General features: G+C 65.2%; 52 protein-coding genes and 2 pseudogenes (1 of these 54 running past the window's edge). 46 read left to right on the top strand and 8 right to left on the bottom strand.

Annotated features, from left to right (window positions below; translation table 11 throughout):
* The first annotated feature begins 119 nt into the window (after positions 1-119).
* The 7 genes from IPF36_RS00005 to IPF36_RS00035 all read left to right on the top strand — a co-directional run bounded on the left by IPF36_RS00005 (position 120) and on the right by IPF36_RS00035 (position 11879).
* A complete protein-coding gene (locus tag IPF36_RS00005) occupies positions 120-1181 on the top strand; it encodes a phosphotransferase family protein (protein ID WP_135703092.1) in 1062 nt (353 codons plus the stop codon).
* Positions 1182-1465: 284 nt separating this feature from the next.
* The gene (locus IPF36_RS00010) at positions 1466-3187 is read left to right on the top strand and encodes an FAD-dependent oxidoreductase (protein ID WP_240745860.1); all 1722 of its coding nucleotides are present in this window, start codon (positions 1466-1468) and stop codon (positions 3185-3187) included.
* 304 nt (positions 3188-3491) lie between these two features.
* Entirely contained in the window at positions 3492-4739 is a 1248-nt protein-coding gene (locus IPF36_RS00015; RefSeq protein WP_195426884.1) for an efflux RND transporter periplasmic adaptor subunit, read from the top strand.
* A gap of 103 nt (positions 4740-4842) precedes the next feature.
* Positions 4843-8028: an efflux RND transporter permease subunit gene (locus IPF36_RS00020; RefSeq protein ID WP_195426886.1), complete on the top strand. Its 3186-nt coding sequence runs from the start codon at positions 4843-4845 to the stop codon at positions 8026-8028.
* Positions 8029-8121: 93 nt separating this feature from the next.
* A complete protein-coding gene (locus IPF36_RS00025; protein ID WP_135703088.1) occupies positions 8122-9591 on the top strand; it encodes an efflux transporter outer membrane subunit in 1470 nt (489 codons plus the stop codon).
* Between the two features lie 70 nt (positions 9592-9661).
* Positions 9662-10219, top strand: a complete 558-nt coding sequence (locus IPF36_RS00030) for an Rrf2 family transcriptional regulator (protein ID WP_195426887.1) — start codon at positions 9662-9664, stop codon at positions 10217-10219.
* 187 nt (positions 10220-10406) lie between these two features.
* Positions 10407-11879 carry a benzaldehyde dehydrogenase gene (locus IPF36_RS00035; protein ID WP_195426888.1) on the top strand — a complete coding sequence of 491 codons (1473 nt, stop codon included), beginning with the start codon at positions 10407-10409 and terminating at the stop codon, positions 11877-11879.
* A gap of 25 nt (positions 11880-11904) precedes the next feature.
* On the opposite strand, the gene IPF36_RS00040 is transcribed toward IPF36_RS00035, so the two are convergent.
* Both IPF36_RS00040 and IPF36_RS00045 read right to left on the bottom strand, forming a co-directional pair.
* On the bottom strand, positions 11905-12366 hold the full coding sequence (locus IPF36_RS00040; RefSeq protein ID WP_195426889.1) for a DUF6130 family protein: 462 nt from the start codon (positions 12364-12366) through the stop codon (positions 11905-11907).
* A gap of 144 nt (positions 12367-12510) precedes the next feature.
* A complete protein-coding gene (locus tag IPF36_RS00045; protein WP_368671089.1) occupies positions 12511-13710 on the bottom strand; it encodes a helix-turn-helix domain-containing protein in 1200 nt (399 codons plus the stop codon).
* Between the two features lie 46 nt (positions 13711-13756).
* Here IPF36_RS00045 and IPF36_RS34460 point away from each other — a divergent pair, with 46 nt between their 5' ends.
* Complete coding sequence (locus tag IPF36_RS34460; RefSeq protein WP_255519627.1) at positions 13757-13891, top strand: hypothetical protein; 135 nt, start codon at positions 13757-13759, stop codon at positions 13889-13891.
* Positions 13892-14008: 117 nt separating this feature from the next.
* Here the strand turns inward: IPF36_RS34460 and IPF36_RS00050 are convergent, their stop codons facing one another.
* Positions 14009-14929 carry a LysR family transcriptional regulator gene (locus IPF36_RS00050; protein ID WP_240745829.1) on the bottom strand — a complete coding sequence of 307 codons (921 nt, stop codon included), beginning with the start codon at positions 14927-14929 and terminating at the stop codon, positions 14009-14011.
* Positions 14930-15083: 154 nt separating this feature from the next.
* Here IPF36_RS00050 and IPF36_RS00055 point away from each other — a divergent pair, with 154 nt between their 5' ends.
* The 22 genes and pseudogenes from IPF36_RS00055 (at position 15084) to IPF36_RS00160 (ending at position 36047) form a co-directional block, all read left to right on the top strand.
* Positions 15084-16466, top strand: a complete 1383-nt coding sequence (locus IPF36_RS00055) for an MFS transporter (RefSeq protein ID WP_195426891.1) — start codon at positions 15084-15086, stop codon at positions 16464-16466.
* An 84-nt stretch (positions 16467-16550) separates the two neighbouring features.
* The gene (locus tag IPF36_RS00060) at positions 16551-17750 is read left to right on the top strand and encodes a 3-hydroxybenzoate 6-monooxygenase (protein ID WP_135703083.1); all 1200 of its coding nucleotides are present in this window, start codon (positions 16551-16553) and stop codon (positions 17748-17750) included.
* Positions 17751-17818: 68 nt separating this feature from the next.
* Positions 17819-18517 carry a fumarylacetoacetate hydrolase family protein gene (locus IPF36_RS00065; RefSeq protein ID WP_135703082.1) on the top strand — a complete coding sequence of 233 codons (699 nt, stop codon included), beginning with the start codon at positions 17819-17821 and terminating at the stop codon, positions 18515-18517.
* A gap of 13 nt (positions 18518-18530) precedes the next feature.
* Positions 18531-19169, top strand: a complete 639-nt coding sequence (gene maiA / locus IPF36_RS00070; protein WP_195426893.1) for a maleylacetoacetate isomerase — start codon at positions 18531-18533, stop codon at positions 19167-19169.
* A gap of 24 nt (positions 19170-19193) precedes the next feature.
* Positions 19194-20237 (top strand): gentisate 1,2-dioxygenase, encoded by a 1044-nt coding sequence (gtdA, locus tag IPF36_RS00075; protein WP_135703080.1) that lies wholly within the window; start codon positions 19194-19196, stop codon positions 20235-20237.
* Positions 20238-20255: 18 nt separating this feature from the next.
* On the top strand, positions 20256-21770 hold the full coding sequence (locus IPF36_RS00080; protein ID WP_135703079.1) for a fumarate hydratase: 1515 nt from the start codon (positions 20256-20258) through the stop codon (positions 21768-21770).
* A 102-nt stretch (positions 21771-21872) separates the two neighbouring features.
* Positions 21873-22289: an organic hydroperoxide resistance protein gene (locus IPF36_RS00085; protein ID WP_276609565.1), complete on the top strand. Its 417-nt coding sequence runs from the start codon at positions 21873-21875 to the stop codon at positions 22287-22289.
* A gap of 240 nt (positions 22290-22529) precedes the next feature.
* Positions 22530-23684, top strand: a complete 1155-nt coding sequence (locus IPF36_RS00090) for a patatin-like phospholipase family protein (protein WP_135703078.1) — start codon at positions 22530-22532, stop codon at positions 23682-23684.
* A gap of 209 nt (positions 23685-23893) precedes the next feature.
* Positions 23894-25495 carry an MFS transporter gene (locus IPF36_RS00095; RefSeq protein ID WP_135703077.1) on the top strand — a complete coding sequence of 534 codons (1602 nt, stop codon included), beginning with the start codon at positions 23894-23896 and terminating at the stop codon, positions 25493-25495.
* 47 nt (positions 25496-25542) lie between these two features.
* Positions 25543-25992, top strand: a complete 450-nt coding sequence (locus tag IPF36_RS00100) for a RidA family protein (RefSeq protein WP_135703076.1) — start codon at positions 25543-25545, stop codon at positions 25990-25992.
* Positions 25993-26005: 13 nt separating this feature from the next.
* Positions 26006-26554, top strand: a complete 549-nt coding sequence (locus tag IPF36_RS00105) for a 3-hydroxyanthranilate 3,4-dioxygenase (RefSeq protein WP_135703075.1) — start codon at positions 26006-26008, stop codon at positions 26552-26554.
* 25 nt (positions 26555-26579) lie between these two features.
* On the top strand, positions 26580-27230 hold the full coding sequence (locus tag IPF36_RS00110) for a flavin reductase family protein (RefSeq protein WP_135703074.1): 651 nt from the start codon (positions 26580-26582) through the stop codon (positions 27228-27230).
* Between the two features lie 25 nt (positions 27231-27255).
* Positions 27256-28218 (top strand): LysR family transcriptional regulator, encoded by a 963-nt coding sequence (locus tag IPF36_RS00115; protein ID WP_135703073.1) that lies wholly within the window; start codon positions 27256-27258, stop codon positions 28216-28218.
* Between the two features lie 191 nt (positions 28219-28409).
* Positions 28410-28637 (top strand): annotated as a pseudogene (locus IPF36_RS00120) (porin); the annotation flags it as partial.
* A 134-nt stretch (positions 28638-28771) separates the two neighbouring features.
* Positions 28772-30262: a 2-hydroxymuconic semialdehyde dehydrogenase gene (locus IPF36_RS00125; protein ID WP_195426894.1), complete on the top strand. Its 1491-nt coding sequence runs from the start codon at positions 28772-28774 to the stop codon at positions 30260-30262.
* Positions 30259-31086, top strand: coding sequence for a 2-keto-4-pentenoate hydratase (gene mhpD, locus IPF36_RS00130; RefSeq protein ID WP_195426896.1), 828 nt, complete (start codon positions 30259-30261; stop codon positions 31084-31086). The genes IPF36_RS00125 and mhpD overlap by 4 nt, the downstream gene beginning before the upstream one ends.
* A complete protein-coding gene (locus tag IPF36_RS00135) occupies positions 31083-32033 on the top strand; it encodes an acetaldehyde dehydrogenase (acetylating) (protein ID WP_133095751.1) in 951 nt (316 codons plus the stop codon). The genes mhpD and IPF36_RS00135 overlap by 4 nt, the downstream gene beginning before the upstream one ends.
* Before the next feature lie 11 nt (positions 32034-32044).
* Positions 32045-33085 carry a 4-hydroxy-2-oxovalerate aldolase gene (dmpG, locus tag IPF36_RS00140; RefSeq protein ID WP_195426898.1) on the top strand — a complete coding sequence of 347 codons (1041 nt, stop codon included), beginning with the start codon at positions 32045-32047 and terminating at the stop codon, positions 33083-33085.
* Positions 33082-33888 carry a 2-keto-4-pentenoate hydratase gene (locus IPF36_RS00145; RefSeq protein ID WP_195426915.1) on the top strand — a complete coding sequence of 269 codons (807 nt, stop codon included), beginning with the start codon at positions 33082-33084 and terminating at the stop codon, positions 33886-33888. The genes dmpG and IPF36_RS00145 overlap by 4 nt, the downstream gene beginning before the upstream one ends.
* Positions 33889-33894: 6 nt before the next feature.
* Positions 33895-34917, top strand: coding sequence for an amidohydrolase family protein (locus tag IPF36_RS00150; protein ID WP_133095748.1), 1023 nt, complete (start codon positions 33895-33897; stop codon positions 34915-34917).
* Positions 34914-35435, top strand: a complete 522-nt coding sequence (locus tag IPF36_RS00155) for a DUF4863 family protein (RefSeq protein ID WP_240745828.1) — start codon at positions 34914-34916, stop codon at positions 35433-35435. The genes IPF36_RS00150 and IPF36_RS00155 overlap by 4 nt, the downstream gene beginning before the upstream one ends.
* A gap of 27 nt (positions 35436-35462) precedes the next feature.
* Positions 35463-36047 (top strand): NADPH-dependent FMN reductase, encoded by a 585-nt coding sequence (locus tag IPF36_RS00160; RefSeq protein WP_135703068.1) that lies wholly within the window; start codon positions 35463-35465, stop codon positions 36045-36047.
* Positions 36048-36078: 31 nt separating this feature from the next.
* On the opposite strand, the gene IPF36_RS00165 is transcribed toward IPF36_RS00160, so the two are convergent.
* The gene (locus tag IPF36_RS00165; protein ID WP_195427124.1) at positions 36079-36990 is read right to left on the bottom strand and encodes an AraC family transcriptional regulator; all 912 of its coding nucleotides are present in this window, start codon (positions 36988-36990) and stop codon (positions 36079-36081) included.
* Positions 36991-37089: 99 nt separating this feature from the next.
* On the opposite strand from IPF36_RS00165, the gene IPF36_RS00170 reads away from it, so the two are divergent.
* From IPF36_RS00170 to IPF36_RS00180, 3 genes are all read left to right on the top strand, one after another.
* Complete coding sequence (locus IPF36_RS00170; RefSeq protein ID WP_195426917.1) at positions 37090-37875, top strand: SDR family oxidoreductase; 786 nt, start codon at positions 37090-37092, stop codon at positions 37873-37875.
* 326 nt (positions 37876-38201) lie between these two features.
* Complete coding sequence (pstS, locus tag IPF36_RS00175) at positions 38202-39245, top strand: phosphate ABC transporter substrate-binding protein PstS (RefSeq protein WP_195426920.1); 1044 nt, start codon at positions 38202-38204, stop codon at positions 39243-39245.
* 387 nt (positions 39246-39632) lie between these two features.
* A complete protein-coding gene (locus tag IPF36_RS00180; RefSeq protein WP_133095743.1) occupies positions 39633-40034 on the top strand; it encodes a cupin domain-containing protein in 402 nt (133 codons plus the stop codon).
* Positions 40035-40161: 127 nt separating this feature from the next.
* On the opposite strand, the gene IPF36_RS00185 is transcribed toward IPF36_RS00180, so the two are convergent.
* Positions 40162-40587 carry a MarR family winged helix-turn-helix transcriptional regulator gene (locus IPF36_RS00185; protein ID WP_255519631.1) on the bottom strand — a complete coding sequence of 142 codons (426 nt, stop codon included), beginning with the start codon at positions 40585-40587 and terminating at the stop codon, positions 40162-40164.
* A gap of 4 nt (positions 40588-40591) precedes the next feature.
* Between IPF36_RS00185 and IPF36_RS00190 the strand changes: the two genes are divergently transcribed.
* The 7 genes from IPF36_RS00190 to IPF36_RS00220 all read left to right on the top strand — a co-directional run bounded on the left by IPF36_RS00190 (position 40592) and on the right by IPF36_RS00220 (position 48497).
* Positions 40592-40945, top strand: a complete 354-nt coding sequence (locus IPF36_RS00190) for a PaaI family thioesterase (protein ID WP_255519632.1) — start codon at positions 40592-40594, stop codon at positions 40943-40945.
* A gap of 163 nt (positions 40946-41108) precedes the next feature.
* Positions 41109-41414 carry a carboxymuconolactone decarboxylase family protein gene (locus tag IPF36_RS00195; RefSeq protein WP_133095741.1) on the top strand — a complete coding sequence of 102 codons (306 nt, stop codon included), beginning with the start codon at positions 41109-41111 and terminating at the stop codon, positions 41412-41414.
* Positions 41415-41621: 207 nt separating this feature from the next.
* Positions 41622-42113 carry a YkgB family protein gene (locus tag IPF36_RS00200; RefSeq protein WP_135703063.1) on the top strand — a complete coding sequence of 164 codons (492 nt, stop codon included), beginning with the start codon at positions 41622-41624 and terminating at the stop codon, positions 42111-42113.
* Positions 42114-42213: 100 nt separating this feature from the next.
* Positions 42214-42507, top strand: a complete 294-nt coding sequence (locus IPF36_RS00205) for a DsbA family protein (RefSeq protein WP_135703062.1) — start codon at positions 42214-42216, stop codon at positions 42505-42507.
* 186 nt (positions 42508-42693) lie between these two features.
* Positions 42694-43863 carry an efflux RND transporter periplasmic adaptor subunit gene (locus IPF36_RS00210; RefSeq protein ID WP_133095739.1) on the top strand — a complete coding sequence of 390 codons (1170 nt, stop codon included), beginning with the start codon at positions 42694-42696 and terminating at the stop codon, positions 43861-43863.
* Between the two features lie 27 nt (positions 43864-43890).
* Positions 43891-47043 carry an efflux RND transporter permease subunit gene (locus IPF36_RS00215; RefSeq protein ID WP_135703060.1) on the top strand — a complete coding sequence of 1051 codons (3153 nt, stop codon included), beginning with the start codon at positions 43891-43893 and terminating at the stop codon, positions 47041-47043.
* Positions 47040-48497 (top strand): AdeC/AdeK/OprM family multidrug efflux complex outer membrane factor, encoded by a 1458-nt coding sequence (locus tag IPF36_RS00220; RefSeq protein WP_135703059.1) that lies wholly within the window; start codon positions 47040-47042, stop codon positions 48495-48497. The genes IPF36_RS00215 and IPF36_RS00220 overlap by 4 nt, the downstream gene beginning before the upstream one ends.
* Before the next feature lie 205 nt (positions 48498-48702).
* Here the strand turns inward: IPF36_RS00220 and IPF36_RS00225 are convergent, their stop codons facing one another.
* On the bottom strand, positions 48703-49662 hold the full coding sequence (locus IPF36_RS00225) for a GlxA family transcriptional regulator (RefSeq protein WP_133095736.1): 960 nt from the start codon (positions 49660-49662) through the stop codon (positions 48703-48705).
* Between the two features lie 350 nt (positions 49663-50012).
* Between IPF36_RS00225 and IPF36_RS00230 the strand changes: the two genes are divergently transcribed.
* Together IPF36_RS00230 and IPF36_RS00235 are read left to right on the top strand one after the other, a co-directional pair.
* On the top strand, positions 50013-51026 hold the full coding sequence (locus IPF36_RS00230) for a carbon-nitrogen hydrolase family protein (protein ID WP_135703058.1): 1014 nt from the start codon (positions 50013-50015) through the stop codon (positions 51024-51026).
* Between the two features lie 158 nt (positions 51027-51184).
* Positions 51185-52216: a hypothetical protein gene (locus IPF36_RS00235; RefSeq protein WP_240745826.1), complete on the top strand. Its 1032-nt coding sequence runs from the start codon at positions 51185-51187 to the stop codon at positions 52214-52216.
* Positions 52217-52806: 590 nt separating this feature from the next.
* Here the strand turns inward: IPF36_RS00235 and IPF36_RS00240 are convergent.
* Positions 52807-53670 (bottom strand): NmrA family NAD(P)-binding protein, encoded by an 864-nt coding sequence (locus IPF36_RS00240; RefSeq protein ID WP_135703057.1) that lies wholly within the window; start codon positions 53668-53670, stop codon positions 52807-52809.
* 128 nt (positions 53671-53798) lie between these two features.
* Between IPF36_RS00240 and IPF36_RS00245 the strand changes: the two genes are divergently transcribed.
* The 3 genes and pseudogenes from IPF36_RS00245 to IPF36_RS00255 form a co-directional block, all read left to right on the top strand.
* Positions 53799-54440 (top strand): TetR/AcrR family transcriptional regulator, encoded by a 642-nt coding sequence (locus IPF36_RS00245; protein WP_240745825.1) that lies wholly within the window; start codon positions 53799-53801, stop codon positions 54438-54440.
* Between the two features lie 124 nt (positions 54441-54564).
* Positions 54565-54942 carry a hypothetical protein gene (locus IPF36_RS00250; RefSeq protein ID WP_255519633.1) on the top strand — a complete coding sequence of 126 codons (378 nt, stop codon included), beginning with the start codon at positions 54565-54567 and terminating at the stop codon, positions 54940-54942.
* A 20-nt stretch (positions 54943-54962) separates the two neighbouring features.
* Positions 54963-55166 (top strand): annotated as a pseudogene (locus IPF36_RS00255) (LysR family transcriptional regulator); the annotation flags it as partial.
* Between the two features lie 44 nt (positions 55167-55210).
* Here the strand turns inward: IPF36_RS00255 and IPF36_RS00260 are convergent.
* On the bottom strand, positions 55211-56122 hold the full coding sequence (locus IPF36_RS00260) for a LysR substrate-binding domain-containing protein (protein ID WP_195427127.1): 912 nt from the start codon (positions 56120-56122) through the stop codon (positions 55211-55213).
* A 276-nt stretch (positions 56123-56398) separates the two neighbouring features.
* On the opposite strand from IPF36_RS00260, the gene IPF36_RS00265 reads away from it, so the two are divergent.
* A protein-coding gene (locus IPF36_RS00265; protein WP_135703056.1) for a ring-cleaving dioxygenase crosses the window boundary here: on the top strand, positions 56399-57212 show its 5' portion. The gene runs 137 nt beyond the window's last position; 814 of the gene's 951 nt are visible here — the first part of the coding sequence; its start codon is at positions 56399-56401; its stop codon lies off the right edge, out of view.

Here is a 57212-nt window from a genome sequence, read left to right on the forward strand (position 1 = left end):
TCTACATGGACAAGACCATGATGGTGTTCGGCGACGCCAAGAAGGTGGTCGAGGACATGGTCAAGGCTGCCTGAGCCGCGCGGCAAGCCGACAACGAAGGCCACACGGAGAACGAATCGATGCAAGCAGCCCAAGCGGCGCCGCCCGACGCAGGCGGCACGGGATTCGACAACGCCGCGCTGGCGGCGCTGCTGCACCGCGAAGGCCTGATCGCGCAGCCCCGGCTGACGCTGGAGCGCCTGGCGGGCGGTCAGTCCAACCCGACCTACCGGATCGCGTGCGGTGCGCAGCAGTACGTGCTGCGCACCAGGCCGCCGGGACAGCTGCTGTCATCGGCGCATGCCATCGACCGTGAGTTCCGCGTCATGCAGGCGCTGCGCGACAGCGACGTGCCGGTGCCGCGGGTCCACCTGTACAGCGAGGACCTCTCCGTCGTCGGCAGCGCGTTCTACGTGATGGACTTCCTGCAGGGCCGCGTCATCTACGACCAGTCGCTGCCTGGTGTGGCACGTGGGCAGCGCGCCGCCCACTACCGCGAGATGAACCGCGTGATCGGCGCGCTGCACCGGGTGGACTACCGCGCCGCCGGCCTGCAGGATTACGGGCGCACCGGCGGCTACGTGGCGCGCCAGCTCGCACGCTGGTCCGCCCAGTGCCGCGATGCCGGCATGGACGGCAACCCGGCACTGGCGGCGCTGGCCGAATGGCTGCCGCACCACGTTCCCGATGCCGACCGGACCTGCCTCGTGCACGGCGACTACCGCATGGACAACCTGGTGTTCCACCCGACCGAGCCGCGCGTGCTGGGCGTGCTGGACTGGGAGCTGTCCACGCTGGGCGACCCGCTGGCGGACCTGGCCTACCACTGCATGAGCTGGCATATCCCGGCCGACCTGTGGCGCGGCATCGGCGGACTGGACCTGCAGGCGCTCGGCATTCCCAACGAGCAGGCCTACCTGCGCTGGTATGGCGAGAGCAACGGCACGCACGCGCTCGAACACTGGGACTTCTATCTGGCCTACAACTTCTTCCGGCTCGCGGCGATCATGCACGGCATCGGCCAGCGCGCCCGCCAGGGCAACGCGGCCGCGGCCGATGCCATGGAGACGGGCCGGAAGGCCGTGCCGCTGGCCGAGCTGGGCTGGCAGTTCGCGTTGCGCTATGGTGCTGCGGGCCGGTAGCGGTACCAAGCGCTGAAGATTTCTTTCGATCCGCCTCATGAGGTGCTTCCTGTGCCAGCCCCGCGGTCAGGGCCGCCAGGAACTCACAGGCTGTGCAGTGTCGCCAACGGTACATGGCAAGCTGTGAACGACAGCGCTCTGCTCTTCATCGATGCGCGGCCCCCGAGGTCCCGGCGGCAGCCGCCGGAACCGTCCCATGCTTGCAGCCACCTCACCTATAGTGATCGTGGCAGTGCCAAGCAGGGGGATTAGCGATGAGCATCGAATCGAATGCGGAAGGCGACATGCATGCCCGGGAAGTGCCGGGCGGGGAGCAGTACGCCAGCGGCGATGCCGAGGACTCCAGCGTGCGGGAACACCCTCGTTATCAGCAGATGTTCCCGGTCCTGACGGAAGCGGAAATCGAACGGGTGCGGCGCTTCGCCAGCGTCTGCCACTACGCTCGCGGGGAATATCTGTACCGGGTTGGCAATACGTGTCCCGGTGTATTCGTCATCCTCTCGGGGAAGGTCCGCATCGTTGCTCCCGAAGGCCTGCGTGAAAAGCGGATCATCCACATCTATACGCAGCACGGCGAATTTACTTCGGATATCACGCAACTATCGAGCAAGCCGGCCGTGGTGGATGCGCACGTCGATGAAGATGTTGACGCGTTGCTGCTGCGACCGGATGACCTCAGCGCACTGATCATTCGGGAAGCCGATATCGGCGAGAAAATCATGCGCGCGCTGATCCTGCGGCGTGCGCTGGCGGTCGAGCGTGGGCGCGGGCTCGTGATCGTCGGCGCTGCCGGCAATCCGCGCCTGCTGGCGCTACAGGATTTCCTGCGGCGCAATGGCTTTCCATACATGGCCCTCGACGCCGAAGCCGATGTGGATGCCATTGCACTGCTCGAGCACCTGACGCCCCAGCCTGACGACTTTCCGCTGGTAGTCTGTCCCAACGGCACTACCTTGCGGAATCCGGATGTGGGGCAGCTTGCATCGTGCCTGGGACTGGTGCCGGAATTCAAGCCGAGCCACGTCTACGATGTGGCAATCATCGGCGCCGGGCCCGCCGGACTGGCGACCGCTGTCTATGCAGCATCAGAAGGCTTGTCCGTGGTTGTGTTCGACTGTCGTGCGCCGGGTGGGCAGGCGGGCTCGAGCGCGCGTATCGAGAACTACCTCGGATTCCCGACCGGCATCACGGGGCACGAGCTGGCGAGCCGCGCTTTCGTCCAGGCGCAGAAATTCGGCGCCCATATCGGTATCCCGTGCGAAGTCAAGGCTCTGTATTGCGACAAGCAGCCGCTTGTCGTCGAGCTTGCCGACGGTCAACGCATCTGCTCGCGCACCGTGGTGATCGCCTCGGGCGCCGAGTATCGACGTCCGGCGGTGGACGGCCTGGCGCGCTTCGAGGGTGGCGGCGTCTATTACTGGGCAACGCCGCTCGAGGCCAGGTTGTGCCGGAACGAGCCCGTTCTGCTGATCGGGGGCGGCAATTCGGCGGGACAGGCGGCGGTCTTCCTTTCATTGCACGCCGAACATGTGCACATGTTCATCCGGGGCACGACGCTGGACGACAGCATGTCGCGCTATCTCGTGGAACGCATCAAGTCGCTGCCGAACCTGACTTTGCATACGCGCATCGAGCTCCGCGCGCTGGAAGGCAAGACGCAACTTGAACGGGTGCATTATCGTGGCGCAGGAGGCGCCGAGGGCAGCATGACGACCCATCACCTGTTCGTGTTCATCGGGGCCGAGCCGAACACGGGGTGGCTGCGGACCTGCGGGGTATCGCTCGATGACAAGGGCTTCGTGCTGACTGGCCCCGACGTCGCCGATGCGCCGCCGCAAGCCCTGCCGCTGCAGACAAGCGTGCAAGGCGTGTTCGCGACCGGCGACGTACGTTCGGGTTCCACCAAGCGCGTCGCGTCGGCGGTCGGCGAGGGCGCGGCCGTGGTCGCACAGATTCATCGCTTCCTGACAGAAGCACGCACCGCACGTCAGGCTACGCCTGCCTGAGGGGCCAGCCCAGCGACAAGATCCCACTGCTGCACATGCAGGTGGGCAGCGTTGCACCATCAAAAACTGCTTGCGCTTCATAACTACGACTAATAGAATCGCAGTTATGGTCCGTTCGGGTGCGGCCGATATGCCAAGGGTGCGCTGCCTGGGGTCAAGAGTCGGGAACTGCATGTTCCGTACGCTGAAATGGCGATCGGAGCTTTTATGGCCACCAGCGCACCAGCGACCTCCAGTTTTGAGGCTGGATTGAGGTAAGGGCGCATCGACTCAAGAGTCTCAAAGATGCATGGAGTGAAGAACGATGAATCGCAAGTCTCGACAAACGCTGCTCGCCGCTGCCCTCGTGGCAATGCTGGGGGCCGGTGTGGCAGCCTCCGTGCTGCGTCCCTGGCACGGCGGGGAAGCGCAGGCCACCACGCCGCCGCCGGCACCGGCTGTGGAAGTGGCGGCAGTGGTGGGCCAGACCATCACCGAATGGGATGAATTCTCGGGCCGCATCGAGGCCGTGGACCGTGTGGAGATCCGTCCCCGTGTGTCCGGCACGATCGAAACGGTGCATTTCCGCGATGGCTCGATGGTGACGAAGGGCGACCCGCTGTTCACGATCGATCCGCGCCCCTATGCGGCCGAAGTGGCGCGCGCCGAGGCGGCGCTGGCTGCGGCGCAGGTACGGGCGTCGCATGCGCAGACCGAAAAGGCGCGCGCGCAACGCCTGCTCGACGATAACGCGATCTCGCGGCGCGAGTTCGACGAGCGCATCAACGCGGCCAGCGAGATGTCGGCCGACGTCCGCGGCGCGCAGGCGGCGCTGGAGGTGGCGAAGCTGAACCTGGGCTACACGCGCATCGTTGCGCCGGTCACAGGCCGGGCGTCGCGCGCCGAGATCACGGTGGGCAACCTCGTGGCGGCCGGCGCGGCATCGCCGCCGCTGACCACGGTGGTATCGGTCTCGCCGGTGTACGCGAGCTTCGATGTCGACGAGCAGAGCTACCTGCGCTACACGGCGCCGAGCGCCGGTGGTGGCAAGGGCGACCTGCCGGTGTTACTGGGGCTGGCCAACGAGGATGGCAATCCGCACCAGGGCCGGATCCATTCGATCGACAACCGGCTCGACACGCGCAGCGGCACGATCCGCGTGCGCGCGGTCTTCGACAACGAGGACCGCCGCCTGCTGCCAGGGCTGTATGCGAAGGTCAGGCTCGGGGGCGGCTCGCCGTATCCCGCCGCGCTGGTCAACGACCGCGCCATCGGTACCGACCAGGGCAAGAAGTTCGTGCTGCTGGTGGACAAGGGCGGCAAGCTCGCGTACCGCGAAGTCGAACTGGGGCCGACGTACGAAGGGCTGCGCGTGATCCGCAAGGGCCTGCAACCGGGCGAGAACATCGTCGTGAACGGCCTGTCGCGCGTGCGCCCCGGCGACACCGTGACCCCGAGGCCGGTGGCGATGGCCTACCGCAGCGAACTTGAGTCGCGTGGCAGCACGACCGACCGCAAGCAGGCCGCGGCTGAGGGGAAGGCCGGCAAGGCCGGCAAGGGCAGCGTGAGCTGAGTCCCGACCTCCGTCACAGACCGAATCCGAATTTCCCGCCGAGGTTGCACATGGCGTCTGCTCCGGCGGACCGCCAGCGGGGACTGCTTTCGCCGAGACCAAGATGAATTTCTCGAAATTTTTTGTCGACCGCCCGATCTTCGCGGGCGTGCTGTCGGTCCTGATCTTCCTGATTGGCGCCATCTCGATGTTCAAATTGCCGGTCTCGGAGTACCCGGAAGTGGTGCCGCCGTCAGTGGTGGTGCGCGCGCAGTTCCCGGGCGCCAACCCGAAGGTGATCGCCGAGACCGTGGCCACGCCACTGGAAGAGCAGATCAATGGCGTCGAGGACATGCTCTACATGAACTCGCAGGCCAATACCGACGGCACGCTGACGCTTACGGTGACCTTCAAGCTGGGCACCGACCCGGACAAGGCCCAGCAGCTCGTGCAGAACCGCGTCTCGCAGGCCGAGCCGCGCCTGCCGGAGGATGTGCGCCGGCTGGGCATCACCACGGTCAAGAGCTCGCCGGACCTGACCATGGTGGTCCACCTGGTCTCGCCCAACGACCGCTACGACACGACCTACCTGCGCAACTACGCGCTGATCAACGTGAAGGACCGCATCGCGCGGATCCAGGGCGTGGGCCAGGTGCGGCTGTTCGGCGCGGGCGACTATTCGATGCGCGTGTGGCTGAATCCGGAGAAGATCGCCGAGCGCGGCCTCGCCGCATCGGACGTAGTGCGCGCCATCCGCGAGCAGAACGTGCAGGTGGCGGCAGGCGTGCTCGGCCAGTCGCCGGCGCTGCCGGGCACCGACCTGCAGCTGTCGGTGAACGCGCAGGGCCGGCTGCAGACCGTGGAAGAGTTCGGTGACATCATCGTCAAGAGTTCGCCCGACGGTGTGGTCACGTACCTGAAGGACATCGCGCGCATCGAACTGGGCGCGTCGGAATACGCGCTGCGTTCGCAGCTCGACAACAAGTCCGCCCTGTCACTGCTGATCTTCCAGTCGCCGGGGGCGAACGCGATCGATATCTCCAACGAAGTGCGCAAGACCATGGCCGAGCTAAAGCAGAACATGCCGGAAGGCGTGGCCTACAGCATCGTCTATGACCCCACGCAATTCGTGCGCCACAGCATCGAGGCGGTGGTCCATACGCTGTTCGAGGCGATCTTGCTGGTGGTGCTGGTGGTGATCCTGTTCCTGCAGACGTGGCGCGCGTCGATCATCCCGCTGCTGGCGGTGCCGGTGTCGATCGTCGGCACCTTCGGACTGATGCATGCGTTCGGCTTCTCGATCAACGCGCTGTCGCTGTTCGGGCTGGTGCTGGCGATCGGCATCGTGGTGGACGATGCGATCGTGGTGGTGGAGAACGTCGAGCGCAATATCGAGGAAGGCTTGTCGCCGAAGGAAGCCACCTACAAGGCCATGCGCGAGGTGAGCGGCCCGATCATCGCCATCGCGCTGACGCTGATCGCCGTGTTCGTGCCGCTGGCCTTCATGACCGGCCTGACCGGCCAGTTCTACAAGCAGTTCGCGCTGACGATTTCGATCTCGACCATCATCTCGGCCTTCAACTCGCTCACGCTGTCACCCGCGCTATCGGCCCTGCTGCTGAAGAGTCATGACGCCCCCAAGGACTGGCTGACGCGTGGCATGGACAAGGTCTTCGGCAAGTTCTTCGTCCGCTTCAACCGCTTTTTCGGCCGCAGCTCCGAAAGCTATGGCCGTGGCGTGAAGGGTGTGATCCGCCGCAAGGGCTCGGTCTTCGGCGTCTACGCGGTGATGCTGGTGGCCGCCTGGGGCGTGTTCCAGCTGGTGCCGAAGGGCTTTGTGCCGGCGCAGGACAAGCAGTACCTGGTCAGCTTTGCCAAGCTGCCGGACGGCGCCACGCTGGACCGCACCGAGGACGTGATGCGCCGCATGTCGGAGATCGCGCTCAAGCATCCGGGCGTGGAATCGGCCGTTGCCTACCCGGGCCTGTCGATCAACGGCTTCACCAACAGTCCGAGCGCCGGCATCGTCTTTGTCACGCTGGACCCGTTCGAAATGCGCAAGAGCAAGGAGCTGTCGGGCAAGGCCATTGCCGCGGACCTGAACAAGAAGTATGCCGCGATCCAGGACGCGTTTATTGCCGTGTTCCCGCCGCCGCCGGTTCAGGGCCTGGGCACGATCGGCGGTTTCAAGCTGATGATCGAGGACCGCGCCGCACTGGGCTATGACGCACTGTTCGACGCCACCAACGCGTTCATGACCAAGGCGCGCGCCACGCCTGAGCTTGCCGGCATCTTCAGCAACTACCAGGTGAACGTGCCGCAGCTTGATGTGCAGCTGGACCGTACCAAGGCCAAGCAGCTCGGCGTGCCGGTGACCGATGTGTTCGATACGCTGCAGACCTACCTCGGTTCCGCCTACGTCAACGACTTCAACAAGTTCGGCCGGACCTATCAGGTCAAGGTGCAGGCGGATGCGCAGTACCGCCAGCATGCCGAGGACATCCTGCAGCTGAAGGCGCGCAGCGCCAGCGGCGAGATGGTGCCGCTGTCGTCGCTGGTGCAGGTCAGGCAGGGCTTTGGCCCGGACAGCGTGATCCGCTACAACGGCTTCACCGCCGCCGACCTGAATGGCGGCCCGGCGCCGGGCTTTTCGTCGGGCCAGGCGCAGGCTGCCGCCGAGCGCATCGCCGCCGAAACCCTGCCGAAGGGAATCGGCTTCGAATGGACCGAGCTGACCTATCAGGACATCCTGGCTGGCAATGCGGGTGTGTGGATCTTCCCGCTGTGCGTGCTGCTGGTTTTCCTGGTGCTGGCCGCCCAGTATGAAAGCCTGACGCTGCCGCTGGCCGTGATCCTGATCGTGCCGACCAGCCTGCTCGCCGCCATGACGGGCGTATGGCTGACGCAAGGCGACAACAACATCTTCACGCAGATCGGCTTCATCGTGCTGGTGGGGCTATCGGCCAAGAACGCGATCCTGATCGTGGAGTTCGCGCGGGAGCTGGAGCATCACGGCCGCACCGTGGTCGAGGCCGCGATCGAGGCCAGCCGCCTGCGCCTGCGCCCGATCCTGATGACGTCGTTCGCTTTCATCATGGGCGTGGTGCCGTTGGTGGTGTCCAGCGGTGCCGGCTCGGAGATGCGCCAGGCAATGGGCGTGGCGGTGTTCGCGGGCATGCTCGGCGTGACCTTCTTCGGTCTGTTTTTGACGCCGGTGTTCTATGTGGCGTTGCGTTTGCTGGCCACCCGTGGCCAGCGCCGCGCGCAGACGGCGCAAGTCGAACACCATGCTGTGGCATCGGCTGAATAACGCATGTTTGCTTCCCTCTCCCGCAAGCGGGAGAGGGGAGCTACCTCGGCGGCGTTGAAGCCGCCGGAGCACAGAACAGTCAAGGAAACACAAATGATTGCCCACATCACAACGCAGTTGCCCCGAATCGCCACACTAGCGGCCGCGCTGATCCTGGCCGGCTGCTCGCTGGCGCCGACCTACAAGGTGCCGGAGACCGTCACCGTGCCGGCCTTCAAGGAAGCTGAAGCCGCGCAGGCCGAGAGCGCGCAATGGAAGACCGCCACGCCCGCCGAAGGCCAGCAGCGCGGTGAGTGGTGGAAGCTGTTTGGCGATGCCGATCTGGACCGGCTGATCGACGCGGCCAACACTCACAACCAGGAGCTGGCCGCGGCGGCGGCGCGCCTGAAGCAGGCGCGTGCGTTCACCGGCGCCACCGAGGCGGACCGGTACCCGCAACTGAGCGTGGGCCTGGACCCGACGCGCTCCCAGTCGTCGGCCGCCTCGCAGGGGCTGCCCGATGGCGCGCGCGTGGCGCCCCGGACGGTGCTCAAGGCCCGTGCGTTCGCCAGCTATGAGCTTGACCTGTTTGGCCGCGTGGCCAGCAGCGTGAACGCCGCGCGCGCCGACGAGCGGGGTGCTGAGGAGCTGTACCGGTCGGTGCAGCTGGCGCTGCAGGCCGACGTGGCGCAGGCCTACTTCGCGCTGCGCACGCTGGACAGTGACCGCGAGCTGCTTAATGCGACGATCAGGCTGCGTGAGGGCGCGCTGTCGCTGCTGCGCAAGCGCTACGAAGCAGGGGAGACCACCAACCTGGATCCGGCCCGCGCCGAAAGCGAACTGGGCACGGCGCGCTCCGACCTGGCCGGCATCGAACGCCGCCGAGCCAACCAGGAACACGCGCTGGCCGTACTGACCGGCGTGGCGCCCGCGCAGTTCGGACTCGCCGCCCGGCCGTTCGATACCGCTCCGGTGGCCGTGCCGGCGGGGCTGCCGTCGGAACTGCTCGAGCGCCGGCCCGATATTGCGGCGGCGGAGCGCCAGATGGCAGCAGCCAATGCGCGCATCGGCATCGCCCGCGCGGCGTTTTTCCCGCGCATCTCGCTCACGGCGCTGTTCGGCTTCGAGTCTTCGGACCTGTCGAACCTGTTCCAGTGGTCGTCGCGCACGTGGCTGCTGGGCCCGCTGGTCGGTTCGACGGTGGCGCAGACCGTGCTCGACGGTGGCCGCAACCGATCAAACCTGGCTGGCACCCGCGCCGCGCACGAGGAGAGCGTGGCGCGCTACCGGCAGACCGTGCTGTCGGCGTTCCGTGAGGTGGAGGACAGCCTGGCCGATGTGCGCTGGCTCAGCCAGCAGGCCACGGCGCTCGACGGCGCCCTGGCCGGCGCGAAACGGGCGCAGCGCATTTCGCGCAGCCGCTACGATGCCGGTGCCGTTGACTACCTGACCGTGATCGACGCCGACCGCACCGTGCTGCAGTCGCAGCGCGATGCTAATGCGGTGGCAGGCTTGCGTGCCGCGGCGACGGTGTCGCTGGTGCGCAGCCTCGGGGGCGGATGGAGCCAGCGGCAACAATCCTGACGGCGCGCCTTGCGGTTCCCGCAGAAGTTGTATAGCATTTCAACTACGATAGACAAAGTCCTAGTATGCTATGTCCCAAATCAGTACAGGCGTTGAATACAGCATCCACTGCCTGCTGTACCTGACGCGGTCGCCGGCGGCTGTGGAAGAGGCGAGTGTCCGTGACCTGGCTGAGCTTCAGGGCGTTCCACACGACTTCCTGGCCAAGCTGTTCACCAAGCTGGCCAAGGCCAAGCTGGTAGTCGCCACGGAGGGCATCAAGGGCGGATTCCGGCTCGCGCGGCCTGCCAACCACATTACCGTTCACGATGTCGTGGTCGCGATCGACGGCGAGAAGCCGCTGTTCGACTGCCTCGAGATCCGCGGCCGCTGTGCCGTCTTCAATGACGACGCACCGGGTTGGGCGACACGTGGCGTTTGTTCGATTCACGCCGTCATGCAGGCGGCGGAGAAGGCGATGCGAGCGGAACTGAAACGGCATAGCCTGGCCGACCTTTCTCAGCGCGTCAATGACAAGACGCCGGCCAGCTACGGGGTGCAGGTTGTCAACTGGCTGTCGGATCGTGCGGCCAACCGGCGGGGCGAAAGGACTGCGCCCACGCGCGGGGGTTCACGCAAGAACGCCTGAGGTCCGCGCGTTCAGGTCACCGGCATTGCCTTGAGGCTCCTCATCGCTTGAGGGGCTTTTTTCGCCGGCTTTTTCAAACTCGTCACATCTGACCTGCCAGCGATGCGTGACTAAACAGCGACTGCTTTACTCGTTGTTTACGTCTATACTTGCTCTTGATCCCCACACCACAGGAACTGGAGCTTTGATGAACCTCACGCATTCCCCCGGCCTGCTCGACAAGAACATCTGGACCGGCCAGCTCTTTACCGGGCGCTGGCAGGCTGGCAGCTTCGCGACCGGCGTGATCGAGCCCGCTACGGGCCGGGAACTGGGCCGTATCGGCATGGCCGATATCTCGACGATTGCCAGTTCGGCCGAGGCCGCGGCGAAGGCGCAGCCGGGCTGGGCCAGCCTGCACTATGAAGAACGCGCAGGTGTGCTGCGCAGGGCTGTGCGAGTTGCCGAGACACATTTCGACGAGATCGTCGGCTGGATCGTGCGCGAAGGCGGCTCCACGCGAGCGAAGGCGGCGTTCGAGACCACGATCACCATCAAGGTTCTGCAGGAAGCCGCAGGGCTGCCATCGCGCTCAGCCGGAGAGGTATTGCCTTCCGTGCCCGGGCGGCTGTCGCTGGCACGCCGGCGGCCGCTTGGCGTAGTTGGCGTCATCTCGCCGTTCAATTTCCCGCTCTACCTGGCGATGCGGGCCGTTGCGCCGGCGCTGGCGCTGGGCAACGCGGTGGTGCTCAAGCCCGATCCGCGCACGGCGGTGTCCGGTGGCTTCGTGGTCGCGCGGCTGTTTGAACTCGCCGGCCTGCCGGCTGGCGCGCTGCACGTGCTGCCGGGCGATGGTGCCGCCGGTGCGGCGCTGACGGCCGATCCGAATGTGGCGATGATTCAGTTCACCGGTTCCACGGCCGCGGGCCGCAAGGTCGGGGAGGCCGCGGGCCGGCACCTGAAGAAAGTCTCGCTGGAGCTGGGCGGCAAGAATTCGCTGATCGTCCTCGATGATGCCGATCTCGATCTCGCGGTTGCAAACGCCGCATGGGGCACCTTTCTGCACCAGGGCCAGGTCTGCATGGCCACCGGCCGTGTGCTGGTGCAGCGTGCCATCCACGACCGGTTCGTCGGGAAGCTGGCCGCCAAGGCCGCGAGCCTGACGGTCGGGGATCCCGCCGAAGGCGACGTCGCGCTCGGGCCGTTGATCAATAAAAGCCAGCGCGATAACGTTGCCAGGATCGTCAGCGAGGCGCAGCGTTCCGGTGCCCGCATCGCAACCGGCGGCGGGTATCGCGACCTGTTCTTCGAGCCGACCGTGCTCAGCGACGTGACACCGGATAGCCTGGCCTTCAGCGAAGAGATATTCGGGCCGGTGGCCGTGGTGGTGCCGTTCGACACGGATGAAGATGCGATTGCGCTGGCCAACCGTACCGAGTACGGGCTGTCGATGGGCATCGTCTCCAGTAATGTCGGCCGGGCATTGCACATGGGGGAGCGCCTGCGCACCGGCATGCTGCATATCAATGACCAGACCGTCAACGACGAGGTCATCAACCCGGTCGGCGGCGTCGGCGCGTCTGGCAACGGTACCAGCATCGGCGGAGCGGCCAACTGGGAGGAATTTACCCAGTGGCAATGGATGACCATTCAGGGCGAAGCGCCACAGTACCCGATCTAAGGCTTCCAGAAGCAACAATCAGAGATCAATGCTTGTGCGCCGCCGGCGCCTTCGGGTCAGGCAAGGTGAAGGCGATGGTCTCCGTGGCCAGGATCTTGTGGCTGGGATCGGCCAGTTCGAGCCGAAGCTTGTGGGCCCCCGGGGGCAGCCCCACTACGATGACGGGATCCTCGTTGGTGTGGGCCCAGGTAATGTGCGAGTCGTCGACCGTCACATGAAGATGCCCGATGCGCGGCGATACCTGTGTGGCGGTCTTGCCGAACACCGGCATGACACGGAAGTGTTCGGTCCGGAACTGCACGATGACGACACCGCGGGCCAACGGTTCGGCCAGCGGCGGATACGGGACCAGCCTGGGCGCCTGCTCGGATTCGAGTGGAAGGATTGCCGGGGGGCGGATGGGATCCGGTGCGCCTTGTGCAAAAGCCGTCACGCAGAGTGCCAGGGCGGACGCGGCGACGGACGCATGTCTCAGGGGGGAACGCATGATTGTTGTCCTTCCTTTTTGGAGGAGGAGTTTCGTCGACGCACGAGCCGATGCCGGTCCGTGCGTAAGTACAGAGTAGTCGCTGGCACAGCCGGCGACAGTACTTGCACAGCACGCCGCGATCGGTTGAATCCGCAACCGGAATCAGTCGCCACCCACGCGCCGACGAGGCGCCGTTCGCTGCCGGAATCCGCTTGGGTCCACACCATGCTGTTTGTGGAACGCCTGCGAGAAATTGCTGCGACTGGAGAAACCCACGGCGTGCGCCACCTGGGAAATCTGCAGCGTCGTGGTCGCCAGCAATTCCGCGGCCTTGTGCAGCCGCACCGTTCGCAGCATGGCCATCGGCGTCTGGCCGAACGCCCGTTCGAAGTGCGAAGCGAACGCTGAACGGCTCATTCCCGCCAGATCGGCCAGTCGCTGCACCGACAGTGGTGCTTCGGGTTGTTCAAAGAGCTTTTCCAGCGCGAGCAGCAGCCGGGGATCGGCAACGGCCGCCGTCCACGACAGCTGCGCGTTATCGCTTTCCAGCTGACGCCGCAGCAGCATAACCAGGCATTGCTTGAGCAATGCCTCGATCAGCACCCTCGATCCCAGTCCGGGCTGCGCGGATTCCGCCAGCAGCATGACGAACTGGTCTCTCAGCCCCGCTGGGCCATCGAAGCGCGTCACGATCGGATGCCGCAGCATCCTGAAGGGATCGGCGGTGTCCGTCGCAAAGCGCAACTCCCCGCACGCCAACTCGATCCCCGCTGCCGCTTCGCCCACCTTCAGCGTCGGCGCCGTTTCGCGCGCGGACCATGAGCCAAGCCTTGCCCGATCCACTGACATAGCCGGCGACTCGGACACGCATTCGAGCCGGTAGGAGACGCCGGGAGGCATCAGGACGAAACTGTGCGGCCGCAACGCGACGCGGTGGCCATTGCCTGCGTCGAGCGTGCCGCGGCCGTCCAGGCAGTAGTGGAGGCTGGCTGTTTCACACGCTTCGAAGCGCACGCTCCACCCGTCGCGGATGTCGCATCGTGTGATGTGCGTGACACCGATGTCCAGTGTGGCAAGGAAATGTTCGAGCACACGATGTGCGGAAGGGGCGGATGCCATCATTGGACGAATTGAAACCAAACTAAGACCAGGCGGAACCTTGCCCTTCCTATCATACGTACTCCAATCCCAACCTTGATGGAGTTTTCCATGCTCGATATGAAGGATCGTGCCTCGTTTGAGGAAGCTGGACGAAAACGCTCCTGAAGCGATGAAGAGCTTCCGTGCATTGGACCACGCGGCTTTTGCAGACGGCGCGCTTTCGGTGCAGCAGAAACAGATCATTGCGGTGGCCTGCGCCACCGGCGCGTGCTCCTCCACCACACCACCTATCCGTTGAGGAGTAAATATGCAACCCATCACATCCGCCGCCACGACGCGCACCAGCGAAGCCGTCCACAACCACGAGGCGTTGCTGTGCTGGTCGCTGGTTGTCGTCCTGCTGCGCACGGCGCTGGCACGTTGCCATGCGGCGCGTTCCTGATTCTCCTGGAGGACTGTCTGTCGATCGGCATTTCGCGACGAACGCGCAGGCAATCATGAACGAGGGCGATCCGATGATCGCCCTCGTTGCCTTTAATGGATGCGATGCACGGGCGCGCTACTCGCCAGGAGATTCGCCGAACAGTTCCTGGGTGACCGAGCGCAGCCAGCGATTGCCCGGGTCGTCATGCTGACAGCGGTGCCAATGCTGCCTGAGATCAAAGGCGGGAATCGGGAACGGTGGCTCGAGGACCTGTACATCGGCGATGCGCGCGAACAGCTCGCCCACCGGCAGCGGCACCGTGACGACCAGGTCGGTCGATGCGACCACGAGCGGAATGCTGAGGAAATGCGGGGAACGCAGCATCTCGCGCCGCGCGATGCCATGCTGGCGCAGATACGACTCGACCAGCTCCTGGCTGCGGCTTTCGCTCTGGATCACCGCATGCGGCAGTTCACGGAACTGTTCCGCGGTCATGCGTCCGCGTGCCACCGGGTGATTCTTGCGCGCCAGGCACACGAACCCGTGCCGGAACAGGCGCTGCTGGAATACATCCGAGCCGCCGAGGTCCGGATAGTAGCCGATGGCCAGGTCGATCCTGCCGCGTTCGAGCTGATCCATGATGTCCGTGTGCCGCGCCGATACCGTGCGCACGTCCACATGCGGCGCCTCTTTCATGAGCCGGGCCAGCAGGCGCGGCAGGAATGCCGCTTCGCCGACGTCGGACAGCGCCAGCGTGAAGGTCCGCCGCGCCTGCGCGGGATCGAAGCGCGGCGCCGTCAGCAGATGCTCCCGCACCTCGGATAACACGCCCTGCACCACGGGTGCCAGCACTACGGCGCGCGGCGACGGCTGCATGCCGGTGCGGACCTTCAGGAACAGCGGATCGCCGAGCTGGTCGCGCATCCGCTGCAACGCGTGCGACATGGCCGGCTGGCTCACGCCGATCTCCTCGGCCGCGCGGCCCAGGTGACCATGCCGCCACAGCGCATCGAACACGCGCAGCAGGTTCATATCGAAATTATCCATTTCGTTCATGACCGTCATTCCGTTCATTTGATTGCCGAATGATAGGCGAGGAACGAGACTTCCGTCATCCGGTTTGCCCGCAGCGCGGCGCAACGGCCGGCCGGATCGGGCCTGACCGGGTCAGGCCTCAATCAAACAACAGACCGCGCAAACAAGGAGACCCATGTACACGCCCCCAACCAGCATTGCGTCGGTCATCGACGCACGGCCTCTAGGTGCCTATCGGCTTCGCATCTTCATCGTCTGCTTCCTTATCGTGCTGATGGATGGTTTCGATACCCAGGCGATCGGCTTTGCGGCGAAGGCCATGTCTTCCTCGCTCGACATTGCCATCGCACTGTTCGGGCAGGTCTTCTCCGCGGGCCTGCTGGGCGCCATGCTTGGCGCCTTCCTGCTGGGCCCGCTGGCGGACCGCTTTGGCCGCCGCTGGCTGCTGGCGGCGGCGATCGTGGTCTTCTCGGGGTTTTCGCTGCTGACGCCGCATGCGTCCACGCTGCCGGAACTGCTGCTGGTGCGGTTCCTCGCCGGCCTCGGCCTTGGCGGCGCGATTCCGAACCTGCTGGCGCTGTCTGCCGAATACACGCCGCGGCCCATGCGCGGCATGATGACCGGCGTGCTCTATGCCGGCTTTCCGCTCGGTGGTGCCGTGGGCGCGCTCGCCAGCTCGTACATCGTGCCGCACTACGGCTGGCCCGCGCTGTTCTATCTCGGCGGCGCGCTGCCGCTGGGGCTGGCGCTGCTGGTCATCGTGGGCCTGCCTGAATCGCTCCCGTTCCTGCTGCGCCGCAAGGACGGCCAGGAGGCGGTACGCGCCATCGTCGCGCGCATCGCGGGCCAGCCGTCAGCGTCCGATCGCCAGGTCACCTATGTCGATGCCGAGGAACGCGTGCGCGGCCTGCCATTCCGGGAACTCCTGTCGGGAGGGCGGCTCGTCGCCACGCTGCTGCTCTGGACCGGATTCTTCATGTGCTTTGTGCTGTTGATAGTGCTGGTGCTGTGGACGCCTGCGCTGCTGCGCGGCGAGGGCGTCGGCGAGCACGATGCCGCGCTCGTGGTCGCCCTGATCAATCTCGGTAGCGTGGCTGGTACCGCCGCGGGTGGCCGCCTGGTGGACCGCTTCGGTCCGTACCTGACGCTGCCGCCGCTGTTCCTGCTCGGTGCGCTCAGCGTGTCCGTGCTCGGTTACGCCACCGGGTCGCTGCCCGCGCTGGGGCTCGCGGCCACGCTGTCCGGCATCTTCCTGGGCGCCGGCAGTTCAGGGCTGCTGGGCCTGGCCGTGCTGAGCTACCCGAGCGGGATGCGCGCCACCGGCGTGGGCTGGGCCATGGCGCTGGGCCGCATGGGCCAGGTTAGCGGGCCGCTTGTCGTCGGCGCCTTGCTCGCGAGCGGATTCGGCATCAAGGCCATCTTCGTGTGCAGCGCCGTTCCTGCCGCCATTGCCGCTGCCGCGATTCTCGTGCTGCGGGTGGTGCGCGCCGCGCCGACGGCACAGGGGGACGCGTCGGTGCAGAACGCCGCGCTGCCCGCCGCACTGGACGGCCACTAGCCACCTGATTCATTCATCGCCGTTGCATGGGGCGCCTGTCACGGCTTTTCGTGGCCGATGCCGCCCGCAGAAATAAGGAGTGTCATGCGTATTACTACTCAGTCATCCCCCGTGCTCGTCGTCGGTGGCGGCATCGGCGGGCTTGCGGCGGCGCTCGCGCTGGCGCGCGAGGGCTGCCATGTCAAGGTGCTGGAGCAGGCCAGCGTCATCGGCGAAATCGGCGCGGGCGTGCAGTTCGGCCCCAATGCCTTCGCCGCCTTTGACGCGCTTGGCGTGGGCGAGCGCACGCGCAGCCATGCGGTCTACACCGATCACATGATGATGATCGATGCGATCGACGGGAAGACCGTTGCCGACATCCCGGTCGGCGAAGCCTTCCGCAAGCGCTTTGGCAATCCGTACGCGGTCACGCACCGTGCCGACGTCCACAATTCGCTGCTCGAGGGTGTGCGCGAGACCGACCGGATCGAGTTCGTCACCGCAACGCGCATCATCGAGGTCCGGCAGTCGGCGGACGGCGTTACCGCATTCGACGAACAGGGCAACAGCTACCACGGCTGTGCCCTGGTCGGCGCCGACGGCGTGAAGTCCGCCATCCGCCAGCAACTGGTCGGCGACCCGCCGCGCGTATCGGGGCACGTGGTGTACCGCGCGGTGATCGATGCCGGGCATTTTCCGCGCGACATGCAATGGAACGCACCGGTGCTCTGGGTCGGGCCGAACTGCCACGTCGTGCATTACCCGGTCCGCGCCGGCGAGCAGTACAACCTCGTGGTGACGTTCCATAGCCGCCAGCAGGAGACCTGGGGCGTCAGCGAGGGCAGCCAGGAGGAGGTGCTTTCGTACTTCCAGGGCATCGATGCCCGTCCGCTGAGCCTGCTCTCCCTGCCGCCGACCTGGCGCCGCTGGGCCACCGCAGACCGCGAACCCATCGGTCAATGGACGCACGGCCGCATCACGCTGCTCGGCGACGCCGCGCATCCGCTGCTGCAATACCTGGCGCAGGGCGCATGCATGGCCGTCGAGGACGCCGTCACGCTCGGGGCCGCGGTACGCGCGTGCGACGGCGACCTGCCGCGCGCCTTTTCCGTGTACCAGGACGCACGCATCACCCGTACCGCGCGCGTCGTCCTGTCGACCCGCGAGTTCGGCCGGCTGTGCCACGCGTCGGGCGTGGAGCGCCTGGTGCGCAATTCCCTGTGGAAGAGCCGTTCGCCGGAGCGCTTCTATGACTCTCTGGAATGGCTCTACGGCTGGAAGGCCGAGACCTGCCTGACCGTATGACGGCCACTTCCCTCATCCCCTGATCGACCCGGGATCTGACCTTGCAGATCCCAAACCTGGAGTTCCGCATGACCTTTGTCGTTCCGCCCATTCCCGCCGTCACGATTCCCGTGTCCGGTGGCGACGGACTGTTTCCCGTGCGCCGCATCTACTGCGTTGGCCGCAATTACGCCGCGCACGTACGCGAGATGGGCATGGACCCGAGCCGCGAGCCGCCGTTCTTCTTCTGCAAGCCTGCCGATGCGATCGTGGTAGCCCCCGCGGGCGCCGGCGCGCAGATCGCCTATCCGCCGGCGACCGGGCAGTTCCACTTCGAGATCGAACTGGTGGTGGCGATCGGCCGCGCGGGACGGGATATACCGGTCGAGCAGGCCAATGCGCATATCTGGGGCTACGGGGTCGGCATCGACATGACGCGGCGCGACCTGCAGATCGCGGCGCGCGACCGGGGCCGCCCGTGGGAACTCGGCAAGAGCTTCGACCAGTCCGCGCCGGTTTCACTGCTGCATCCTGCCAGCGAAGTCGGCCATCCGGCAGCCGCAGAGATCTGGCTGCAGGTCGACGGACAGGACCGCCAGCGCAGTGACCTGGACAAGCTGATCTGGTCGGTGCCCGAGATCGTCGCAAACCTGTCGACGTTCTTCACACTGCAGCCCGGCGACCTCATCTTCACCGGCACGCCGGAAGGCATCGGGCCGGTGCGCAGCGGCGAGGTCATGCGTGGCGGCATCGCCGGGCTCACCGACGTCGAAGTGCGCGTAGCCTGAAGGCGGTACGAGCATGGATCTGTACAACTTCTTCAACAGTTCGGCGGCGTACCGGGTGCGCATCGCCATGGCACTGAAGGGCCTTCCCTGGGACCATATCGGCGTGAATCTGCGCGCCGGCGAGCAGGACCGGCCCGGGTACCAGGCGCTCAATCCGAACCGGCTGGTGCCGACGATCCAGGATGGCGGGCAGACCATCACGCAATCCCTGGCGATCATCGACTATCTCGATCGCAAGTGCCCCGTGCCGCTGCTGGTTCCCGCCGACGGCCAGGCTCGCACACGCGTGCTGGAGCTGGCGCTGACCATCGCCTGCGACCTGCACCCGCTGAACAACATGCGTGTGCAGAAGTACCTTAGCGCCCGCCTTGGCATTGCCGACGCCGACAAGTCCGAATGGGTCGCCCATTGGCTCACCGCGGGCTTCAGCGCACTGGAACCGTGGCTGCCCGCGGACGGCGGCTGGTGCGTCGGCGACGCCCCGACCCTGGCCGACTGCTGCCTGGTACCGCAAGTTGCCAATGCGCAGCGTGCGGGGTTCAGCCTCGACCCGTTCCCGCGCGTGCGCCTTGCCTACGAGCACTGCATGCGTCACGAGGCCTTCCGCGTGGCGGCGCCGAGTGCCCAGCCCGATTACATAGCCGCCCACTGATACCGATGCAGGAGGCATCCGATCATGACAACCAATCCCACGCCTGATGTGTTGAGCCGGCGCGACGCGTTCTACCGCGAGCTGGAACCGCATGCGATGGCGGCCCTCTGGACCCGGCTGCGCAAGCTGATTCCATCGGAACCCACACCGGCGGGCGTGGCGCACCGCTGGGCATATGCAACGGCCCGCCCGTACCTGATGGAATCGGCGAGCCTGATCTCGGCCGAGGAAGCTGAACGGCGCGTGCTGCTGATGGAGAATCCGGGCCTGCCCGGCACTTCGTGCATCACCAGAACGATGTACGCCGGCCTGCAGCTCATCCTGCCGGGCGAAGTCGCGCCCGCGCATCGCCATACCCAATCGGCATTGCGCTTCATCGTCGAAGGTTCGGGCGCCTACACCGCCGTGGACGGCGAGAAAACCTATATGGAACCCGGCGATTTCGTCATCACGCCGGCGTGGACATGGCACCATCACGGCCACGAGGGCAACGCGCCGATGGTCTGGCTGGACGGACTCGATATTCCTATCGTGTCGCTCTTCAACGGCGGCTTCCGCGAGGAATTCAAATCCGGCGAAGCGCCGGTCACGCGCCCTGCAGGCGACGCACTCGCGCGCTATGGCACAGGTCTGATGCCGGTGGGCTACCAGGCGTCCACGATGAACTCCCCGGTCTTCAACTATCCCTACGCGCGTACGCGCGAGGCGTTGTTCGCGTTGCCACGCGCCGGTGCTCCCGATCCGCACGCGGGCTACCTCATGCGCTACACCAATCCGGTGGACGGCGGCTGGGCCATGCCGACCATCGCCACCATGATCCGGTTGCTGCCGTCCGGCTTCGCGACGTTGCCGTACCGCTCGACCGACAGCATCGTCTTCGTCTGCGTGGAAGGTAGTGGCCATGTCACGATCGGCGATCAGCAGCTGGAGATTGCGCCGCACGACGTGGTGGTGGTGCCGGGCTGGAGCCGCTACACGCTGCATGCCAGCCAGGACCTGGTGCTGTTCTCGTATTCGGACCGCGTCGCGCAGGAAAAGCTCGGCCTGTTCCGCGAGCAGCGTTGCTGAGGCGGGGTGGCCGGCATCATGACCACCATCGTTTCCTATGGAGACTTTGTCGACAGCATTGCCGCGGCGCTGCAGTTCATCAGTCACCATCACCCTCCCGACTATATCCGGCACCTTGCCGCAGCCTATGAACGCGAGGCCAGCGAGCCGGCCAAGCAGGCGATTGCCCAGATCCTGATCAACTCGCGGATGTGCGCGGAAGGCCGGCGTCCGATCTGCCAGGATACGGGCATCGTCAATATCTTCCTGCGCGTCGGCATGGACGTCCGGCTCGCCGGCTTCCCGTCGGGCATCGTCGATGCGGCCAATGTTGGTGTGCGTCGTGCGTATCTCGATCCCGACAATACGCTGCGTGCCAGCATCGTCGAAGACCCGTTGTTCGCGCGACGCAATACCGGCGACAACACCCCGGCGGTCGTCCACGTCGAGCTGGTGCCAGGCAACACCGTCGTGGTCGACGTGATGGCAAAGGGCGGAGGCAGCGAGAACAAGAGCAAGTTCGCGGTGCTGATGCCCAGCGATTCGGTCGCAGACTGGATCGTCAGCATGGTGCCGTCGATGGGGGCCGGCTGGTGTCCTCCCGGCATGCTCGGCATCGGCGTCGGCGGCACGGCCGAGAAGGCCATGCTGCTGGCCAAGCAGAGCCTGACCGAGCCGCTCGACATGCTCGATCTCAAGGTCCGGGGCCCGCGCAACGCACTGGAGGCGCTGCGAATCGAGATCCATGACCGCATCAATGCGCTCGGCATCGGGGCGCAGGGGCTCGGCGGGTTGACCACCGTGCTCGATGTCAGGATTGCGACCTACCCCACGCATGCGGCAAGCATGCCTGTCGCCATCGTGCCGAACTGCGCGGCAACGCGCCATGCGCGCTTCGAACTCGATGGCAGCGGCCCGGTCATGCTGACGCCGCTCTCGCCGGATCGCTGGCCCGACCTCTGGCCGGATCTGCCTTTGCCTGACGGCACGGCGAGCCGCCGGGTCGATCTGAACACCCTGACCCGGGAGGAAACCCGCACCTGGCGCGCCGGCGAGACGCTGCTGCTGTCGGGGCGCATGCTGACCGGGCGCGACGCCGCGCACAAGCGGATCGACGAGATGCTCGCGCGTGGCGAGCCCTTGCCGGTGGACTTCCGCAATCGGATGATCTACTACGTCGGGCCCGTTGATCCCGTGCGTGACGAAGTAGTAGGCCCTTGCGGCCCGACCACGTCAACGCGGATGGACAAATTTGCCGGGCGCATGCTGCCATCCACCGGCTTGCTCGGCATGATCGGCAAGGCCGAGCGCGGGCCGGATGCGATCAGCGCCATCGTGAAGAACGGCTGCGTCTATCTGGCGGCAACCGGTGGGGCCGCCTATCTGATCTCCAAGGCGGTCCGGTCCTCCCGCATCCTGGCGTTTGGCGATCTCGGCATGGAAGCCATCTACGAGTTCGATGTGGAGAACCTGCCCGTTGTCGTTGCCGTGGACGCCGGCGGCAACAGTGTCCACGAAAGCGGACCGCGCACCTGGCGCATCGCGGCGGCATGAAGATCCACTTGCCCTGATTATCGCGTCGCCGGTAGCCGCCACCCCGGACGACGCTCAACCCCGCGTGGCGATCAACATCCTTAACTGAAATACCCCGAAATGATCAACCAGTTCGATAAAGTCATTTACACCGGCAAGACCCATACCGTCGGCGGCCGCAACGGCAACTCCCGCAGCACCGACGGCCGTCTGGCCGTCGATCTGTCAGGGCCCGGCAGCAACGGCGCCGGTACCAATCCGGAACAGCTCCTGGGCGCCGGCTGGTCGGCCTGCTTCCTCGGCGCAATCGCCAAGGCGGCACAGGTGGCGAAAGTCACGGTTCCGGCCGACGCGGCCGTTGACGCTGAAGTGGATCTTGGCCAGGCCGGTGATGGCTACTTCCTGGCGGCACGGCTCAATGTGAGCTTGCCCGGGATTGACCGGGAGGTCGCGCAGTCCCTGGCCGCGGCCGCACACCAGCTTTGCCCGTACTCCAAGGCGACGCGCGGCAATATTGATGTCGAGATCAATATCGTCTGAGGACGGCAGGGCCTCGCACGCATCGGCTCGCGCCGATTCGCGGAAGCTCTTGAATGCCAGTCCGCCGTGCAACAGTCCGCCCCAGTTCTTGTTCGGGGCCTGGTAGATGCGCCAGCTCACGCCCCGGGCCTGCAGCAGTTCGGGCAGCGTGGCCGCCAGTGCGCCGCGGTTGCCTGGCCCCGGACGTAGGACGATACTTCCGAACAGTCGTGCCCCTGTGCCACGACAGGAAGGAATGCAATGGGCGAGACAGCAAAAGTATCCGTCTCCGCGCCAGCGGAAGCGCTCGCGGAACTGCCCGGGCAGGTCGTGCTGGTCCTGCAAGGTGGCGGCGCGCTTGGCGCCTACCAGGTCGGCGTTTACCAGGCCATGCATGAGGCCGGCCTCGAGCCGCGGTGGGTGATCGGTACGTCGATCGGGGCGATCAATGGGGCCATTATCGCCGGCAACCCGCCAGCCGAGCGGCTTTCCCGGCTCAAGCGGTTCTGGGATGGCATTGCCTACCGCGGCGCCGGCGAGGCAAGCGGCCACTTCCGCGAATGGGAAAACTGGGCGCGGGTGCTGTCGATTACCACCCATGGCATTCCGTCGTTTTTCACGCCAAGTCCCGCCGCCTGGTGGCTGGGGCTGCGCGCCACGGTCGGCCTTGCCCAGTCGGCCTTCTACTCCACCGAGCCGCTGCGCGCGACGCTGGGCAACCTGATCGACTTCGATTACCTGAACGCCGGGAACACGCGGCTGACCGTTGGCACGGTCGGCGTGCGCAATGGCCGCATGCGCTATTTCACCAACCGCGACGCGCCACTGAAGGTCGCGCACGTGATGGCCTCGGCAGCGTTTCCGCCGGGGTTTCCCTCGGTGCAGGTGGACGGCGAGGCATACTGGGACGGCGGCATCTATTCGAACACGCCGCTGGAAGCTGTCCTGGATGACCGTCCCCGCCGCAGTTCGCTGATCTTCGCCGTGCAGTTGTGGCCGGCCAGCGGCCCGGACCCGACCTCGATCTGGCAGGTAATGAGCCGGCTGCGCGACATCCAGTACTCCAGCCGCGCGGAATGCCACCTTGAGCGGCAGCGGCAGATACACCGCCTGCGGCACGTGATCCGCGAACTGGGCAAGCACATTCCGGAAAGCGAGCGCGCGCAGCCCGCCGTGCAGGAACTGCTCGACTGGGGTTGCGGAACCACCATGCATGTGGTCGAGCTGGATGCACCGCAACTCGACGGCAACGATATGAACCGCGATATCGACTTCTCCACGCACGGCATCGAACGCCGCTGGGCGGCCGGGTACCAGGACACGCGGGATGCGATTGGCCGTGCCCCCTGGCGCGAACCGCTCGACCCGATCGAGGGAATCGCCGTGCACCGGGTTCAGGCGAGCCTCCCCGGGTGAGATGCGAATCACCTGGCGAGCAGGCGCCGCGAAAGCTTGCGCGCGCCGCTTTCCACGCTGTGGTCTGGCTTGCGGCGCTGCTATTCCGGCATGGAATAGCAATGACCTGAGGATTGATTATGGCCTGACCGGCGCGGCTCTTAGACTCCTCTTCGACGGCAGCAACGGCGCTTCGTAGCCCGTAAGCCGATGGACGGAGGAGAGACTGGATGAGCAGCGAACTAGCAGCGAATGTGCGAGCGCACGGCGCGTCGAAGCGCGAAGAGGCGAAGGTGGTCGTAGGCGCGTGCGTCGGCACCGTACTCGAGTGGTATGACTTCTTCCTTTATGGAAGCCTGGCGATATTCTTTTCGTCGCACTTTTTTCCCGCCGGAAATTCAACCGCCAGCTATCTCGCATCGCTGGCGACATTCGGCATCGGCTTCATTATCCGGCCGCTAGGTGCCGTCGTATTCGGACGGTTCGGCGACAAGGCCGGGCGCAAGGCAACCTTTCTTGCCACGGTCGTGCTGATGGGCATTTCGACGGCGGGCATCGGCTTGCTGCCGTCCTATGAAACCCTGGGATGGGCTTCGCCGGCCATCCTGATCGTGCTGCGCCTGCTGCAGGGGCTCGCGCTGGGTGGAGAGTATGGCGGAGCCGCGGCCTACATCGCCGAACATACGCCATCCGGCCGGCGGGGCTATGCCACCGGCTGGCTCCAGACCACGGCGACATTCGGCTTCCTGCTTTCGCTGGCCGTGACGCAGCTCTGCCAGCTGTGGATTTCCGCGGAGGACTTCGCAGTCTGGGGTTGGCGCGTGCCGTTCCTGGCGTCGGTGCTGCTGCTTGCCGTATCGACCTACATCCGCACGACCCTTTCCGAGTCGCCGGTGTTCCAGCGCATGAAGGCAGAAAACCGCACATCGAGCGCACCGCTGCGCGACAGCCTCATGGTCGGCCAGAACGTGCGGCGGATGCTGGCGGTCCTGTTCGGCGCGCAGGCCGCGGTCGGCGTGGTCTGGTACACGTGCAACTTCTATGTCCTGTATTTCCTGACGTCGACGCTGAAGGTGCCGTCCAGCCAGGCGTACAGCTATCTCGTCGTCGCGCTGGTCTTCTCGCTGCCGCTCTACGTGTTCTTCGGCTGGCTGTCGGACAAGGTCGGCCGGAAATGGATCGTGCTGATCGGCTGCGGCATGGCAGTGCTGACCTTCCTGCCGATCTTCTCGCAACTCGGCAAGGCGGTGAATCCCGCCCTCGCGCAGTTCCAGCAGTCCGTCACCATCCGCGTGGCGTCTTCGGACTGCTCGGACAGCATTTTCTCCAGCACTCAGACCGCGTGCGACAAGGCGCGCGACTTCCTGACGCAGGCGGGCCTGTCCTACCGCGTGGAGCCTGGCCTGGCCGGCGAGCCGCTGGTGACGTATATCGGCGACAAGCCGGTGGCCGGCTTCGATGAGAAGGCCTATCGGGACGCGCTCGTTGCCGCGGGCTATCCCCCGGCGGCCGATGAAGCGGCAATCAACCGGCCCATGATGTACCTGCTGCTGTTCCTGCTGATGATCTGGGGCGCGATGGCCTATGGGCCAATGTCCGCGTACTACGTGGAGCTGTTCCCGGCGGCGGTGCGCTACACCTCGATCTCGATCCCCTACAACATCGGTGCGGGTTACTTCGGCGGCCTGGCGCCGTTCATGTCCACGGTGCTGGCGGTCAAGTCAGGCAGCGTGCTGGGCGGGTTGTGGTACGCGATTGCGGTAGGCGGCATCTCGGTCGTCCTCGGCATGTTCCTGCTGAAGGAGACCAAGGACGTCGACGTGAACCAGTGACACACAGGCAGTGTCCCGCTCAACCTGAAAGTAAATGGAGCATTGATATGAAGCAGTCTGCTCAGGCGCGGCTGGTGCAAGGCAAGGCCACGCCCCGGGGGCGGTTTCCCCACGTGGTGCGCGCCGGCGATTTCCTGTTCGTTTCCGGCACCAGTTCAAGGCGTCCCGACAACAGCTTCGTCGGGGCGGCCGTGGACGAAATGGGTACGTCCCGCGTCGATATCCGGGCGCAGACCCGAGCCGTGATCGAGAACATCCGCGACATCCTGCGGGCGGAGGGCGCAGACCTGGCCAATCTGGTCGAGATCACCACATTTCTGGTGAATATGAATGACTTTGGCGGCTATAACGAGGTGTATGCGGAGTATTTCGACGAAGCCGGGCCGGCGCGGACGACCGTCGCCGTCCACCAGTTGCCGCATCCGTTGCTGACCATCGAGATCAAGGCCGTTGCCTACGCGCCCCGCGCCGAGGCAGCGCAGACCCACGAGCCATGACATGGAGAACACTATGCTGAAGTATGGAGCGCCATTCAACTTTAACCATTGGATCGACGCGCACCGGCATCTCCTCAAGCCTCCCGTGGGCAACCAGCAGGTATGGCAGGACGCGGACCTGATCGTGACCGCGGTCGGCGGCCCGAATCTGCGTACCGACTATCACGACGACCCGTTCGAGGAATTTTTCTACCAGCTCAGGGGAAACGCGTACCTGAACCTGATGGTGGAAGGCAGGCGCGAGCGGGTCGACCTGCGGGAAGGAGACGTCTTCCTGCTGCCGCCGCACGTTCGCCATTCGCCGCAGCGGCCCGAGGAGGACAGCGTGTGCCTGGTCATCGAGCGCCAGCGTCCGGCCGGGGCCGTCGACGGCTTTGAATGGTATTGCGACAGCTGCGACGGCCTGGTCTGCCGGGCGGAGGTCCAGCTCAGGAGCATCGTCGATGACCTGCCGCCGCTGTTCGCGGCTTTCTATGCTTCCGAAGACAAGCGGCGCTGCAGCCATTGCGGCGCCATCCATCCGGGCCGCGGCGCAGCGCCGGTGCGTTCGCCGGTGCGTTGATAAGGGTTTGCAAACGGGACCACCAATGACAACTATTGCCATGTCGGGCCTGTCGGCCAGGCAAAAGTACTGGCTGATTACCGGCAGCGTGGGGCCGCGCCCCATTGCGCTGGTCACCAGCCTCGGCAGCGACGGCGTCTGCAACGCGGCGCCATACAGTGCCTTCAACTACATGGGCGAGGACCCGCCTTTGTTTGCGATCGCGGTCGATCACTACGGCGACGAGAGCCACCGGCCCGGCGAGGTCAAGGACACGCTCAGGAACATCCTCGATCGGCGCGAATTCGTCGTCAACATGGTCGACGAGCCCATCGTCGAGCGCGCGGTGATGTGCGGCAGCGACTATCCGGCGCATGTCTGCGAGGCCGAGGCGGTGGGTTTGTCGCTCGCGACTTCGGAGGCGGTCGCGGTGCCGCGGATCCGCGAGGCGCCGGTGGCGTGGGAATGCCGGCTGTTCAAGGTCTTCGAGTTTTCGACGCAGCGCGCCATCGTCTTCGGCGAGATCGTGTCGATGTATATCCGCGACGACCTGTTCGACGACGAGAAGCTCCGTATCAGGGTCGACCGGTTCTACCCGGTGGGGCGCCTGGGCGGGCCAAACTACTGCCGCTCGTCCGACCGTCGCCGGATTGCGGTGCCGACCTACCTGCCGACGGTGGGCGTTGCTAGAGAGTGAGTGCCGCCCCGGGGGTGATCCTGCCATGCACATTCATCCGCTAACGCAGATCCGGCTGAGCCGGAATCTGAAGCTGAGCCAGCTGCTGGTGTTCGACCGCGTCATCGAGACCGGTTCCATCCTCCATGCCGCCAACGACATGGGACTCACCCAGCCGGCGGTCACCAAGATCATCCAGGAGCTGGAGGGCTGTGTCGACGGCACCCTCTTTGCCCGCTCCAATCGCGGCGTGGTGCCGACCGAACTGGGGCTGGTGCTGGCGCGGCGGGTGAAGTCGCTGCTGGCCGAGTTCCGCTACATGACCGAGGAGCTCGACCAGTTCCGTTTCGGCAGCGCGGGCCGGGTGGTGGTCGGTACGATGATCGCCGCATCGGCGCACCTGCTGCCTTCCACGATCGCCAGGCTGAAGGAGCGGGCGCCGAACATCATCGTCACGGTGCGCGAAGGGCCGACCGCACAGCTGTTCCCGGCACTGGCCACCGGCGAGGTCGACATCGTCGTCGGCAGGTTGCCTGAACTGGAGCTGCCGATCTCGGATGCCTTTCCGCTGACGCACCAGGTGCTGTTCGAGGATTTGCTGGACGTGGTGGTCGGCAGCGCCAATGACGCCGTTGGCCAGTCCGTGACATCGTTGCACGAGCTGGACCAGCATCCATGGATCCTTCCCACGCCGGACTCTCCGTTGCGCTACGCCGTTGAACGGATGTTCCGCAACGCCGGCATCGAGCTGCCGCGCGACCTGGTGGAATCCATGTCCGTCCTGACCAACCTCGGGCTGCTGCTGACGACGAACCGCATCGCGGTGATGCCGCGGGTCGCGGCCAGGCAGTTCGTGCAGGCCGGGCTCCTGCGGACGCTGTCGATTCCTGAACTCGGCGCGTTCGGCACGGTGGGCTACTCGGTGCGGGCCAACAAGGCGCTCACGCCGGCGTGCGAGGTCTTTATCGAATGCCTGAAAGAGGTCTCCGGCACCGACAAGGCGTCCTGACTGCGCGGATCCGGCCTCAGCAGCGCTGCCCAGACCCCTCAAGACAACGCGATAACCCCGACTGACCGAGCCTGCGCCACGCAGGCTCGAGTGGACCGCTTTGTCCGCTTTCCGTGAATTACCAGAACCAACTGCCGCAATACAAAGAAGGAGGAGACGTGAAGCCAGGCCGAGCCATCTGGGCTGGCGCGATGAGTTTGCCAACCATCGCCCTTGCTCAATCCGTGACGTTGTACGGTGTCGTCGACACCGGCGTGGAGGTTCTCAACCACACCGGTGCCAACAACAGCGCGCTCGTCAGAATGAACAATCTCTCGGGAACCGTGCCATCGCGCTGGGGCCTGAGAGGGACCGAAGACCTGGGCGGCGGCCTCAAGTCTGCATTCGTCCTGGAATCCGGCTTCGCGCCGGATTCCGGCCCGTTGCGGCCGCCATCCGCGCTGTGTCGGCGTCTCACTATTCCACGCCCTTATATCAACCCGCCAAGGATTGATTATCCAAGGCAAACGGGCACTCCTACACTTGCTTTCACCAACAGTGTGCAGGAGAACCCATGGAGTACTACGCCGAGGTCGCAGCGGGATTGCCCCGACATCTGCGGCATTTCATTGATGGAGAGTTCGTGGCGTCTCCCGGCTCGTTCGCCAAGCTGAGCCCGATCGACGGGCGCGAGCTGTCGCGCGTGGCGGAGGCGGATGCCGAAGCGGTCGATGCCGCCGTGCAGGCCGCGCGCCGCGCCCAGCGCGGACCCTGGCGCCAGTTCACCACGGCGCAGCGCGCCGCGGCCTTGCACCGCATCGCGGACGGCATCCAGCAACGCTTCGACGAGTTCGTGGCCGCCGAAGTGGCCGATACCGGACGTCCCATCGCGCAGGCCAGGGAGCTGGATATCGCGCGCGGCATCGCGAATTTCCGCACCTTTGCCGACCTGGCGAGTACCGCGCACAGCGAGTGCTTCGAGTCCGTCGGTGCCGATGGCACGCAGCTGCTCAACTACGTCACGCGCAAGCCGCTGGGCGTGGTCGGGGTGATTTCCCCATGGAACCTGCCGCTGCTGCTGCTGACGTGGAAGGTGGCGCCGGCACTGGCGATGGGCAATTCCGTGGTGGCCAAGCCCTCGGAAGAAGCCCCCACCAGTGCGACGCTGCTGGCCGAAGTGATCCGCGACAGCGGCCTGCCCAACGGCGTCTTCAACCTGGTTCACGGCCACGGGCCCAGCGCTGCCGGCGAATGGCTGACCCGGCACCCGGACATCGATGCCATCACCTTCACTGGCGAGTCGCGCACCGGCAGCACGATCATGAAGGCGGTGGCCGATGGCGTGAAGAACATCTCCTTCGAGCTGGGCGGAAAGAACGCGGCCATTGTCTTTGCCGATGCCGACTTCGATGCCGCCGTGGAAGGCGTGCTGCGCTCCAGCTTCACCAACGCCGGGCAGGTGTGCATGTGCACCGAGCGCGTCTATGTCGAGCGCCCGATCTTCGAGCGCTTCGTCGCGGAACTCAAGGCGCGGACCGAGGCCCTGCGGATCGGATCGCCGTACGTTCCCGGGGTGACGACCGGCCCGATGATCTCCGCCGCGCACCGCGACAAGGTGCTGGGCTATCTCCGACTCGCGGTGGAGGAAGGCGCCACCGTCGTCACCGGCGGCGATGTGCCGCGCTTCGGCGATGCCTGCGACAACGGCGCTTTCGTGCAGCCGACGATCTGGACGGGGCTGCCGGACAGCGCGCGCTGCGTCAACGAGGAAGTGTTCGGCCCGGTATGCCATATCGCGCCGTTCGACGCCGAGGACGAAGTGGTGGCGCGCGTCAACCATAGCAACTATGGCCTGGCGGCAAGCGTCTGGACCACGCACCTGGCGCGCGGCCACCGCGTCGCGCAGCGCATCGAGACCGGCATCGTCTGGGTCAACGCCTGGTATGCGCGCGACCTGCGCACGCCGTTCGGCGGCACCAAGCTGTCCGGCTTCGGCCGTGAAGGCGGGCGCCATTCGATGGACTTCTATTCCGAACTGACCAATATCTGTGTGAGGGTGGCATGAGCGCGGCACATGACACAGCCCGGCAGGCCATTGCCGATGCCCTCAGGAAGGCCCATGACGGGCTGCCGTTCGCGCCCGTGCCGCCGGTGCGCGAGGCGATCGCGGCGATCGACGGTAACCCGCTGGAGAACGCCTACCGCATCCAGCAGATCAACGTTGCGCACCAGGTGCTGGCGGGCGCGCGCCGCGTCGGGCGGAAGATCGGCCTGACGTCGCGCAGCGTGCAGGCGCAGCTCGGCGTGAATGCGCCGGATTTCGGCACGCTGCTGGACGGCATGGCGTTCGGCGATGGCGAGGAAATCCCGTTCTCGCGGACCCACCAGCCCAAGGTCGAAGCCGAGATTGCGCTGGTGCTGGAGCGCGACCTGCCGCATGCGCGGCATACGGTGGCGGACATCATTCGTGCCACGGCATTTGCGCTGCCGGCCATCGAGGTGGTCGGCAGCCGGATCGCGAACTGGGACATCCGCCTGCTCGACACCGTCGCCGACAACGCGTCCAGCGGATGCTTCGTCCTGGGCTCGCAGCCAGTCAGGCTGGAAGCGCTCGACCTGGTCAGGTGCGGCATGCTGATGGAGCGCAATGGCGAGCAGGTCAGCGTCGGAGCCGGTGCCGCGTGCCTGGGCAATCCGCTGAACGCGGCGATCTGGCTCGCCGACACCATGGCCCGGATGGGCGAGCCGCTGCGCGCCGGCGATGTGGTGCTGACCGGCGCATTGGGCCCGATGGCAGCGGTGGTGCCGGGCGATGTATTCAGCGCGCGCATCGAAGGCCTGGGCGAGGTGCGCGCCGCTTTCTCGAAGCAACCGGAAATCCAATCGTGAATGACAAAACCAGAGTCCCCGTCGCCATCATCGGCTCGGGCAACATCGGCACGGACCTGATGATCAAGGTCCTGCGCCATGCCGAACATCTCAGCATGGCTGTCATGGTCGGCATCGATCCGGAATCGGACGGCCTGGCGCGCGCCGCGCGGATGGGCGTGGCCACCACGGCCGACGGTCTCGACGGCCTGGTCGCCATGCCCGGGTTTCGCGACATCCGCATCGCTTTCGATGCGACCTCGGCCGGCGCGCATGCGCGGCACGCCTTGGTCCTGGCTCGGCACGGCGTCACGGTGATCGACCTGACCCCGGCCGCGCTCGGCCCGTTCGTCGTGCCGTCGGTCAATCTCGACGCGAACCTCGATTCGGAGAACGTCAATATGGTGACGTGCGGCGGCCAGGCGACGATTCCCATCGTCCGCGCGGTCTCGGACGTCACCCCGGTCCACTATGCCGAGATCGTGGCATCGATCGCGAGCCGGTCGGCCGGCCCGGGCACGCGCGCGAATATCGACGAGTTCACGGAAACCACGTCGCGCGCCATCGAGGTCATCGGCGGGGCGACGGTCGGCAAGGCCATCATCATCCTGAATCCGGCCGAGCCGCCGCTGCTGATGCGCGATACCGTCTACTGCCTGGTCGACGCCGATGCGGACACGGCGCGGATCGAGGCATCGATCCATGCCCAGGTGGCGAAGGTGGCCGCCTACGTGCCCGGCTACCGCCTGAAGCAGGCGGTGCAGTTTGACCGCGTCGCGCTGCCGCGCCAGTTCGCTAAGCACGGCGCATCGTCGACCGGCCTCAAGGTCAGCGTGTTGCTGGAAGTCGAAGGCGCGGCGCATTACCTGCCCGCATATGCCGGCAATCTCGACATCATGACCTCGGCCGCCTTGCGCACCGCCGACCAGATTGCCGCCAGGCGGCTCGCTGCCTGGGTCGCTGCCTGAAGGAGAAGACGATGACCGCCATGAGCAAGAAGATCTATGTCTCGGACGTGACGCTGCGCGACGGCATGCATGCCGTGCGCCATCAATACACGCTGCCGCAGGCCATTGCCATCGCGCAGGCACTCGACGACGCCGGCGTCGACAGCATCGAGGTCGCGCACGGGGATGGGCTCGCCGGATCGAGCTTCAACTACGGGTTCGGCGCGCACACCGATATCGAGTGGGTCGCCGCGGTGGCAGCCGTGGTCAGGCGGGCGCAGGTGGCGACCCTGCTGATTCCGGGCATCGGCACGCTGCACGACCTGCGCGAGGCGCATGACGCGGGCGCCCGCGTGGTCCGGGTGGCGACGCACTGCACCGAGGCCGATATCTCGCGCCAGCACATCGAATACGCCCGCTCGCTGGGGATGGACACCGTCGGCTTCCTGATGATGAGCCACATGACGACGCCACAACTGCTCGCGCAGCAGGCGAAGAAGATGGAAAGCTACGGCGCGCAGTGCATCTACGTGGTGGACTCGGGCGGGGCGCTGAACATGCGCGACGTTGCCGAGCGCTTCCGCGCGCTCAAGGACGTGCTCGATCCCGCTACGCAGACGGGTATGCATGCGCACCACAACCTTGCGCTCGGTGTCGCCAATTCCATGGTCGCCATCGAGGAAGGCTGCGATCGCATCGATGCCTCGCTGACCGGCATGGGAGCCGGGGCCGGCAATGCGCCGCTCGAAGTGTTCATTGCCGCGATCGACCGCCAGGGACTGCACCACGGCTGCGATGTTAAGAAGCTGATCGATGCGGCGGACGATATCGTCCGCCCGCTGCAGGAGCGGCCGGTGCGCGTCGACCGGGAGACGCTGGCGCTTGGCTACGCCGGCGTGTACTCGAGTTTCCTGCGCCATGCGGAGGCCGCGGCGCAGCGGTACGGCCTGTCCGCGTTCGACGTGCTGGTCGAACTGGGCCGCAGGAGGATGGTCGGCGGCCAGGAGGACATGATCATTGACGTTGCGCTCGACCTGGTCCGGCGCGGCGAACGACAAGCGAGGGCAGCATGATCGATATCGAAGCTGCGGCGCGCCTGCTGGATGACGCGGCGTTGCACGCCAGGGCCATCAACCAGCTCACCGCCACCGAAGACTTCCCGGTGCCGGATGCCTATCGGATCCAGCGTGCGTCGATCGAGCGGCGGGTGCAGCGGGGCGAACGGCGCGTCGGCATCAAGCTCGGGTTCACCAGCCGGGCCAAGATGGTGCAGATGGGCGTCGACAGCCTGATCTGGGGCTGGCTGACGGACACCATGCTGGAGGACGACGGCGGCCGCGTCGACCTGCGCCGCTTTATCCATCCGCGGGTCGAGCCCGAAGTGTGCTTTCTCACGCGGCGCGCCATCGAGCGGCCGCTGACCGCGCTGGAGGCCAAAGACTACCTGGAAGCCGTGGCGCCGGCGATGGAGATCATTGATTCGCGCTACCAGGACTTCCGTTTCACGCTCGCGGACGTGGTCGCCGACAACTGCTCCAGCGCGGGCCTTGTCGTCGGCAACTGGGCCAGGGACGTCGACGGCCTGCGCAATGCGGGCGTGATCCTGCGCGTGGACGGGCGTGATGTGCAGATTGGCTCCACCGGCGCCATCCTCGGGCACCCGCTGCGGGCCGTGGTCGAAGCGTCGCGGCTGGCGAGCGCGTCGGAAACGGTCCTGCCGGCCGGCACGCTGATTATGGCGGGCGCCGCCACGGCCGCGCATCCGCTCCTGCCGGGCAGCCATGTGCAGGCGGTGGTGAATGGTGTCGGCGAGGTCGAGTTCACGACCTGCCTGACCGTGGGGCAGATGGTAGCGCAGAACCTGGAAGAGGCATAGCAAGCCATGACATTGCGAATCGACATGCACGCCCACTTCTTCCCCACGATCTCGCGGGAAGAGGCGGAGCGCGCCGACCAGCCCGGCGTGCCGTGGCTTGCCGTGGCGGAGGATGGCGAGTCCGGCATGATCATGCTGGACGGGCGGCCCTTCCGGCCGGTGAGCCGGCCCCTGTGGGACCCGGTGCGGCGCCTTGAACAGATGGACGAACAGGGCATCGACGCGCAGCTGATGTGCGCGACGCCGGTGATGTTCGGCTACCGCTACGACGCCCCGGCGGCGCTGCAGTGGGCCCAACGGATGAACGACAAGGCGCTGGAGCTCTGCTCGGTGGCGCCGGACCGGCTGATGGCCCTGGCGCAGGTGCCGCTGCAGGATATCGAGCTCGCTTGCCGCGAAGCCTCGCGTGCCGTCGCGGCCGGGCATCGCGGCGTGCAGATCGGCAACCACGTCGGTTCGCGGGACCTCGATGACGAAGCGCTGGTCCGCTTTCTCTGCCATTGCGCGCAGGAAGGCATTCCCGTGCTGGTCCATCCGTGGGACATGATGACCGACGGGCGCATGAAGCGGTGGATGCTGCCCTGGCTCGTGGCCATGCCGGCCGAGACCCAGCTGGGCATCCTCTCGCTTATCCTGTCCGGCGCGTTCGAGCGTATCCCGCGCTCGCTCAAGCTGTGCTTCGCGCATGGCGGCGGCAGCTTCGCCTTCCTGCTCGGGCGGGTCGACAACGCCTGGCTGCATCGGGATATCGTGCGCGAAGACTGTCCGAACCTGCCGTCGTCGTACGTGGACCGGTTCTCGGTGGACAGCGCGGTATTCGACGCAGGCGCGCTGCGCCTGCTTGTGGACGTGATGGGCGAGGAACGGGTCCTGCTCGGCTCGGACTATCCCTATCCGCTTGGCGAGCAGAAGATCGGGGCCCTGGTGGAGAATCACCCGCACCTGGGCGAGCGGGCCAGGCGCCTTATCCTCGGCGGCAATGCCGCCAGGTTCTTCAACTTGCCTGCCGACGGCAGCGGAGACGAATGATGGATTCAGAGAAGGAGCGCCAGATGCTGCCGCACGGTCCGCACAAGGAAGAGTTGCTGCAATGGGTGCGTCAGCTGTGCGACGAGATTCGCTCGCGCCCGCTCGATCAGGACCTCGAGGCCTATCTGAACCGCGAATATGGCGCGGGTACTCGCCCTTACCAGGAGCTGTGCCGCCTGCTGCAGCTCGGCGTGGAGGAGGGCTGGGCGGGCTATGTCGAGATCGAGGGTGCCACCTACCGGCGCGGCAGGATCGCCGAGCCCTCGCCGGAAACTGCCGGCATGAGCGTGGAAAGCGGGCTGTTGCGCGACGTTATGGGCCAGTACCACTGCCACACCCGGGGCGAGATCAACATGATCGTCCCGCTTGAACCGGGCGCGCAGTTCTGCGGGCATGGCGCGGGCTGGCGCGTGTTCCCGCCGATGAGCGAGCACTTCCCGACGGTCACGGGCAAGGCGCTGATGATGTATTTCCTGCCTGGCGGCGAGATCGAGTACCGCGCGGCGCCCGCCGCATGACTTCAACCTTTGCTCCGGAGCATTCGAGTGAGTATCAGGATCCTTGCAGTAAGCGGAAGTTCGCGTCGCGGCTCGCTTAACCAGAAGCTGCTCGACATCGCGGCGTATGGCGCGCGCGACGCGGGCGCGGTGGTGACATCCATCCGGCTGGCGGACTATGCGCTGCCGCTCTACGACGGCGATGACGAGGCGGAGCAGGGCGTGCCGGCCGAAGCGCGCCGCCTGCAGCGCGAATTCGCCGGCCACGATGCGTTGCTGATTGCCACGCCGGAGTACAACGGCGGCTACACGGCAATGCTGAAGAACGCCTTGGACTGGGTCAGCCGGCCCCAGGAGGACGGCACCTCCGGCGTCGCGCTGCTGGCCGGCAAGGCCGCCGCGCTGCTTTCGGCGTCGCCGGGGCCGCTGGGCGGCCTGCGCTCGCAGCTGGCGCTGCGCACCGTGCTCGACAAGCTGGGCGTAGTGGTCATTCCCGACGCATTCGCGCTGGGCACGGCGCACGAGGCCTTCGAAGGCGAGACCGGCCTCCGGGACAAGGGGGCGGAAAAGGCGGTCATCCAGGTTGGCGTGGCGCTGAGCCGCACCGCCGGGCGGCTGTCGAACAAGGGATAGCGACCGCGGCGGCCCTGGCGCACCAAAGTCGTCAGGCCGCCGCCTGCGTGGATTGCCGTGCGAACTGGCTCGGCGACTGTCCGACGTGTCGGCTGAACGCCGTGCTGAAGGCGCTGGCGGATCCATAGCCGACCCGTTCGGCGACCTGCGCAAGCGCAACGTCTTGCCTGCGCAGCATGTCCTTTGCCAGCGCCATGCGCCAGGCAACCAGGTATTCCATGGGCGGCAGGCCGACCGCCCGCGTGAACCGCTCAAAGAATCCCGAGCGGGAGAGCGCTGCCTTCGCGGCCAGTTCCGCCACCGTCCATGTGTACGCGGGGTCAGCGTGCATGTGGTTCAGCGCCACCGCGAGCCGTTCGTCGGCGAGCCCGCGGAGCAGGCCGGCCGGCGCGGGGTCACCGGGCGCGCAGCGCAACGCCTCGACCAGGAGGATCTCCACCAGGCGCGTCAGCACCAGGCTGTGCCCCGGGCGTTGCGCCGACGCTTCCCTGCCGACGAGTCGCACCAGCACCGACAGGTGCTCTGCGTCGCGGATATGGACCATGCCGGGCAGCAGCGACACCAGCAACGCGGCATCGGGCGAGTCGAACAGGAAGTAGCCGCCCAGCATGCGCAAGTCCGGTGGCCCGTCAGGCGTGCCGTGGCGCATGTCCTCCGTGGGCTCCGGGATCGCCGTCGGGTCGATCAGCACCGGCGTCGCCGGCTCGGCGCCTGACATGGTGAAGCCGGGCGTCGCAGGCAGCAGCACGAAATCGCCGGCCTGCAGCGTGACGGGTTGCTGGCCGTCGACGCCGAGCACGCAACCGCCCTCCAGCACGGCGCAGAAGCTGGGGTGGCCGAACGCCGTGTAGCGCACGCTCCACCGGCCCGCACCGCTGATGCCCTTGGAAAACACCGTACGCGGCCGGAGCAGTGCGATCACTTCAGACAGCGGATCCATGATGTCTGGACGAATGCGAAAGTTATATGGACGTCTGATTATAGATGGTCCGGCCAGGCTTCCCTATCGTTATGCCATCGCAATCGAACAAGGAGCAACACCATGAAGACCGTCCTGATCACCGGCTGCTCGTCCGGCTACGGCCTTGCCACCGCGCACCATTTCCTGTCCCAGGGTTGGCACGTCATCGCAACCATGCGCTCGCCGCGTGAAGACCTGTTGCCCCGGTCGGAGCGCCTGCGCCTGCTGGCGCTTGACGTGACCCGTGCCGAAAGCATCGACGCCGCGCTGGCCGTGTGCGGGCCCATCGACGTGCTCGTCAACAATGCCGGCGTGGGCCTGTTCGGCGCCTTCGAGGCGACGCCGATGACGACGGTGCGCGAGGTATTCGAGACCAATACCTTCGGTGTGATGGCCCTGACGCAGGCCATGTTGCCGCGTTTCCGGGAGCGCCGTGCCGGCGTGATCGTCAACGTGACCTCGAGCGCGACGCTGGCGCCGATGCCGCTCGTGGCCGCTTATACCGCGAGCAAAACCGCCATCGAAGGTTTCACCGCTTCGCTGGCCCATGAACTTGGCGAGTTCGGCATCCGCGCCAAGCTGGTCGAGCCCGGCTATTGCCCGGACACCCGCTTCACGGAAAACGCAGGGCCGCGCATGGCCGGCATGATCCCCGAAGCGTACGGCGCGTATGCGATGTCCGTGCTGGCCGGATTCGCGCAGCCTGCCAGGGTGACCAAAGCATCCGATGTGGCCGAAGCCGTGTGGCGGGCGGCAAATGACCGGTCCGGGCAGTTGCGCTTCCCGGCCGGAGCCGACGCTGTCGCCCTGGTCCATGGCGACATATTGCCGGCGGGCGAGCGTACCGCGGTATCACGTTTCGACTGACGCCATTGCCGTTCATCCGCTACGTGTTCAACCATATCGCTCCCATGCCGCGAAATGCCCGCCATTGGCGATTTCATCTGCCATTGCGCAGATCCAATGTCGATGCGTCGGCGCACTGGCAACTGATGTCAGAAACATGACAGTCACAAACAATTTTGGGGCAGAGATAAATGGACTGCTTGCCACCGTCTGGCGGGCAACGGTCCATGGAGTGAGTCGCTTTTTTTCCCGCAGGGTGTCACGACTACTGTCGTCATGTCTCTCGCCATCTGCTAGCCTGAATTGCGCAAGCACAGAAACGTGGGCGAAGAAGCGGGAGAACAATCATGAAGCCAGCGCCAGATTGCGGATTGCGGATTCTGCCAGCGATCCGCCAAGTTGCGATTCTGTTGCTCCTGCTCGGCACCGTTTTACTGGCACGCGCCGGCGATATCACCGGCGCGGGTTCCACCTTTGTTTATCCCTTGATGTCCAAATGGGCGGCAACGTACTACGCCCGAACCGGCCATCAGGTTAACTATCAACCCACGGGCTCGGGAAACGGGATTCGCCAGATTCGCGCTGCCCGGGTGACCTTCGGCGCCACCGACATGCCGCTCAAGCCCGAGGATCTGCGCGCGGCGGGCCTGGTGCAGTTTCCGATCGTGGTCGGTGGCGTTGTCCCGGTGCTCAACCTGGATGGTGTTGGCCCGGGGCAGCTGCGCACGACCGGCGCGTTGCTGACGGATATCTACCAGGGAAGGATCGTCAACTGGAATGACCGGGCGATTGCCGCGGAAAACCCTGGCCTGGCGCTGCCGGACCTGAAGATCGTGGTCGTCCATCGCAACGACAGTTCGGGGACCACCTTCAACTGGACGGATTACCTCACCAAGGTCAGCCCGCAATGGGGAGAACGCGTGGGCGCCGGAACGACGGTGAAATGGCCCGTCGGCGTCGGGGCAAATGGCAACGATGGCGTTGCAACCTACATTCGCAATGTGAAGGGCTCCATTGGCTATGTCGAGCTGACCTACGCATTGCAGCGCAAGCTCGCCTATGCCGCCGTCAAGAACCGGGACGGCATCTATGTGCAGCCATCGCGCGAAACCTTCAGCGCGGCGGTGACCGCGGCAGAGTGGAATCCGAAGGCGGATTTCTATCAGGTGCTGACAGATGCTTCGGGCCCTCAGGCCTGGCCTATCACCGGGGTCGTATTCGTCCTGATTTCCAAGGCGAACGGCAACGCTGCCGAGACCAACGACGCAATCGCGTTCTTCCGGTGGGCGCTGTCGGAGGGGCAGGCAGACGCCGCGGCCGAGCATTATGTCGCGCTTCCGGCCGGCGTGGTCAGGCATGTTGAAGCGTACTGGAAGGAGGCGTTCCGATGATGGGAACGCCTCGCACGGAGCCAGTCGCGGTCACCCCAGGCCAGGCGACGGGGACAGCGTCCCCAGGTCAACCCAGGTCGTCCTTGATGGGACGGTGCTTGAAAGTACGGAGCCGCGGCACGACGTCGTGGCTTGGCTTTGTGTGCGGAGGTATCCATCCGAGTCCTGATTACATGAAGATACATTGGCAAACGTGCGCAGACACAGGCCAGATACATGGCCATCTTTCAATGTGCCATGTGCAGGGGATTGGTGCGGGTTCGCATTGGGGGTTCCCGGACCACATGGCTTGCTGCCAGGACCGCACGTTGCCTGCACGTCGTCGCCCATCCCCTGGGCGAAATGCAATCTCATCGTTAATGTCAATCAGGACACAGGAGTCAGCAGATGAAATCGACCCGAATGATGGCTGCGGCCATGCTCTTCGTCGGCAGCGGCTTGTTGCTGCAGACGGCGCAAGCTCAGATGGCAGGCGTCCATCGCACCGATCTCGTTCAGCACGATCTCAGCGTGCCGGGTCGCGAGGGGGTACAGGTCCGCGTTGACCTCGATCCCGGCGCGTTCGCGCCAATGCATTCCCATCCAGGCGAGGAGATTGCGTACGTGCTGCAGGGGACGCTGGAGTACCAGCTCGGCAACAATCCGCCTGTCACGCTCAAGACCGGTGAATCCCTGTTCATTCCCGCCGGTACGCCCCACTCGGCGCGCAATGTCGGCAGCGGCACGGCATCGGAACTGGCGACCTACATCGTGAAGAAGGGCGCACCGCTGGTGGCACCGGCCAAATAGGCCGGGCACAATTTGGCAGCCGGTATCATGCGCGTCCGTCGTGGACCAGGCGCACCAATGAGTCAGCGGTGACTCTGGGCGTCAGCTAAGCCTGTGCCAGGCCGCCGAGGCGAAGCAGGGCTCGACGCTACTCCTCCAGCCTTGCTGCGACGGCGCCCACGATGTTGTGCGCCTCTAAACCCAGCTTCCGAAGCAACGCGCGGTGCGCTGGCTGCCACAGCGCGAGAGCCTGTTGCAATGTCAAGGCGCCCGCCTCTGTCAGCCAAACCGCGCGGCGGCGGCGACCGGCTTCCGCCATGACAACTTCCACCATCCCCGTGCCGACAAGTTGATCCGCGTTCCTTGACATGGTCGATTGATTCAGCCCGGCCCGTTGCGCCAATGCGGCCAGCGTGTCGTCTGTTGCCGACGCAATCAGGCACATTAATCCAAATTGAGTACTGGTCAGGCCAGACGGCGCCAGCGCCTCATCCAACGCCGCTGTGATTCTAAGCGCCAGCAAGCGCGACGGATTCGCCGCGTTCGAAGGCGAGCCGTCGTCACGGCTGCTCAATCCAATGGGCTCGGTGCACGGCGGATGGCCCCTGACGCTCATTGACAGCGCCACTGGCTGTGCGGCCAACTCCCTTCTTCCCGCCGGCGTTGGTTACACCACTGTCGAGACAAAGGGCAGTTTCTCCAGACCGATCAAGCCTGACACGGGCAGGGTCCGCGCCGAAGGCCGCGTTGCCAGCCAGGGCCGTCAAATCATCACTGCGGAAGCTCGCGTGCTGGCAATGGACGGACGCGTCCTGTCACATGGCACATCTACGCTGCTCGTGCTATCGCCCGTCCAGGCAGTAGTGGAGGCTTGCCGTCTCGCATGCTTCGAAACGCACGCCCCAACCCATCGCGGATGTTGCCCCGTGTGATGTGCGTGAGGCCAATGCCGAGCGTGGCAAGGAAATGTTCGAGCACACGATGTGCGGAAGGGGCGGATGCCATCATTGGACGAATTGAAACCAAACTAAGACCAAGTGGAACCTTGCCCTTCCTATCATACCTACTCCAATCCCAACCTTGATGGAGTTTTCGATGTTCGATATGAAGGATCTTGCCCGTTTGAAGAAGCTGGACGAAAACGCTCCTGAAGCGATGAAGAGCTTCCGTGCATTTGACCACGCAGCTTTTGCAGATGGCGCGCTTTCGGTGCAGCAGAAACAGATTATTGCGGTGGCCGTGGCGCTGACGACGCAGTGCCCGTATTGCATCGCCCTGCATACCAAGGCCGCCCACGATGCCGGCGCTACCAATGCGCAACTTGCGGAAGCCGCGCTCGTGGCCGCTGCAATCCGGGCGGGCGGTGCAGTCACGCATGCCACGCACCTGTTCCGCGACTGAACCCACGACTGAACCCACGACTGAATCCACGTAAGGGACGCGCCTGATACGTTCCTGGGACAAAGGTTTTTTTGAATCGCAGGCTCCGGCACAGCTGGAGCCGGCCGCCGGAACGCGCGCATGCGCGTCCTCGCAATGACAGGAAAGGAGGCCTGCGCCACCGGGGCGTGCTCCTCCACCACACCACCTATCCGTTGAGGAGTAAATATGCAACCCATCACATCCGTCGCCACAACGCGCACCAGCGAAGCCACCAACAACCACGAGGCGTTGCTGCGCTGGTCGCTGGTTGTCGTCTTTCTCTGGTTCGGCGGGATGAAGTTCACCGGCTATGAAGCGCAGGGCATTGCGCCGTTCATCGCGAATAGCCCCTTCATGGCCTGGCTTATCGACGCATTCGGTGTACGTGGCGCCAGCGCTGTCATTGGCGTGATGGAACTGTCCACCGCGGTGACACTGGCCGTCGGCGCATTCCATCACAGGGTGGCGGTACTGGGTGCAGCCATGTCATGCGCGACGTACGCCATCACGCTGACGTTCTTTGTCACCACCCCCGGCGTTGCCGAGCCGACTGCCGGCGGGTTTCCGGCGATCTCCGCGCCGATCGGCCAGTTCCTGCTGAAGGACCTCGTGCTGCTGGCAGCGTCGGCTTCCCTGCTGCGCACGGCGCTGGCACGTTGGCAGGCGGAGCAATCCTGACGTAATACATGCCACGCACATGTTCCGTGACTGAAGCGGGCAATTCTCCGTGAGCTCCGGTTCTATCGCGCTTAACGTCGCCCACGACAAAGGGAACATCATGAATGCCATTTCCAAGGGCCAGCGTCCGTTGAAAATCGATATCTGGACCGATTTTCTTTGCCCCTTCTGCTATTTGACGACACTACGCGTTCAGCGTCTGGCACAGGTCATGCCAGTTGAGCTCACCGCGCGTGCCTTGATGCTCCGGCCGCCTGCTGCGCCCCCGTTGCCGGAGGATTTCTGCGGTAAGGGGCTCTCACAAATGTCCCAGTTCAAAGGGCTTGGCCGTTTGCGGGATCGGTCCCGCTACGACCAGGCCCATCATCTGTCAGGCCACCGCGTAAGTGATTGAAAATACGAGCGGCCGATAATCGGCCGAACCAATTCTTCGAGTCGCGCTAGACTTCGTTGGCTACGCCAGCAACCGACGCTGCCGCTGGACCAATTGCGGGCATGGCGTTTGCGTCACCTGGAACTCTTCGCCGGCTAACCGGTTCGCCAGCGACAGACTCGGCTTCATTCCTAGCGGGACATCGCAATGCAACGATCACGCGGCTGCAGCGCCCGGGTTCCGGTCACACTGGCCATCGCCATATCAATGCTTGCCGGATGCGGCAACAAGAAGGAGGCCGCGGGCCCGCCGCCACCGCAAGTGAGCGTGGTCACGCTCAAGACCGAGCAACTGACGCTGGATACCCAGCTGCCGGGGCGCACCACGGCGTTCCGCATTGCCGAGGTCAGGCCGCAAGTGGATGGCATCATCTTGCGCCGCCTGTTCAAGGAAGGCAGCGACGTCACGCAGGGCCAGCAGCTCTACCAGATCGACGCATCTACCTACGAGGCCACCTACAAGAGCGCGAGGGCGACGCTGGAATCCGCCCGCCTGCTGGCGGAGCGCTACGGGCGCCTGGTCGGTGACGAGGCGGTCAGCAAGCAGCAGTATGACGAGGCCAGGGCTGCCTGGCTGCAGGCGCAGGCAGCGGTGGACCGCGCAGAAATCAACCTGCGCTATACCAGGGTGCTGGCGCCGATCTCCGGCCGCATCGGACGCTCGAATGTGACCGAGGGTGCGTTGGTGACCAACGGCCAGGCTACCGCGCTGTCAGTGGTGCAGCAGCTCGACCCGATCTACGTCGACGTGACCCAGGCCTCTTCGTCGCTGCTGCGGCTGCGGCGCGAACTGGCCAATGGTGCGCTGCAGAGTGCCGGCACCAACGCGGCCCAGGTCAGCCTGGTGCTCGAAGACGGTACCCGCTATCCCGAAACCGGCCGCCTGGAGTTCTCTGAAGTGGCCGTGGACCAGGGCACCGGCTCGGTGACGCTGCGCGCGGTGTTTCCCAACCCGCGCCATGAGCTGCTGCCGGGCATGTTTGTCCATGCCCGCCTGCGTGAAGGCGTCAAGACCGATGCGCTGCTCGTGCCGCAGCAGGGCGTGACGCGCGATCTCAAGGGCCAGGCGACGGCGCTGGTGGTCAATGCCAGGGACGAGGTGGAACTGCGCCAGATCCGCACCGAGCGCGCCGTTGGCGACAAGTGGCTGGTGTCCGATGGGCTCGGTGCCGGCGACCGCGTCATCGTGGAGGGCCTGCAGTTCGTGCGGCCCGGGGCAAAAGTGCGCGTAGCCCAGGCCGGGAGCGGGGCGGGTGCGCCGGTGGCGGGTGCATCCGCACCATCCGCACCATCGGCCCCATCCGCAGCCAAGCGCTGAGCGCACCGCCCGGGCGAGGGAGTAGCCATGTCCAACTTCTTTATCGACCGGCCCATCTTTGCGTGGGTGATCGCGCTGGTCATCATGCTGGCCGGCGTGCTGTCGATCCGTGCGCTGCCCATCAGCCAGTATCCGGCCATCGCGCCGCCCACCATCGCCATCTCGGTCAACTACCCCGGCGCCTCCGCCGAGACGGTGCAGGACACCGTGGTGCAGGTGATCGAGCAACAGCTCAACGGCCTGGACCGCCTGCGCTATATCTCCTCCGAAAGCAACGCCGACGGCAACATGACGATCACGGTGACCTTCGAGCAGGGCACCAATCCGGATATTGCCCAGGTGCAGGTGCAGAACAAGCTGGCGCTGGCGCAGCCTCTGCTGCCGCAGGAAGTGCAGCAGCAAGGCATCCGCGTGACCAAGTCGGTGCGCAACTTCCTGGTCATCGTGGGCCTGATTTCCACTGATCCCAAGGTGACGCGCGAAGACCTGTCGAACTACATTGTCTCGAGCCTTCAGGACCCGCTGTCGCGCACCTACGGCGTGGGCGACTTCCAGGTGTTCGGCGCGCAGTATGCCATGCGGGTATGGATTGACCCGGCCCGGCTCAATAGCTTCCAGCTCACGCCGCTGGACGTGAGCAACGCGATCAGGGCGCAGAACGTTCAGGTGGCCTCGGGCCAGCTGGGCGGCCTGCCGGCGGTGCGGGGCCAGCAGCTCAACGCAAGCGTGATCGGCAAGACCCGGCTGCAGACCAGCGAGCAGTTCGGCAACATCCTGCTCAAGGTCAATCCGGACGGCTCCCAGGTACGCCTGAAGGACGTGGCCGAGGTGGGCCTGGGCGGGCAGGACTACAACATTAACGCCCAATACAACGGCCAGGCGGCCTCGGGCATTGCCGTGCGGCTGGCCGCGGGGGCCAACGCGCTGGAAACCGTGCGCGCCATCCGCACGACGCTGGATGGCCTGGAGCCGTTCTTCCCGCCCGGGATGAAGGTGGTCTTTCCGTATGACACCTCGCCGGTAATCGCAGGCTCCATCCAGGAAGTGGTGAAGACGCTGATGGAAGCCATCGTGCTGGTGTTCCTGGTGATGTACCTGTTCCTGCAGAACGTGCGCGCCACGCTGATTCCCACCATCGCCGTGCCGGTGGTGCTGCTGGGCACCTTTGGCGTGCTGGCGGCGTTCGGCTACACCATCAACACGCTGACCATGTTCGGCATGGTGCTGGCCATCGGGCTGCTGGTGGATGACGCCATCGTCGTGGTCGAGAACGTCGAACGCGTGATGGCCGAGGAAGGCCTGCCGCCCAGGGAGGCCGCGCGGCGCTCGATGGGCCAGATCCAGGGCGCGCTGGTGGGCATTGCCATGGTGCTCTCGGCGGTGTTCCTGCCGATGGCGTTCTTCGGCGGTTCGACCGGCGTGATCTACCGGCAGTTCTCCATCACCATTGTCTCGTCCATGGTGCTGTCGGTGCTGGTCGCGCTGATCCTGACGCCGGCCCTGTGCGCCACCATGCTCCAGCCCATCGAAAAGGGCGATCATGGCGAGAACAAGGGCGGCTTCTTTGGCTGGTTCAACCGCAGGTTCAGCGCGACCACCCAGCGCTACGAACGCAGCGTGTCGGGCATCCTGAAGCGCCGCCTGCCGTTCCTGCTGATCTACGTGGCCATCCTGGTGGTGATGGGCTTCCTGTTCACGCGCATCCCCACTTCATTCCTGCCCGAAGAAGACCAGGGCGTGCTGTACGCCCAGGTGCAGACGCCTGCCGGCGCCACCGCCGAGCGCACGCAGAAGGTGCTCGACCAGATGCGCGAGTACCTGCTCAAGGAAGAGGGCGGCGTGGTGGCATCGCTGTTTACCGTCAACGGCTTCAACTTTGCCGGCCGCGGCCAGAACTCGGGCCTGGCATTCATTCTGCTCAAGCCATGGGCGCAGCGCAGCGGGGACAGCACCAGCGTATTCGACCTGGCCGCGCGCGCACAGCGCAAGTTCATGAGTTTTCGCGATTCGATGTCGTTCGCGTTCGCCCCGCCCGCGGTGCAGGAGCTGGGCAATGCCACCGGTTTTGACCTCTACCTGCAGGACCAGGCCGGCATTGGCCACGTGGCGCTGATGAACGCGCGTGACAAGTTCCTGGCGCTGGCCGCGCAAAGCCCGGTGCTGCAGCGCGTGCGTCCCAATGGCCTGAATGACCAGCCGCAGTACCAGTTGGTGATCGACGACGAGAAGGCGCGCGCGTTCGGCGTTTCGCTGGCTGACATCAACAGCACGGTGTCGATCGCCTGGGGTTCCAGCTACGTCAACGATTTTATCGACCGCGGCCGGGTCAAGCGCGTCTACGTGCAGGGCCGCCCGGATTCCCGCATGAACCCGAACGATATCGACAAATGGTTTGTACGCAATGACAAGGGCGAAATGGTGCCGTTCTCAGCCTTTGCCGACGGCAAGTGGGGCTATGGCTCGCCCAAGCTGCAGCGCTACAACGGCGTGGCCGCGGTGGAAGTGCTCGGCGAGCCTGCGCCGGGGCGCAGTTCCGGCGAGGCCATGAGCGCGATCGAGGAGATCATGAAGCAGATGCCGCCAGGCGTGGGTTATGCCTGGACTGGCCTGTCCTACGAGGAACGGCTGTCGGGCTCGCAGGCTCCGGCGCTCTATGCGCTCTCGCTGCTGGTGGTGTTCCTGTGCCTGGCTGCGCTGTACGAAAGCTGGTCGATCCCGTTCTCGGTGATGCTGGTGGTGCCGCTCGGCGTGATCGGCGCACTGCTTGCCACGCTGGGGCGCGGCTTGTCGAATGACGTTTTCTTCCAGGTGGGCCTGCTGACCACCATCGGCCTTTCAGCCAAGAACGCCATCCTGATCGTGGAATTCGCCAAGAGCGAGTACGAGCAGGGCAAGGGGCTGGTCGAGGCCGCCGTGGAGGCGTGCCGCTTGCGCCTGCGCCCCATCGTGATGACTTCGCTGGCCTTCATGCTCGGCGTGTTCCCGCTGGCCGTGTCGACCGGGGCCGGTGCCGGCAGCCAGCACGCCATCGGCACCGGCGTGATCGGCGGCATGATCACTGCCACGGTGCTGGCGATCTTCTGGGTGCCGCTGTTCTTTGTTGCTGTCACCTCCATGTTCGGACGCAAGCGCAGGCCGCAGCCGCATGGCGCCTCCGTGGAAAAAGGCGCGCTCGAATGAAGAAGACCTTGTCTTGCGCTGCCGCCATGGCCATGCTGGCCGGCTGCAGCCTGATTCCCACGTATGAGCGCCCGGCCTCGCCGGTGGCGGCAGCGTACCCGCAGGGCCCGGCCTACCTGCCCGCCGATGCCGCCGCCGAAGCCGGCCAGGTGCCCGCGGTCGAGCTGGGCTGGCGCGAATTCTTCGCCGATGCGCGCCTGCGCCGTCTCATCGAACTGGCGCTGGAGAACAACCGTGACCTGCGCGTGGCCGTCCTTAACGTGGAGGCGTTCGGGGCACAGTACCGCATCCAGCGCGCCGACCTGTTTCCCGCCATCGGCGCGGCCGCACAGGGCACGCGCCAGCGCATTCCCGCCGACCTGTCCGCCACCGGACAGCGCCTGATCAGCAGCCAGTACGGCGTGTCGCTGGGCACCACGGCGTGGGAGATCGACCTGTTCGGCCGCCTGCGCAGCCTCAGCGAAGCCGCGCTCGAACAGTATTTCGCCAGCGAAGAGGTACGCCGCAGTGCGCAGATCTCGCTGGTGGCGGGCGTTGCCAGCGCCTACCTGACCCAGCGCGCCGATGAAACCCTGCTGCGGCTGACCCGGGAAACCCTGGCCAACTATGAGCGCAGCTATGGCCTGACCCGGCGCAGTTACGAGGAAGGGATCGCTTCCCGGCTGGACCTGCGCCAGGCGCAGACCGCCGTGGAAACCGCCCGTGCGAGCCTTGCGCGTTACACCCGGCTGGTTGCCCAGGATGAGAATGCGCTGGTGCTGCTGCTCGGCACGAACCTGCCAGCGGACCTGCCGGAAGGCCTGCCGCTGGAGCAGAAGCTGTTCGCCGATGTGCCGGCCGGGCTGCCCTCAGACCTGCTGCAAAACCGTCCGGACGTGCTCGCGGCCGAGCACCGGCTGCGCTCCGCCAACGCCGATATCGGCGCCGCGCGGGCGGCGTTCTTCCCCAGCATCAGCCTGACCGCATCGGCGGGCACCGCCAGCAGCCAGCTTTCCGGCCTGTTCGGGGCCGGCTCCGGCACGTGGTTGTTCCAGCCGCGCATCAATCTGCCGCTGTTTACCGCCGGCAGCCTGCGGGCCAGTCTGGACTACGCCACCATCCAGAAGGATGTCAACGTCGCCCAGTACGAGCGAACGGTGCAGACCGCCTTCCGCGAGGTGGCCGACGGGCTGGCGGCGCGGGGCACCTACACCAGCCAGCTCCAGGCCCAGGTCCGTTTCGTGGAAGCTGCCCAGGACGCCTATGGCCTGGCCGACCGGCGCTACCGCACGGGTGTCGACAGCTACCTTGCCGTGCTGGACGCGCAGCGCTCGCTTTACAACGCGCAACAATTGCTGATCGAAGCCCGGCTCGAGCAACTCTCCAGTGAAGTCAACCTGTACAAGGCCCTGGGCGGCGGCTGGCACGACCAGACCGGCAAGCGCACCGATACGAGGGTTGGCGGGGATTTGTAGATTTGTGTATCTCCCGCGCGTTCTCATTTGGGCTCTGTGAAAAGGCAGTTGGTGGAAACCGCTCACCAGACCTGCCCATACTCGCGCTCCCTTCGCGGCAACGTCAACGTGCTGTTCGAGATTCTTTAAGCAGCGTGTTCCCCGGACAGATAGTGACACTGGCGTTCACCGTGCGTGAGGGCGCGAAAGCGCACTCGCACTAGCACTAGAGCTGAGCCGAATCCGCTGCAAGCCGCGAGCGGGCCGCCCGCTTCAACGCCTGAGGCGGTTGGCCGAAGACGCGCAGGAACGCCCGCCTCATTCGCTCCGGATCGGAGAAGCCGGTTTCACTCGCGATGCGCTCGATGGTGAGCCGATCCGCCTCGACAAGAATGCGAGCCGTTTCCGCGCGCAGCCGCTCGACGGCGCGCGCAGGAGGTTGACCGGTGTTCAAGCGGAACTCTCGGCTGAAGTGGCGTGGGCTCATGTGGACGGCATGGGCGAGCCGCTCCACCGACAGGTCTTCGCGCAGGTGGTTCTTGGCGTAGGTCAGTGCCGCCTGGATGCGATCGGACCTGGATTCCAGCTCCGACAGTGTCGAGAACTGCGACTGCCCACCCGAGCGCCGATGGTGTACGACCAGCTGTCTTGCGACCGCTCTCGACACGTCGCTGCCCAGGTCGCCCTCCACCAGCGCCAGCGCGAGGTCGATGCAGGCGGTCATGCCGGCCGAGGTCCAGATGGTGCCGTCGCGTATGAAGATCCGATCCTCTTCGACCCGGATCGACGGATAGCGCCGCTGAAGCTCACGCGCATGTGCCCAATGCGTTGTCACCCGCCGGCCCTCCAGGATGCCGGCCTCGGCCAGGACGAAGGCGCCGGTGCAAATGCCGGCCATGCGCCGGGTGGGCTCGAGAGCACGCGCGAGCAGCTTTCGGAGCCTGGGCGATGACGGCTGAGGCGTGGTCGCGCCGGCCATGATGATTGTGTCATAGATGTTCGGATCCAGCGCAACGGTCTGGACGGCCGTGCCCATCGAGCTCTTCACCGCACCGCCAGATTCGGAGACGACATGGATGTCATAAGCCGCCCTGGGTGCAGCAGCGTTAGCCAGCTCGAACACGGAGACCGGCACGATGTCGAGGATCTGGAAGCCGGGGAACACCACGAGTCCGACGCGTTTCATGTTGGCCTAAAAGGAGGGAAGTTGGTCATTTGAGCTAAAGCCTAGGCCCCTATCCTGTATCTGTCAAAGCCATCCAATTGCTTCGGACCGCCGGGTATCAGCATCCCGATGGCACTGAACTCTGAAGGCCTTCCACTCGGGCTCGAGCTCGATGCGGCAGCTGGCCGTGAGCTGCTTGCCTTGTCGCGCCGAGTCGAACAAGTCCTTGGTCGCCTGCCCGGACCCAGCGGGTTCTGAGACGGACCCACCGTGAGCCGGAGGCAGCCACATCGACGCTCGGCACTGGATACACCTATCCAACTTCGATGCGGCACTACGATGCCGCGTCCCATTCAAAGGAAATTTTTCAAATGACAGTCATCAAAGCAGCAGCAGTCCAGATCAGCCCCGTGCTTTACAGCCGTGAGGCAACCGTGGATAAAGTCGTGCGGAAGATCCGGGAGCTTGGTGAGAAGGGGGTGCAGTTCGCCACGTTTCCGGAAACCGTGGTGCCGTACTACCCGTATTTTTCAGCGGTCCAGACGGGCCTTCAGCTTCTTGCCGGAAATGAGCATCTCAGGTTGCTCGAGCAGTCCGTGACGGTGCCGTCCCCGGCCACCCACGCGATCGCCGAGGCGGCCCGCAAGGCCGGCATGGTGGTGTCCATTGGTGTAAATGAGCGTGACGGAGGCACCATCTACAACACGCAGTTGCTCTTCGACGCGGACGGGACCCTGATCCAGCGCCGCCGCAAGATCACGCCCACCTATTTCGAACGCATGATCTGGGGGCAGGGCGACGGATCGGGCCTTCGCGCGGTCGACAGCAAGGTCGGACGAATCGGCCAGCTCGCATGCTTTGAGCACAACAATCCGCTCGCGCGCTACGCGATGATCGCCGACGGCGAGCAGATCCATTCGGCCATGTATCCGGGGTCAGCCTTCGGCGAAGGGTTTGCCAAAAGGATGGAAATCAATATCCGGCAGCATGCGCTTGAGTCCGGCTGCTTCGTCGTGAACGCAACAGCGTGGCTGGACCCTGACCAGCAGGCGCAAATCATTAGGGATACGGGGTGCGACATCGAGCCGATTTCCGGCGGTTGCCTGACCACTATCGTGGCGCCGGACGGCATGCTGTTGGGCGAACCTATCCGCTCGGGTGAGGGTGAGGTCGTCGCCGATCTTGATTTCTCTTTGATCGACCGGCGCAAGGTATTGATGGACTCGGCGGGACACTACAACAGACCAGAGTTGCTTAGTCTCATGATCGACCGCACGGATACCGCCCACCTGCACGAGCGCGCCGCGCATGCCGGATCGCCCGTCCATCAAGAGCCGGGAGACCTGCACGCCACAGTAGCACCCAGTCCTACACTGACCGCATAGAGAGGTATCCACTCGAATACGCCGCGTTCTCCGAAGCTGCTCATGCGTCATCCGGAGGTCGTGCGCCATGGAGATACGCGGTGATCCGCGAATTCGAGCGCCAATGACCACGGCGCGATAGTCTCATTGCAGCCTGCGCCAACGCCTACGATGCTTACATGTCAAAATCCGACGGATTCCCCAGGTCATGGCAAGCCAATCTTTTTGCCGCCGTAATCGCGGCTGTCTATTCGCTGGTTCCTGGCGCTCCCCGATCAGCAAGCGCCGCACCCGTGACCATCGAGGTGCGGAACTTCACCGCGCCGACCCAATGCACCGAGGAGGACAACGTCTCGTTCGTACTGAGTTCGCCGGCAATCCAGCGTTTCCGCGTAGAGGCGCTACATCCGCCATATCTCGGCAAGGTTCGCGAGCTCCGTTATCCGCCGCCGGACTTCTCCAACTGCGACTTCGGCGAAAATTCGCCCCGCGCGGATCCGGGCCGTCGCTTCGAGCCACGTAAGGTGCGAATCTACGACGGGCCTGATCTCGCCATCGAAGGCAATACCTACGAGACGTTCTGGCGGACACGGTCTGTGCCAGTGGCGGTGTGGGGCAGCGTGTATCAGGAGTTCCATCTGCTGCAGTTTTATGTAAAGCACTCGCACGCTGGAAAATTGCGCGAGACGCAAGTGCTGGTGTTGTACCCCCCCGACGGGTACTGGCGGGCCAAGCCATTGCCGGCAGCACCCGCTAGCAGCAATTCATACGGCTCATCGTTTCTGATTGGCCCGATAACGGAGGCTGGCAGACCCGTTGTGGAGATCGCCGATATCGATATCGACCCCAAGGGGCGAACCATTCGACTGCGCTTCATCGCAGGCGGCGAGGCCAGCGTGCGATTGATCGAAGTGAGCCGCGAGCGCACCGCGCTCGATGTGACATTCGAGCCGAGCTATCGATCCTCCAACAAGTCCGCGGCGGCTGACATGTCAGGCTTCGCAATGCTGCGCTCGATGTATGTTGCCGACGACAACGCCGATATAAGCCGTGTCGAGTGGCGTGATGCCGCCGGCCGCGCGCACCACACCTCCGTGGCCGAAACTACTGCGCTACAGGCGCGTTCCGTGCGTTTCGGGAGGGTGGTGCCGTCGCGGCATAATACCGACGCGCCCGATATACGCTTTGATGCCTTCGACGGCCCCCCTTGAGCCTTTGTGCCCTTGCGCCCTTGTAGTCAAGGATATCCAGCGCACTGCATTTCGGCGCAACGAGGCCAGCTCGAGTGCCGCCAACAGGGCATCAAGGCCGACTCCTGGGCGACGACGCGGGGTGGCCAGGCGTTGCTGCCGCGGACGCGCCCTGGCCGGCGGCACGCCCCATATCGCGGTCAGCCTTGCCGTTCGTTTTTGCGCGCTCGCCAGAGACACCGCTGGCTGCCTGCACAGACGGCTCCGCGCGCCGGCCAGTGTCAGTCCCGGGTGTTGGAGGGGAACCGTAGCGACCGCCCTGCGCCCAAGCTGCAACGGCTAACGAAAGGGCGGCAAGGAAGGCTAGCTTTCTCATTGCTGTCTCCGAACTTCGTTGTGTCATGGTGCTTCAGTAGTAGGTCAGGGAAGCTCACAGCGATGTCAGCCAATCTCCTACTTTCGTGAATGGCGATGGGAGATGGCTTCCCGGAGGCGCATTCGAGTCAGAAAGCGGTTCTGCCGAACGACTCTGAGTGGCCGGTCTCCGACGTCGGCGCACCCGCCCAGGGGTGCGCATGCGCCAGGGGCAACTAGCGACTCGGCGGTGACATTTACGCCAAGAGATGGCGATGCTCTTCGATGAACTGTTCGGGCGTCGTCAGCGGCTGACCGACGATCTCCGCCGCGCTCTTGTCGACACCGGCAAGCAATTGCTCCTGCTGATCGACCTTGACCGCCTTGAAATGGGCAGCAAAGGAAGGATCGCCGTCCAGGCCAATGGCCTTTACGAACTCGTCCGGCGACACCTGCTCGAAGCGAATCTCCTTTCCGAGCGTCCTCGCGAGAATGCCCGTGAGTTCGATGTGGCTGACTTCGACCGAGCCTGTGACCGGAATGATCGTCCTACCGAACGCCTCGGGATTCTCAAGAATCTTTCCAACCACTCGTGCGATATCGACAGCGGCGATGGGCACGAAGCGGCTCTCCGGATCGAACGGCGTCAGATAGCGGCCGGCGCGAATCTCAGCGGCTGTGTACAAGATCCATTCGGCGAAGAAATTGACGCGAAGATGTGCTGTCGGAATGCCCGAGCGGTCGAGGATCTGCTCGGAAAGCCAGTGACTCATCGTTGCCGGGCTGCGCGCGTGCGGGCGCGACTGTCGGTGCGACATGTACACGATCTGCTTCACACTGTGCTCGGTTGCAGCCTGGGCGAGGATCGCCGTAGCTTCTACCGCGCCTTGTGTCAGTGGATAGCAGAAGTAGACTCCATCAACACCCTTCATCGCACGACGGACATCTTCGATCTTCAGCATATCGCCGGTCACGATTTCCGCGCCCAGTTCCTTCATCGCCTCGGAACGGACGTCTTCACGACGAACGAAAGCCATCACCTTGTGGCCGTTTTCGAGCAGGAGGCGAACGGTAGGAGTGCCTGTAACGCCAGTGGAACCTGTAACGAGAAACTTCTTCATATGGATCTCCGGAGACTAAGGAAGCGCGGCCAAAGCTTGTGCGCCGTGTCCGCAAGACTAAGCAGTATGATCATCATGTTAGGGGGCGCGCACGTGCCCAGGGTCGCTTGAAATGCGACCCGTCAAACATGATGACCATCATGCTTCCGTTTGCCAAGCATGATGGTTATACTGTTTGCCGTCAACTAATTTTTTCGCAGTTTTCGGAGGACGCAATGCGTTACCCGCCAGAAGAGACGGCAGAGAAGCATGCCCGGATCCTGGAACAGGCATCCATTTTGTTTCGCGAACACGGATTTTCCGGAGTCAGCCTCAGCGAGATCATGAAGGCGACCGGCCTTACACATGGCGCCTTCTACAATCACTTCGAGTCAAAAGAGGATCTGATCGCGAAGAGTATCGAAGACACATCGGCCAAAGCGCTCGCGTCCATGAGAGAACGCGGGGCTCGCGGTGAGCAGCGGGCTCAATACGTTGACGGATATCTCACCGAGCAACACCGCGACGACAGAGGCAACGGATGCATGATGGCAGGATTGGCTGGCGAGATTGCGCGTGAACCTGCGGCTCAACCGGCCTTCACACAGCATGTCGAGGGTATGCTCAAAGGCTTCACTGAGCCTGGTGCAAAGACAAAAAAGAAGAATGCTCGTCGCGATGCGATTCATACCCTTTCAAGCATCGTCGGCGCGCTCATTCTGGCTCGGGCGGTGGATGATCCTGAACTGTCAGAAGAGATTCTTCGTGAAACTCGGGCGGCTCTGGACTAACGCTCGTTTATCGGGTGGTGCCGCTTGACCTCGCGATTGTCGTTCTGGCTCCGTCATCACAGGAGCGCAACGAGGCTTTGAACGCGCTAGATGGTCGATGTCCGCAGTCCGATGCACAGCCGACGTGCGAGCAGTTGAACGGCTCGAATACCTGACCACTATCGTGGCGCCGGACGGCATGCTGGCCGGATCGCCCATCCATCAAATGATGCAGCAGTGGCGCGACGACCTCGTGGCGTATCGGTGCGGGATGCCGAATTCCCGGCTGCAGGAGATCGCCGCACGCCGCCCAGGCTGGCGTTGCAACGAAGTGGAATTCTTGGTCACGCGGATCTCGTTTGAGTCCCTCGACAAGGAGCGTGCTGCAAGTCTGAACGAGCTGCCGACGAGGCTTCGCCTGCCCGAGAGTGACGTCGATCGCCTGATCGAAGCGGGAAGGGATGCCATCCTTGGCAACCCGGTGATCCGCGAATTCGAGCGCGAATCGACCGCGGCGCGATAGTCTCGCGGCACGCGGCGTGGGTGAGGCACATCATCTACGAAGACATCGTGGCCGGCCGGCCGGTGGCGGTGCTGGCGGACCGGCAGCTTCCCAGGCTGACGATAAACGTGGCATACCAATGCCGCCGCCACCAGCCCGCGAAGCTGCGCGTCTTCATCGATTTCCTGTTCGAGCGGTTCGAGCGCCTGGAGCTGGCGAAGAAGTCGGAGCGCGCCGCCGGCTAAGTTCCGGCGTTCGGCGTTGCGGCGTTGCTGCGTTCCGGGCGGGCTCAGGGCCGGTCGAACGCCGTCACCTCCGGCAGCACCACGGCGAGATAGTCCACCAGTGTGCGGACCGCCGGCAGCAGGCCCGTGCGATAGGGAATGAGGGCGGTGATACGGGCGTCCGCGGCGATCCATTCCGGCAGTATCTGCCGCAGCCCGCCTGCCTTCAGCTCGGCCTGGCAGGCGTACACCGGCAGCGCGGTGATGCCGACGTTCGCGCACGCCGCTTCTTTCAGCGAGATCAGGCTGTTGCTCAGGAACCTCGGTTCAAACGGCACGGTGGCCACGCGCTTGTCCGGCCCCTGCAATTGCCATTGCGACGCGCCCTTGCCCGCCATGGCGATGATAGAGTGAGACGCCAGTTCCTCGGGCTGCGTCGGCACCGACGTCCGTTCGAGATAGTCGGGCCCGGCGAAGAGATACCACGGCGTCCTGGCCAGCGGATGCTGGACCAGGTTGGAGTCCTGCAGCTGGCCGACATGACCGCGGATCGCCAGGTCGAAGCCCTCGCCGACGATGTCCACGATCCTGTCCGTGGCGGTTTCGTCGATTCTCACCTTGGGGTGGTCGGAGAGGAAGGTCGGAAGCACGTGGCGCAGCGCGAACTGGGCGATGTCCACAGCCACCGTCACGCGGATCACGCCACTCGGCTCCGCCAGCCGCTGGCGCATGGCTTCTTCGGCAAGCTCGGCACTGCGCATCAGCGCCATGGCGTACTGGTAGAACTCCTGGCCCACTTCCGTCATCGCGAACTGGCGCGAGGTCCGGTTGATGAGCCGCACGCCCAGCGAGGCTTCCAGTTCCTTGACGCGGTGGCTCAGCGTGGACTTCGGAAGCCGGAGCGCCTCGCCGGCCGCGGTGAATCCGCCGCGGTCGACCACCTGCACGAAGTAATAGACGTCCTTCAGATCGAGCATGGCATGGGGATTCGCCGGCCATTCCAATGCCGGCGGGTTTGCTGAGGGGGCGAGTGGGTGACGCCCGATCATACTCCAGCGCCGGCGCCCACTGCCATCCGGGCAAGCCTTGGTGCCCACCGGGCGCACCGCGCCGCACCGGGCGCCATTGTCCAAGTTTGCCGAACCCTGCGTACAACCCGTGACGGCTGCCCAAGCGGAATCCGGCGACATAAGCTGTTGCGCAGGAGCGGCTCTGCGCTGTTTCTACATGCTTATTTCAAACTGGAGAGGACAATGACAATGCTCAAGGGATTTCATCACCTGACCGCCGGCGTGCGGCACGCGCAGGAGGATGTGGACTTCTACGTCAAGCTGCTCGGGCAGAGCCTCGTGAAGAAGACCGTGCTTCTCGACGGCGAAGATCCCATCTACCACCTCTACTACGGCAACGCGAATGGCGATCCGGGGACCCTGGTGACGTCGTTCCCGTTCCGCCAGCGCGGGGTCATGGCGCGCCAGGGATCGGGCCAGGTGCGGGTCATCAACTACTCGGTGCCCACGGGCTCGCTCGAGTTCTGGCGCAGCCGCTTCGATGCCATGAACGTGCCGTATGACAGCGAGATCGTCGAGCGCTTCGGCGAGCGCCGCCAGCGGTTCCAGCATCCGTGCGGCATCGAGTTCGATCTCGTCGAAACGGATCTGGACCCGCGTCCGGCCTGCGTGGCCAGCGATATCCCCGAGGCCCATGCCATCCGCGGCGTGCACAGCATCACGCTGTCGCTGCGCGATGTCGCCGAATCGATCCGCTTCATGAGCGAAGCGATCGGCTTCCGCCACGTTGGCCAGTCGGGACCCTACTACCGCTTCGAGACGTACACCGGCGGCCCGGGCACGGTCGTCGAGTTCCAGCACGAGCCGGACCGGCACCAGGGCTCGTCGATCTACGGCGAGGGTACGATCCACCATGTGGCGTTCGCCGTGGACAACGTCGAACAGCAGGCGATCCTGAAGGAGAAGCTGTTTGCGCTGGGCTACATCGACACCTCCGAATCGGTGCACCGCAACTATTTCCGCTCGATGTACTTCAAGATGCCCGGCGGCGTGATGT

It is taken from the genome of Cupriavidus sp. IK-TO18 (genome assembly GCF_015549295.1).
In the GTDB taxonomy this organism is placed as follows: domain Bacteria; phylum Pseudomonadota; class Gammaproteobacteria; order Burkholderiales; family Burkholderiaceae; genus Cupriavidus; species Cupriavidus oxalaticus_A.

Bases quoted from the DNA above. Each gene is read 5' to 3' on its own strand.
- IPF36_RS00060 (WP_135703083.1), top strand. From the start codon at position 16,551: ATGCGTATTACTACTCAGTCATCCCCCGTGCTCGTCGTCGGTGGCGGC.
- IPF36_RS00110 (WP_135703074.1), top strand. From the start codon at position 26,580: ATGACAACTATTGCCATGTCGGGCCTGTCGGCCAGGCAAAAGTACTGG.
- IPF36_RS00230 (WP_135703058.1), top strand. From the start codon at position 50,013: ATGACAGTCATCAAAGCAGCAGCAGTCCAGATCAGCCCCGTGCTTTAC.
- IPF36_RS00150 (WP_133095748.1), top strand. From the start codon at position 33,895: ATGACATTGCGAATCGACATGCACGCCCACTTCTTCCCCACGATCTCG.
- IPF36_RS00030 (WP_195426887.1), top strand. From the start codon at position 9,662: ATGTCCCAAATCAGTACAGGCGTTGAATACAGCATCCACTGCCTGCTG.
- IPF36_RS34460 (WP_255519627.1), top strand. From the start codon at position 13,757: ATGCAACCCATCACATCCGCCGCCACGACGCGCACCAGCGAAGCCGTC.
- IPF36_RS00235 (WP_240745826.1), top strand. From the start codon at position 51,185: ATGTCAAAATCCGACGGATTCCCCAGGTCATGGCAAGCCAATCTTTTT.
- IPF36_RS00020 (WP_195426886.1), top strand. From the start codon at position 4,843: ATGAATTTCTCGAAATTTTTTGTCGACCGCCCGATCTTCGCGGGCGTG.
- pstS (WP_195426920.1), top strand. From the start codon at position 38,202: ATGAAGCCAGCGCCAGATTGCGGATTGCGGATTCTGCCAGCGATCCGC.
- IPF36_RS00065 (WP_135703082.1), top strand. From the start codon at position 17,819: ATGACCTTTGTCGTTCCGCCCATTCCCGCCGTCACGATTCCCGTGTCC.
- IPF36_RS00115 (WP_135703073.1), top strand. From the start codon at position 27,256: ATGCACATTCATCCGCTAACGCAGATCCGGCTGAGCCGGAATCTGAAG.
- IPF36_RS00260 (WP_195427127.1), bottom strand. From the start codon at position 56,122: ATGCTCGATCTGAAGGACGTCTATTACTTCGTGCAGGTGGTCGACCGC.
- IPF36_RS00180 (WP_133095743.1), top strand. From the start codon at position 39,633: ATGAAATCGACCCGAATGATGGCTGCGGCCATGCTCTTCGTCGGCAGC.
- IPF36_RS00100 (WP_135703076.1), top strand. From the start codon at position 25,543: ATGAAGCAGTCTGCTCAGGCGCGGCTGGTGCAAGGCAAGGCCACGCCC.
- IPF36_RS00025 (WP_135703088.1), top strand. From the start codon at position 8,122: ATGATTGCCCACATCACAACGCAGTTGCCCCGAATCGCCACACTAGCG.
- IPF36_RS00215 (WP_135703060.1), top strand. From the start codon at position 43,891: ATGTCCAACTTCTTTATCGACCGGCCCATCTTTGCGTGGGTGATCGCG.
- IPF36_RS00210 (WP_133095739.1), top strand. From the start codon at position 42,694: ATGCAACGATCACGCGGCTGCAGCGCCCGGGTTCCGGTCACACTGGCC.
- IPF36_RS00005 (WP_135703092.1), top strand. From the start codon at position 120: ATGCAAGCAGCCCAAGCGGCGCCGCCCGACGCAGGCGGCACGGGATTC.
- IPF36_RS00015 (WP_195426884.1), top strand. From the start codon at position 3,492: ATGAATCGCAAGTCTCGACAAACGCTGCTCGCCGCTGCCCTCGTGGCA.
- IPF36_RS00205 (WP_135703062.1), top strand. From the start codon at position 42,214: ATGAATGCCATTTCCAAGGGCCAGCGTCCGTTGAAAATCGATATCTGG.
- IPF36_RS00035 (WP_195426888.1), top strand. From the start codon at position 10,407: ATGAACCTCACGCATTCCCCCGGCCTGCTCGACAAGAACATCTGGACC.
- IPF36_RS00090 (WP_135703078.1), top strand. From the start codon at position 22,530: ATGGGCGAGACAGCAAAAGTATCCGTCTCCGCGCCAGCGGAAGCGCTC.
- mhpD (WP_195426896.1), top strand. From the start codon at position 30,259: ATGAGCGCGGCACATGACACAGCCCGGCAGGCCATTGCCGATGCCCTC.
- IPF36_RS00055 (WP_195426891.1), top strand. From the start codon at position 15,084: ATGTACACGCCCCCAACCAGCATTGCGTCGGTCATCGACGCACGGCCT.
- IPF36_RS00145 (WP_195426915.1), top strand. From the start codon at position 33,082: ATGATCGATATCGAAGCTGCGGCGCGCCTGCTGGATGACGCGGCGTTG.
- IPF36_RS00195 (WP_133095741.1), top strand. From the start codon at position 41,109: ATGTTCGATATGAAGGATCTTGCCCGTTTGAAGAAGCTGGACGAAAAC.
- IPF36_RS00240 (WP_135703057.1), bottom strand. From the start codon at position 53,670: ATGAAGAAGTTTCTCGTTACAGGTTCCACTGGCGTTACAGGCACTCCT.
- IPF36_RS00225 (WP_133095736.1), bottom strand. From the start codon at position 49,662: ATGAAACGCGTCGGACTCGTGGTGTTCCCCGGCTTCCAGATCCTCGAC.
- IPF36_RS00010 (WP_240745860.1), top strand. From the start codon at position 1,466: ATGCATGCCCGGGAAGTGCCGGGCGGGGAGCAGTACGCCAGCGGCGAT.
- IPF36_RS00245 (WP_240745825.1), top strand. From the start codon at position 53,799: ATGATGACCATCATGCTTCCGTTTGCCAAGCATGATGGTTATACTGTT.
- IPF36_RS00155 (WP_240745828.1), top strand. From the start codon at position 34,914: ATGATGGATTCAGAGAAGGAGCGCCAGATGCTGCCGCACGGTCCGCAC.
- IPF36_RS00105 (WP_135703075.1), top strand. From the start codon at position 26,006: ATGCTGAAGTATGGAGCGCCATTCAACTTTAACCATTGGATCGACGCG.
- IPF36_RS00080 (WP_135703079.1), top strand. From the start codon at position 20,256: ATGACCACCATCGTTTCCTATGGAGACTTTGTCGACAGCATTGCCGCG.
- IPF36_RS00095 (WP_135703077.1), top strand. From the start codon at position 23,894: ATGAGCAGCGAACTAGCAGCGAATGTGCGAGCGCACGGCGCGTCGAAG.
- dmpG (WP_195426898.1), top strand. From the start codon at position 32,045: ATGACCGCCATGAGCAAGAAGATCTATGTCTCGGACGTGACGCTGCGC.
- IPF36_RS00200 (WP_135703063.1), top strand. From the start codon at position 41,622: ATGCAACCCATCACATCCGTCGCCACAACGCGCACCAGCGAAGCCACC.
- IPF36_RS00050 (WP_240745829.1), bottom strand. From the start codon at position 14,929: ATGAACGAAATGGATAATTTCGATATGAACCTGCTGCGCGTGTTCGAT.
- IPF36_RS00190 (WP_255519632.1), top strand. From the start codon at position 40,592: ATGGGCTCGGTGCACGGCGGATGGCCCCTGACGCTCATTGACAGCGCC.
- IPF36_RS00040 (WP_195426889.1), bottom strand. From the start codon at position 12,366: ATGCGTTCCCCCCTGAGACATGCGTCCGTCGCCGCGTCCGCCCTGGCA.
- IPF36_RS00220 (WP_135703059.1), top strand. From the start codon at position 47,040: ATGAAGAAGACCTTGTCTTGCGCTGCCGCCATGGCCATGCTGGCCGGC.
- IPF36_RS00125 (WP_195426894.1), top strand. From the start codon at position 28,772: ATGGAGTACTACGCCGAGGTCGCAGCGGGATTGCCCCGACATCTGCGG.
- gtdA (WP_135703080.1), top strand. From the start codon at position 19,194: ATGACAACCAATCCCACGCCTGATGTGTTGAGCCGGCGCGACGCGTTC.
- maiA (WP_195426893.1), top strand. From the start codon at position 18,531: ATGGATCTGTACAACTTCTTCAACAGTTCGGCGGCGTACCGGGTGCGC.
- IPF36_RS00170 (WP_195426917.1), top strand. From the start codon at position 37,090: ATGAAGACCGTCCTGATCACCGGCTGCTCGTCCGGCTACGGCCTTGCC.